Source organism: Frigoribacterium faeni, from assembly GCF_007988805.1.
Lineage (GTDB): Bacteria > Actinomycetota > Actinomycetes > Actinomycetales > Microbacteriaceae > Frigoribacterium > Frigoribacterium faeni.
Window position 1 is genome coordinate 1 of sequence record NZ_BJUV01000018.1, and the last position, 55,852, is coordinate 55,852.

55 protein-coding genes and 1 pseudogene (1 of these 56 cut by a window edge) are annotated in these 55,852 nt (G+C 73.3%); 24 read left to right on the plus strand and 32 right to left on the minus strand.

Features of this window, described 5'->3' with window-relative positions; all coding sequences use genetic code 11:
- The 3 genes from FFA01_RS09720 to FFA01_RS09730 all read right to left on the minus strand — a co-directional run.
- On the minus strand, window positions 1–401 hold a 401-nt coding region (locus FFA01_RS09720), incomplete at its 3' end, for a transglutaminase N-terminal domain-containing protein (protein ID WP_280178072.1).
- Entirely contained in the window at window positions 398–1,327 is a 930-nt protein-coding gene (locus tag FFA01_RS09725; protein WP_146855547.1) for an alpha-E domain-containing protein, read from the minus strand. The genes FFA01_RS09725 and FFA01_RS09720, both read right to left, overlap by 4 nt.
- Window positions 1,321–3,033, minus strand: coding sequence for a circularly permuted type 2 ATP-grasp protein (locus FFA01_RS09730; protein WP_146855549.1), 1,713 nt, complete (start codon window positions 3,031–3,033; stop codon window positions 1,321–1,323). The genes FFA01_RS09725 and FFA01_RS09730 overlap by 7 nt, the downstream gene beginning before the upstream one ends.
- Window positions 3,034–3,317: 284 nt before the next feature.
- On the opposite strand from FFA01_RS09730, the gene FFA01_RS09735 reads away from it, so the two are divergent.
- From FFA01_RS09735 to FFA01_RS09745, 3 genes are all read left to right on the plus strand, one after another.
- On the plus strand, window positions 3,318–5,006 hold the full coding sequence (locus FFA01_RS09735; protein ID WP_146855551.1) for a hypothetical protein: 1,689 nt from the start codon (window positions 3,318–3,320) through the stop codon (window positions 5,004–5,006).
- A 145-nt stretch (window positions 5,007–5,151) separates the two neighbouring features.
- Window positions 5,152–5,364, plus strand: coding sequence for a hypothetical protein (locus tag FFA01_RS09740; protein ID WP_146855553.1), 213 nt, complete (start codon window positions 5,152–5,154; stop codon window positions 5,362–5,364).
- Between the two features lie 82 nt (window positions 5,365–5,446).
- Window positions 5,447–6,250 carry a DNA-formamidopyrimidine glycosylase family protein gene (locus FFA01_RS09745; RefSeq protein ID WP_146855555.1) on the plus strand — a complete coding sequence of 268 codons (804 nt, stop codon included), beginning with the start codon at window positions 5,447–5,449 and terminating at the stop codon, window positions 6,248–6,250.
- Between the two features lie 42 nt (window positions 6,251–6,292).
- Here FFA01_RS09745 and FFA01_RS09750 read toward each other — a convergent pair whose 3' ends face one another.
- Entirely contained in the window at window positions 6,293–6,937 is a 645-nt protein-coding gene (locus tag FFA01_RS09750; RefSeq protein ID WP_167627335.1) for a TetR family transcriptional regulator, read from the minus strand.
- A 488-nt stretch (window positions 6,938–7,425) separates the two neighbouring features.
- Here FFA01_RS09750 and FFA01_RS09755 point away from each other — a divergent pair, with 488 nt between their 5' ends.
- Window positions 7,426–7,944, plus strand: a complete 519-nt coding sequence (locus FFA01_RS09755) for a WxL domain-containing protein (protein WP_146855559.1) — start codon at window positions 7,426–7,428, stop codon at window positions 7,942–7,944.
- A 1-nt stretch (window position 7,945) separates the two neighbouring features.
- Entirely contained in the window at window positions 7,946–8,953 is a 1,008-nt protein-coding gene (locus FFA01_RS09760; protein ID WP_146855561.1) for a COG1361 family protein, read from the plus strand.
- Here the strand turns inward: FFA01_RS09760 and FFA01_RS09765 are convergent.
- On the minus strand, window positions 8,925–9,176 hold the full coding sequence (locus tag FFA01_RS09765; protein WP_146855563.1) for a hypothetical protein: 252 nt from the start codon (window positions 9,174–9,176) through the stop codon (window positions 8,925–8,927). The genes FFA01_RS09760 and FFA01_RS09765 overlap by 29 nt on opposite strands.
- A gap of 57 nt (window positions 9,177–9,233) precedes the next feature.
- Between FFA01_RS09765 and FFA01_RS09770 the strand changes: the two genes are divergently transcribed.
- On the plus strand, window positions 9,234–9,722 hold the full coding sequence (locus FFA01_RS09770) for a hypothetical protein (RefSeq protein ID WP_146855565.1): 489 nt from the start codon (window positions 9,234–9,236) through the stop codon (window positions 9,720–9,722).
- The gene (locus FFA01_RS09775; protein ID WP_146855567.1) at window positions 9,719–10,012 is read left to right on the plus strand and encodes a transcriptional regulator; all 294 of its coding nucleotides are present in this window, start codon (window positions 9,719–9,721) and stop codon (window positions 10,010–10,012) included. The genes FFA01_RS09770 and FFA01_RS09775 overlap by 4 nt, the downstream gene beginning before the upstream one ends.
- Before the next feature lie 113 nt (window positions 10,013–10,125).
- Here FFA01_RS09775 and FFA01_RS09780 read toward each other — a convergent pair whose 3' ends face one another.
- Both FFA01_RS09780 and FFA01_RS09785 read right to left on the minus strand, forming a co-directional pair.
- Window positions 10,126–11,127: an NAD-dependent epimerase/dehydratase family protein gene (locus tag FFA01_RS09780; RefSeq protein WP_146855569.1), complete on the minus strand. Its 1,002-nt coding sequence runs from the start codon at window positions 11,125–11,127 to the stop codon at window positions 10,126–10,128.
- Between the two features lie 85 nt (window positions 11,128–11,212).
- Window positions 11,213–12,490, minus strand: a complete 1,278-nt coding sequence (locus FFA01_RS09785) for an MFS transporter (RefSeq protein WP_146855572.1) — start codon at window positions 12,488–12,490, stop codon at window positions 11,213–11,215.
- A 72-nt stretch (window positions 12,491–12,562) separates the two neighbouring features.
- Here FFA01_RS09785 and FFA01_RS09790 point away from each other — a divergent pair, with 72 nt between their 5' ends.
- Complete coding sequence (locus FFA01_RS09790) at window positions 12,563–13,156, plus strand: CGNR zinc finger domain-containing protein (RefSeq protein ID WP_146855574.1); 594 nt, start codon at window positions 12,563–12,565, stop codon at window positions 13,154–13,156.
- A 176-nt stretch (window positions 13,157–13,332) separates the two neighbouring features.
- Window positions 13,333–13,980, plus strand: coding sequence for a LysE family translocator (locus FFA01_RS09795; RefSeq protein ID WP_146855575.1), 648 nt, complete (start codon window positions 13,333–13,335; stop codon window positions 13,978–13,980).
- On the opposite strand, the gene FFA01_RS09800 is transcribed toward FFA01_RS09795, so the two are convergent.
- The 3 genes from FFA01_RS09800 to FFA01_RS09810 are packed head-to-tail and all read right to left on the minus strand — an operon-like array spanning window position 13,937 to window position 16,891.
- Window positions 13,937–15,040: a D-alanine--D-alanine ligase family protein gene (locus FFA01_RS09800; RefSeq protein WP_146855577.1), complete on the minus strand. Its 1,104-nt coding sequence runs from the start codon at window positions 15,038–15,040 to the stop codon at window positions 13,937–13,939. The two genes, FFA01_RS09795 and FFA01_RS09800, sit on opposite strands and share 44 nt — an antisense overlap.
- Window positions 15,027–16,178 carry an alanine racemase gene (gene alr, locus FFA01_RS09805; RefSeq protein WP_146855579.1) on the minus strand — a complete coding sequence of 384 codons (1,152 nt, stop codon included), beginning with the start codon at window positions 16,176–16,178 and terminating at the stop codon, window positions 15,027–15,029. The genes FFA01_RS09800 and alr overlap by 14 nt, the downstream gene beginning before the upstream one ends.
- A complete protein-coding gene (locus FFA01_RS09810) occupies window positions 16,175–16,891 on the minus strand; it encodes a M15 family metallopeptidase (RefSeq protein WP_146855581.1) in 717 nt (238 codons plus the stop codon). Before FFA01_RS09810 ends, alr begins: the two co-directional genes overlap by 4 nt.
- An 88-nt stretch (window positions 16,892–16,979) precedes the next feature.
- Here FFA01_RS09810 and FFA01_RS09815 point away from each other — a divergent pair, with 88 nt between their 5' ends.
- Both FFA01_RS09815 and FFA01_RS09820 read left to right on the plus strand, forming a co-directional pair.
- Window positions 16,980–17,678, plus strand: coding sequence for a response regulator transcription factor (locus FFA01_RS09815; RefSeq protein ID WP_146855585.1), 699 nt, complete (start codon window positions 16,980–16,982; stop codon window positions 17,676–17,678).
- A complete protein-coding gene (locus FFA01_RS09820; protein WP_146855587.1) occupies window positions 17,671–18,795 on the plus strand; it encodes a sensor histidine kinase in 1,125 nt (374 codons plus the stop codon). The genes FFA01_RS09815 and FFA01_RS09820 overlap by 8 nt, the downstream gene beginning before the upstream one ends.
- Before the next feature lie 47 nt (window positions 18,796–18,842).
- Here the strand turns inward: FFA01_RS09820 and FFA01_RS09825 are convergent, their stop codons facing one another.
- A complete protein-coding gene (locus tag FFA01_RS09825; RefSeq protein ID WP_146855589.1) occupies window positions 18,843–19,877 on the minus strand; it encodes a helix-turn-helix transcriptional regulator in 1,035 nt (344 codons plus the stop codon).
- 403 nt (window positions 19,878–20,280) lie between these two features.
- Here FFA01_RS09825 and FFA01_RS09830 point away from each other — a divergent pair, with 403 nt between their 5' ends.
- From FFA01_RS09830 to FFA01_RS09840, 3 genes are all read left to right on the plus strand, one after another.
- The gene (locus tag FFA01_RS09830; RefSeq protein ID WP_167627336.1) at window positions 20,281–20,676 is read left to right on the plus strand and encodes a phage holin family protein; all 396 of its coding nucleotides are present in this window, start codon (window positions 20,281–20,283) and stop codon (window positions 20,674–20,676) included.
- Between the two features lie 50 nt (window positions 20,677–20,726).
- Window positions 20,727–21,509 carry an aquaporin Z gene (aqpZ, locus tag FFA01_RS09835; protein WP_146855593.1) on the plus strand — a complete coding sequence of 261 codons (783 nt, stop codon included), beginning with the start codon at window positions 20,727–20,729 and terminating at the stop codon, window positions 21,507–21,509.
- 73 nt (window positions 21,510–21,582) lie between these two features.
- The gene (locus FFA01_RS09840) at window positions 21,583–22,323 is read left to right on the plus strand and encodes an aminoglycoside 3'-phosphotransferase (protein ID WP_146855595.1); all 741 of its coding nucleotides are present in this window, start codon (window positions 21,583–21,585) and stop codon (window positions 22,321–22,323) included.
- A gap of 9 nt (window positions 22,324–22,332) precedes the next feature.
- Here the strand turns inward: FFA01_RS09840 and FFA01_RS09845 are convergent, their stop codons facing one another.
- From FFA01_RS09845 to FFA01_RS09910, 14 genes are all read right to left on the minus strand, one after another.
- On the minus strand, window positions 22,333–23,289 hold the full coding sequence (locus tag FFA01_RS09845) for an SDR family NAD(P)-dependent oxidoreductase (RefSeq protein ID WP_146855597.1): 957 nt from the start codon (window positions 23,287–23,289) through the stop codon (window positions 22,333–22,335).
- Between the two features lie 135 nt (window positions 23,290–23,424).
- Complete coding sequence (locus tag FFA01_RS09850) at window positions 23,425–24,435, minus strand: ABC transporter substrate-binding protein (RefSeq protein WP_146855599.1); 1,011 nt, start codon at window positions 24,433–24,435, stop codon at window positions 23,425–23,427.
- A 34-nt stretch (window positions 24,436–24,469) separates the two neighbouring features.
- Window positions 24,470–25,408 carry an ABC transporter ATP-binding protein gene (locus tag FFA01_RS09855; protein ID WP_146855601.1) on the minus strand — a complete coding sequence of 313 codons (939 nt, stop codon included), beginning with the start codon at window positions 25,406–25,408 and terminating at the stop codon, window positions 24,470–24,472.
- Window positions 25,405–26,529 carry a FecCD family ABC transporter permease gene (locus FFA01_RS09860; protein WP_146855603.1) on the minus strand — a complete coding sequence of 375 codons (1,125 nt, stop codon included), beginning with the start codon at window positions 26,527–26,529 and terminating at the stop codon, window positions 25,405–25,407. Before FFA01_RS09860 ends, FFA01_RS09855 begins: the two co-directional genes overlap by 4 nt.
- On the minus strand, window positions 26,526–27,692 hold the full coding sequence (locus FFA01_RS09865) for a FecCD family ABC transporter permease (protein ID WP_244289790.1): 1,167 nt from the start codon (window positions 27,690–27,692) through the stop codon (window positions 26,526–26,528). The genes FFA01_RS09860 and FFA01_RS09865 overlap by 4 nt, the downstream gene beginning before the upstream one ends.
- Before the next feature lie 186 nt (window positions 27,693–27,878).
- A complete protein-coding gene (locus FFA01_RS09870; protein WP_146855605.1) occupies window positions 27,879–28,148 on the minus strand; it encodes a ferredoxin in 270 nt (89 codons plus the stop codon).
- Entirely contained in the window at window positions 28,145–29,800 is a 1,656-nt protein-coding gene (locus FFA01_RS09875) for an NADH-ubiquinone oxidoreductase-F iron-sulfur binding region domain-containing protein (RefSeq protein WP_146855607.1), read from the minus strand. Before FFA01_RS09875 ends, FFA01_RS09870 begins: the two co-directional genes overlap by 4 nt.
- Window positions 29,797–30,369, minus strand: coding sequence for a ferric reductase-like transmembrane domain-containing protein (locus FFA01_RS09880; protein ID WP_146855609.1), 573 nt, complete (start codon window positions 30,367–30,369; stop codon window positions 29,797–29,799). The genes FFA01_RS09875 and FFA01_RS09880 overlap by 4 nt, the downstream gene beginning before the upstream one ends.
- Window positions 30,369–31,394, minus strand: a complete 1,026-nt coding sequence (locus FFA01_RS09885) for an FAD:protein FMN transferase (protein ID WP_146855612.1) — start codon at window positions 31,392–31,394, stop codon at window positions 30,369–30,371. The genes FFA01_RS09880 and FFA01_RS09885 overlap by 1 nt, the downstream gene beginning before the upstream one ends.
- 4 nt (window positions 31,395–31,398) lie before the next feature.
- Complete coding sequence (locus FFA01_RS09890; RefSeq protein WP_146855614.1) at window positions 31,399–31,752, minus strand: hypothetical protein; 354 nt, start codon at window positions 31,750–31,752, stop codon at window positions 31,399–31,401.
- 294 nt (window positions 31,753–32,046) lie between these two features.
- A complete protein-coding gene (locus tag FFA01_RS09895) occupies window positions 32,047–32,682 on the minus strand; it encodes a CDP-alcohol phosphatidyltransferase family protein (protein WP_146855616.1) in 636 nt (211 codons plus the stop codon).
- Between the two features lie 117 nt (window positions 32,683–32,799).
- On the minus strand, window positions 32,800–33,885 hold the full coding sequence (locus FFA01_RS09900; RefSeq protein ID WP_146855617.1) for a septum formation family protein: 1,086 nt from the start codon (window positions 33,883–33,885) through the stop codon (window positions 32,800–32,802).
- Between the two features lie 233 nt (window positions 33,886–34,118).
- Window positions 34,119–35,204, minus strand: coding sequence for an alkene reductase (locus FFA01_RS09905; protein WP_146855619.1), 1,086 nt, complete (start codon window positions 35,202–35,204; stop codon window positions 34,119–34,121).
- A gap of 154 nt (window positions 35,205–35,358) precedes the next feature.
- Window positions 35,359–36,225 (minus strand): NAD(P)-dependent oxidoreductase, encoded by an 867-nt coding sequence (locus tag FFA01_RS09910; protein WP_146855622.1) that lies wholly within the window; start codon window positions 36,223–36,225, stop codon window positions 35,359–35,361.
- A gap of 302 nt (window positions 36,226–36,527) precedes the next feature.
- Here FFA01_RS09910 and FFA01_RS16470 point away from each other — a divergent pair, with 302 nt between their 5' ends.
- Complete coding sequence (locus FFA01_RS16470; RefSeq protein ID WP_371859201.1) at window positions 36,528–36,743, plus strand: hypothetical protein; 216 nt, start codon at window positions 36,528–36,530, stop codon at window positions 36,741–36,743.
- Here FFA01_RS16470 and FFA01_RS16475 read toward each other — a convergent pair.
- Window positions 36,737–37,147, minus strand: a pseudogene (locus FFA01_RS16475) (lysophospholipid acyltransferase family protein); the annotation flags it as partial. The gene FFA01_RS16470 and the pseudogene FFA01_RS16475 overlap by 7 nt on opposite strands.
- A gap of 236 nt (window positions 37,148–37,383) precedes the next feature.
- Between FFA01_RS16475 and FFA01_RS09920 the strand changes: the two are divergent.
- Entirely contained in the window at window positions 37,384–37,914 is a 531-nt protein-coding gene (locus FFA01_RS09920) for a hypothetical protein (RefSeq protein ID WP_146855624.1), read from the plus strand.
- On the opposite strand, the gene recQ is transcribed toward FFA01_RS09920, so the two are convergent.
- The 3 genes from recQ to FFA01_RS09935 form a co-directional block, all read right to left on the minus strand.
- Window positions 37,878–39,941, minus strand: coding sequence for a DNA helicase RecQ (gene recQ / locus FFA01_RS09925; protein ID WP_146855627.1), 2,064 nt, complete (start codon window positions 39,939–39,941; stop codon window positions 37,878–37,880). The genes FFA01_RS09920 and recQ overlap by 37 nt on opposite strands.
- Window positions 39,942–39,972: 31 nt before the next feature.
- Window positions 39,973–40,917, minus strand: coding sequence for a CPBP family intramembrane glutamic endopeptidase (locus FFA01_RS09930; protein ID WP_146855629.1), 945 nt, complete (start codon window positions 40,915–40,917; stop codon window positions 39,973–39,975).
- Between the two features lie 110 nt (window positions 40,918–41,027).
- On the minus strand, window positions 41,028–43,577 hold the full coding sequence (locus FFA01_RS09935) for a 5'-nucleotidase C-terminal domain-containing protein (RefSeq protein WP_167627337.1): 2,550 nt from the start codon (window positions 43,575–43,577) through the stop codon (window positions 41,028–41,030).
- A gap of 228 nt (window positions 43,578–43,805) precedes the next feature.
- Here FFA01_RS09935 and FFA01_RS09940 point away from each other — a divergent pair, with 228 nt between their 5' ends.
- From FFA01_RS09940 to FFA01_RS09950, 3 genes are all read left to right on the plus strand, one after another.
- Window positions 43,806–44,759 (plus strand): shikimate dehydrogenase, encoded by a 954-nt coding sequence (locus tag FFA01_RS09940; protein WP_208720888.1) that lies wholly within the window; start codon window positions 43,806–43,808, stop codon window positions 44,757–44,759.
- On the plus strand, window positions 44,756–45,529 hold the full coding sequence (aroD, locus tag FFA01_RS09945) for a type I 3-dehydroquinate dehydratase (RefSeq protein ID WP_146855633.1): 774 nt from the start codon (window positions 44,756–44,758) through the stop codon (window positions 45,527–45,529). The genes FFA01_RS09940 and aroD overlap by 4 nt, the downstream gene beginning before the upstream one ends.
- A 375-nt stretch (window positions 45,530–45,904) precedes the next feature.
- Window positions 45,905–46,165: a DUF6458 family protein gene (locus FFA01_RS09950; RefSeq protein WP_146855635.1), complete on the plus strand. Its 261-nt coding sequence runs from the start codon at window positions 45,905–45,907 to the stop codon at window positions 46,163–46,165.
- A 234-nt stretch (window positions 46,166–46,399) separates the two neighbouring features.
- On the opposite strand, the gene FFA01_RS09955 is transcribed toward FFA01_RS09950, so the two are convergent.
- The gene (locus FFA01_RS09955) at window positions 46,400–49,456 is read right to left on the minus strand and encodes an AAA family ATPase (protein ID WP_146855637.1); all 3,057 of its coding nucleotides are present in this window, start codon (window positions 49,454–49,456) and stop codon (window positions 46,400–46,402) included.
- Entirely contained in the window at window positions 49,453–50,619 is a 1,167-nt protein-coding gene (locus FFA01_RS09960) for a metallophosphoesterase family protein (RefSeq protein ID WP_146855639.1), read from the minus strand. Before FFA01_RS09960 ends, FFA01_RS09955 begins: the two co-directional genes overlap by 4 nt.
- Window positions 50,620–50,702: 83 nt before the next feature.
- On the opposite strand from FFA01_RS09960, the gene FFA01_RS09965 reads away from it, so the two are divergent.
- From FFA01_RS09965 to FFA01_RS15930, 4 genes are all read left to right on the plus strand, one after another.
- Window positions 50,703–51,866, plus strand: coding sequence for a M20/M25/M40 family metallo-hydrolase (locus FFA01_RS09965; protein ID WP_208720889.1), 1,164 nt, complete (start codon window positions 50,703–50,705; stop codon window positions 51,864–51,866).
- A gap of 106 nt (window positions 51,867–51,972) precedes the next feature.
- Window positions 51,973–52,383, plus strand: a complete 411-nt coding sequence (locus FFA01_RS09970; RefSeq protein ID WP_146855641.1) for an arsenate reductase ArsC — start codon at window positions 51,973–51,975, stop codon at window positions 52,381–52,383.
- A gap of 95 nt (window positions 52,384–52,478) precedes the next feature.
- Complete coding sequence (locus tag FFA01_RS15925; RefSeq protein WP_167627338.1) at window positions 52,479–53,477, plus strand: endonuclease/exonuclease/phosphatase family protein; 999 nt, start codon at window positions 52,479–52,481, stop codon at window positions 53,475–53,477.
- Complete coding sequence (locus FFA01_RS15930; RefSeq protein WP_208720890.1) at window positions 53,474–54,451, plus strand: alpha/beta hydrolase; 978 nt, start codon at window positions 53,474–53,476, stop codon at window positions 54,449–54,451. The genes FFA01_RS15925 and FFA01_RS15930 overlap by 4 nt, the downstream gene beginning before the upstream one ends.
- Before the next feature lie 89 nt (window positions 54,452–54,540).
- Here FFA01_RS15930 and FFA01_RS09980 read toward each other — a convergent pair whose 3' ends face one another.
- On the minus strand, window positions 54,541–55,284 hold the full coding sequence (locus FFA01_RS09980; RefSeq protein WP_146855646.1) for a hypothetical protein: 744 nt from the start codon (window positions 55,282–55,284) through the stop codon (window positions 54,541–54,543).
- Between the two features lie 224 nt (window positions 55,285–55,508).
- Between FFA01_RS09980 and FFA01_RS09985 the strand changes: the two genes are divergently transcribed.
- Window positions 55,509–55,852, plus strand: partial view of a hypothetical protein gene (locus FFA01_RS09985; protein WP_146855648.1) — the 5' portion only. Its footprint extends 352 nt past the window's final position; 344 of the gene's 696 nt are visible here — the first part of the coding sequence; it begins with the start codon at window positions 55,509–55,511; the stop codon falls past the right edge of the window.

Sequence of the window (55,852 nt, forward strand, 5' to 3'; positions counted from 1 at the left end):
CCGCCCGCGAGCTCGCGGGCGAGGGCGGCGAGATCGGCGGGAGGGGCGGTGAGGGGCGTCTGCTCGAGGTGCTCGACGAACTCGGTGGTCGCGCCGGCGACGGCCGCGAGATCGTCCCAGTCCATCATCGAGTCGGGGTGCACGGTCGGCCGGATCTCGACGAGCGACGTGGCGGTGAGCGACAGCTGCCGGTGCGGCAGCAGCACCTCGAACGACGACACCCGGGTGCCCCAGTAGTCGATGTACTCGTGCGTGGCCGCGACCGGTTCGATGCGCAGGTGCGACGAGAGGACGAACTGCCCCTCCGTGTGCGCCGGCAGCATGCGCGCCTCGTTGTAGCTCGCCACGGCCTCGCCCTTGTACGAGAAGCCGGTCAGGTGCCGGATCCGCAGTCGGCTCACGATCGCTCACCGACCCAGGTCGGTGCGGCGCTCGTCGGGAAGTACCGCTGGCGGATCGCCTCGGAGGCGGCGCTGGTGGCCTCCTGCACGGCGTCCATCTGGGCGGGGAGGTCCTCCAGGATCTCGGCGATCGGCTTGTACTCGAGCTCGCTCCGCATCTGGCCGAGGATGCGCACCCCGCTGTCGGAGGCGGCCACCCGGTGGTTGGTCGGCTCGACCTCCCGGAGGCACGACTCGGCCCGACTGATCGCGAACAGCACGCTGCGCGGGAAGAGCCGGTCGAGCAGGAGGAACTCCGCCGCGTTGCGCGCGCTCGGCACCCCCTTGTAGGTGCGGAGGTAGGCCTCGTAGGCGCCGCACGAACGCAGGATCGTCGTCCACGACGGCCCCGACGCCTCGGTGAGCGTGCGGGTCGCGAGCAGCCGAGCGGTCATGTCGGCCCGCTCGATCGAGCGTCCGAGGGTGAAGAACTGCCACACCTCGTCGCGGCTCGTCGCCGATTCGATGATGCCGACGGCCAGGGCGCTGCGCTCGCGCACCCAGCCGAAGAACTCGTGCACCTTGTCGCCGGCCACCTTGCGGGGCATGCGCGCCCGCGTGGTGTTCAGGCACTCCCAGAGCTCGGTCGAGACGATCTCGCGCGCCCGCCGGGCGTTCTCGCGGGCGGCGCCCAGCGAGTACGCGATCGACGCCGGGTTGTGCCGGTCGACGGCGAGCATCGAGAGCACGTCGCCGCGGGTGAGCACGACGTCGTCGGGGGCGTCGCTGCCCATGACGGCGAGCAGGCTGCGGCAGGCGGCGTCCTCCTCGATCCACGGGTCCTCGAGCAGCAGCTGGAGATGGACGTCCAGGATGCGCGCGGTGCCGTCGGAGCGCTCGATGTACCGCCCGATCCAGAACAGGCTCTCGGCGATGCGGCTCAGCATGATGACCCTTCGATGGCGGTGGACTGTTGCTGCTGCTGCGCCTGCTGGTCGTTGCGCGGATCGTCCTGCGGGGCGTGGTCGGGACTGTGATCGCCCGGCGGGGCCGCCGCCGCGATGATCGGGATCGACTGCGTCGGGGTCGTCTGCTCGGCGATCAGGGCGCTCACGTCGTGACCCGCCCAGGTGTTCACGTCGCCGCCGACGATCCAGGTGTCCTTCGAGCCGCCGCCCTGGCTGCTGTTGACGACGAGCTGCCCCTCGGGCAGCGCGACGCGGGTCAGCCCGCCCGGCAGCACCCAGACGTCGTCGCCGTCGTGCACCGCGAACGGCCTCAGGTCGGCGTGCCGGGGGCGGAGGCCCTCGTCGACGAGGGTCGGGATCGTGCTCAGCTGGACCACCGGCTGCGCGATCCAGCCGCGGGGATCCTCCAGGAGGCGGGCGCGCAGGTCGTCGAGCTCGCGGCGGCTCGCGGCGGGTCCGACCACGAGGCCCTTGCCGCCCGAGCCGTCGACCGGCTTCACGACGAGCTCGTCGAGCCGGTCGAGCACCTCCTCGAGGGCGGCCGGGTCCTCGAGACGCCAGGTGCGCACGTTCGGGAGCAGCGCCTCCTCGCCCAGGTAGTACCGGATGAGCTCGGGCAGGTACGTGTAGACGAGCTTGTCGTCGGCCACGCCGTTGCCCACCGCGTTCGCGATGGTCACGGTGCCGAGGCGAGCGGCCATCAGGAGGCCCGGCGAACCCAGCACGGAGTCGGCCCGGAACTGCAGCGGGTCGAGGAACTCGTCGTCGACGCGGCGATAGATGACGTCGACCCGTTCGGGGCCGCCGGTGGTCCGCATGAAGACGCGCCCGCCGGAGCAGTAGAGGTCGCGCCCCTCGACCAGCTCGACGCCCATCAGCCGGGCCAGCAGGGTGTGCTCGTAGTAGGCCGAGTTGAAGACGCCGGGCGTCAGCACGACGACCGTGGGCTCGTCGACCCCCGACGGCGCGCTCTTCTTCAGCGCCGAGAGCAGCCGGTTCGGGTAGTCGCCGACCGGGCGCACCCGCATCGAGACGAACAGCTCGGGCAGGGTCTGCGCCATGACCCGCCGGTTCGAGATGACGTAGCTGACGCCGCTCGGCACGCGCACGTTGTCCTCGAGCACGCACCAGGCGCCGGCCTCGTCGCGGATCAGGTCGATGCCCGAGACCTGGATGCGCACGCCGTTGGCCGGCTCGATGCCCGCCGCCTGGCGGTGGAAGTGACTCGACGAGGTCAGCAGACTCGCGGGGATCACCCCGTCGGCGACGGCGCGCTGCGGGCCGTAGACGTCGGCGAGGAACGCCTCGAGCGCCTTCACCCGCTGCTTGATGCCCTTCTCGACGCCCGACCATTCGTCCTGCTCGACCACGCGCGGCACCGCGTCGAGCGGGAACGGCCGCTCCTCGCCGGCGAAGTCGAAGGTGACGCCCTGGGCGAGGTACGAGTCGGCGAGAGCGGCGGTGCGACCGCGGAGGTCGTCCTGCGTCATGCCCTCGAGCGTCGCGTGGATGTCGGCGTAGGCGCGCCGGGCCCGCCCCTCGGACTCGAACATCTCGTCCCAGGCGGTCGGAGCGGTGCGGGTGCTGGCGGCGATGCCGCTCGTGCGGCTGCCGCCGCGCAGACCCGGGCGGCGGCCGCCGCCGCGACCCGTCGTGGCCGCGTATCCGTCGAAGAGGTCGCCCATGGCACGACCGTACCGACGGGGTGTTGCGGGGGTGTTTCCACCCGGGGGCGGGGGTGTTGCGCCGCCGCCGTAGCCCCTGCGGCAGGCGAGCCTCGGTCGTGGAGATGAGGGGACGTCATCCGAGCGGACGACATCCGGTAACGGAAGCGCAACGGGCCTGTCCGAGCCCCCACCGGACACGTACGTTCGGTGGTGTCGACCTCGGATCGCCGGGTCGACGGTTCATCGCCCTCCGTGGATCGGGGCGCATCGGACGGGGATCGATCCACACGAAGGGCTTCATCATGAACACCACCTGGCAGAGGGCGCTGGCCATCCCGGCGACCGTCTCGATCGCGCTCGGAGGAGCGCTGATCTCCGTCGCTCCGGCCATGGCCGCCGAGCCCGCCGTCACGCCGACCAGCGAGACGAGCGCCCCGCCGGCCCCCGACGCCGTCGTCACCGAGACCCCCGCCGCGGTCGAGACCCCCGCCGAGGAGGCGCTGATCACCGACCCGACGGAGGCACCGGTCGCCGAGACGCCCGCGACCGACGCACCCGCCGAGGTCCCGATCGACGACGCCGTCGAGACCCCCGCCGAGGAGGCGCCGGTCGCCGACCCGACGGAGGCACCGGTCGCCGAGACGCCCGCCACCGACGCCGACGCCGAGGTCCCGGCCGACGACGCCGACGAGAGCCTGGTCGGCGCCGCCGCCATCGCCGCCGCCCCGGTCGTCACCAGCCCGGCCCCGGAGAGCACCGTCACGGTGACCCCGCAGGACGGCGGCACGCCCAGGAAGTCGCCCGTTACGTTCACGGGCACGGCCCAGCCCGGCGCCGTCGTGAAGATCCGGCTCGACCCGAGCTCGGCGATCTCCGGCGTGCAGTACGCCGAGGTCCCCGTGGCCGCCGACGGCAGCTGGAGCACGACGCTGACGATCGCGAACACGGTCTGGGATCTGACCACCCGTCAGTACGAGGCCGGTGCCGACGGCGCCCCCACCGGGGTCGCCTCGCCCGAGACGAAGCTGAGATTCGTCCTGAAGCTCGCCCTCGAGGACGCCCCCGCCGCACCCGTCATGATCTCGCCCGTCAATGGTGCGCAGATCGAGCCGACCGTCGCGCAGGGCGCGAACGGCGACGTCGCGCCGGTCCGCATCGTCATCACCGGCGTCCCCGGCGCCAAGGCCGAGTTCTCGTACCGCGAGATCGGCGGCAACGGCTATCGCACGGCCGTGCCGGAGCCGACCATCCCCGCCTCGGGCACGCTCACCTACGACGCGTACATCCCCGCGGGCAAGTGGCGGATCAGCACGCGTCAGTACCTCGTGACGGCCGCGGGCACGCAGCTCAGCGAGAAGTCGGCCATCTCCGGCGGCCGGGCGATCGACCTGCACCCGAAGAACCTCGCCGCCCCGACCATCACCTCGCCGCGGGCCGGCGCGGTCGTGCCGACGACGGTCGAGTATCCGACCGACTACATCGGCGCCTCCGAGGACGCCGCCTTCCCGTCGCGCCCGACGGCGGAGATCCGCATCGAGGGCACCGGCATCGCCGGCGGGTACGTCGACCTCACCACCACGGGAGGCGGGTACTCCGGCCGCTACGCCGTCCCGGTCGGCGCCGACGGCCGCTGGTCGTTCCTCTCGTACGAGCAGCCCGGCCGCATCACCTACAGCGCCCGATCGGCGACCTACGCCGACGAGCGGTCGTACGACACCGACGCCATCCGTCGCGTGTCCGAGACCACCTCGATCGGCTTCACCGTCGAGGACCGCGGCGTCGGCGCCGTGACCCCCGCCGGCTCGACCGGAGGCGCCGGCACCGCGACGGGGACGGGCACCTCCGCGGGAGCCGGCGTCGGCCCCGGCGGCTCGGCCCTGGCCTACACCGGCACCGACGAGCGCACGGCGACCGTGGGCCTGATCGGCGGCCTCCTGGTCGCCCTCGGACTCGGCGCCCTGGTCGTCGCACGCCGCCGCCGCTCCCTCTGATCCGTCGTCCGCTGCGATCCGCAGTCGAGGAGGTGGTGGTCGGGTCCCCGGGACCCGACCCGCGCCTCCTCGGCTCGGTGGACATCCCCCCAGCCGGAGGGACTAGCGTCGGATGAACCACTGAACGTCCCATCGGGAGGACCACATGCGTTTCCGTTACCTCGTCATCGCCCTCATCGCGTTCGTCGCGTACACCTACGGCGCCAAGGCCGGCAAGGGTCGCTACAAGGAGATCTCGAACTACCTCGGCTCGTTCTGGAACGACCCCAAGGTGAAGAAGGCTCGCGCACAGGCGAAGAAGGACGTGACGAAGGCCCGCAAGGCCGCGGTCAAGAAGGCCAAGAAGCTCTCCAACTGAGCCACCGCTGAACGAGACCCCCGCCGACTCCGGTCGCCGGGGGTCTCGTCGTGTGACCGGTGGGCGCGAGTAGCATCGCGGCATGCCCGAGGGTGACAGCGTCTACCTCCTCGCCGCGAGGCTCCGTCCCGCGCTCGTCGGGCGACTCGTCGCCGACGGAGAACTGCGGTCGGGCGACGCCGCCGGGACGCGGCTCGCGGGGCGGCGGATCACCGAGCTCGACACGCACGGCAAGCATCTGCTGACCCGGTTCGACGACGGCACGACGCTGCACACGCACCTGCGTCTGCAGGGGTCGTGGACGCTCACGGGGGCGGGTCGCGCACTCCCCCGGCGTCTGCACCCGCAGGTGCGGGTGCGGGCCCGGCTCGACGACGGCCGGACGCTGTGGGGCGTCGACGTCCCCGTCGTGGACCTGGTGCCCACCGAAGCGGAGCGCACCCTGATCGGACATCTCGGCCCCGACCCGCTCCGCGACGACTGGGATGCCGAGGAGGCGCGGCGCCGGCTCGCCGCACGGCCCGACGTCACCGTCCGAGCGGCCCTGCTCGATCAGCGCCCGATGGCCGGCCTCGGCAATCTGTGGGCCAACGAGGTGGGTTTCCTGCGCGGGGTCCACCCCGCGACGCCTCTCGCCCACGTCGACCTGGGGAGACTCGTCGACGTCGCCGCGCGCGCCCTCCGCTTCTCCGTCAGGACACCGGGCGCGTACCAGGTGACGACGGGTCGGACGCGGCGGGGTGAGACGCACTGGGTCGTCGGGCGGGCCGGGCGCCCGTGCCTCCGCTGCGGCACCCCCGTGTCAGCCCTCGACGACCCGCCCGCTCAGGACGGCGGCACGCGACGAGCGTGGTGGTGCCCCCGCTGTCAGCCGGCCGCTCCCTGACCGGCGGATCGACGCGTCGAGCGCTTCTCGTCGTCCGTCGGGTCAATCAGGCAGCTCGACGACGGTCAGCCGGGCGAGCATCGTCGCGGGGTCGTCGACACCGAGCGCGAGGAGCAGGTCCGCCCAGAGACGGCAGAGGTTGTACTGCGTCCGAGGCTCCTCGAAGCCGTTGTCCTCCGCCGTGACCAGCCCGTAGCTCGCTGCGAAGAACTGGGTCACGATCTCGCTCGCGGCTCGCGTCGTGACCAGGTCGCCCTCGCTGATGCTGCGCGCGATCATCTGCTCACCCGTCGCTCGCCACTGGAGGTCCCCGGCCGGGAACGAGAGCTCAGCGGCACGCTGCTCGAACGTCAGACGAGCCGCGGCCGCGGCGAGGGGGTTCCTCCGCGCGTCGAGCGCCGCAGACAGCAGGATGGTCAGCAGCTGCTCGAGGCCCGATCCGGGGCCGTCCGAGACCCGACGGATCAGCTCCGCCCATCGCGCACGCTGGTGCTGCACGATCGCGAGGGCGATGTCCTCCTTGGTCTCGAAGTGGTGATAGCCGACCGCCGACCTCGGGGCGTTCATCTCGGCGGCGATGCCGGCGATCGTGGTGCCGTGGTAACCCCGACGCGCGAAGACGGCGGCGGCCGCTCGCAGGATCTCGTCACGTCGCTGTGCTTTCCGTCGATCCCGCGATGTTTCCATTCCGTCACTGTAGGGATCCCAGCTCGATGGACGGCCACCCGTCGGACCGGGGTACAGAAACCGATCCGAAAGTGGGGGGTTCGCTGATGCCGCTTTCGCCATACATTTGTCTTGCGAGACAGATCGCCATCGATGGCCTCGACGTCATGGCATTCGGGTGCCCGTCGACGGGCCATCCCGCCCGGCTCCAGACCGACGGCCCGACATCACGGGCCCGTCGACGCTCGAGCCGGGCGGCTCTCATCCGAGCCCGAGGAGGAGCACCGTGAAATTGGTCATCGCGAGTTCGCGACCCCGTCCGCACAAGAAGAACCGACCGTTCCGACCGCACGTCGAGACGTTCATCTCCGCGGCGTCGGGCGAATCGCTCCACCTCTCGTGCTTCTGCCAGTCGGGGGAGAACCACCTGACCCTGCCGGGAGCACGCCAATCCGTGCCGAGCCCTTCGGTCGACCGCTCCTGCGAATCACAGAAATGAGCTCACCATCATGAAGAAGTCCACCCTCCTCAGCACCGCGGCCATCACCGGCCTCGTCGCCGCCGCCGCCTTCTCCGGCCAGGCCGCCTCCGCGGCCGACAGCACGATGACCGTCGCGGTCGCAGCGGGCAGCCTCTCCATCAGCGCCCCGACCGCCGGCGACCTCGGGTCGGTCGCACCCGGGTCCACCGGGACGGCCACGCTGGCCGGCGTCGAGGTCACCGACGCCCGAGCCGGCACCGTCGGCTGGCCGGCGACGGTCGCGATCTCCGACTTCACCTCGGCCACCCTGTCCGAGACGATCCCCGCCACGAACCTGTCGTACGCACCCGGAGTCGCCGCCACGACGGGTACCGCGACCGTCACGGCCGCGCCGGCGACCGGCGGGACGGCCTCGGCCGTCCAGACCGCGACCGACGTGTCGGGGAACAACACGGCGACCTGGGACGGCACGCTCGATCTCACCGTCCCCGCCGACGCTCTCGCCGCACCCGACTACACGGCGACCGTCACGCACTCCGTCGCCTGACGTGAGCACCCCTCCCGCCAGGGCGATCGTCCTGCTGATCGCGACGCTCGCCCTGGCGGGAGCCCCTCTCCTCTCACCGCCGCAGGCGCATGCGTCCGCGCAGCCCCCGTCGGCGTCCCCTCCCCGCGCGGAGGGGCTCGGCGTGCGACTGCTGCCCGACCCCGACGAGGCCCGGACCGATCCTCGCGCCCGCCAGTACATCGTGCAGACGGTCGCCCCGGGAGCGACCCTGACGCGTCAGCTCGAGATCACGAACACGACCGGCGCGCCGCGAGAGGTCTCCCTCTACAGCGCGGGAGCCGACATCTCCGACGGCTCGTTCGACATCGGGCAGACGGAGCCGAACGCCCTGTCGAGCTGGATGCGGCTCAGCTCATCCCGTCTGACCATCCCGGACGGAGCCTCCGACGAGGTCACGATCCAGCTCGTCGTCCCCGACGACGCACCCGGAGGCGAGCAGTACGCCGTGGTCTGGGCCGAGATGCGCGCGCCCGCGTCCTCCGAGACGTCGGGCGTCAGCGTCGTGAACCGCGTCGGGATACGCAGCTACATCGACGTCGACGGCGAGCCGGCGTCGCCCGCCGCGTTCGACATCGGGACGATCTCGTCGCACGCCACCGACGACGGCCTCTCGCTCACCGCGCGGGTCGCCAACGTGGGCGATGTCGCCGTCGACCTCAGCGGCGACGTCACCCTCTCCGACGGCCCCGGCAGCACGAGCGCCGGCCCCTTCCCGTCTTCCCAGCCGGTCTCGCTGGCGCCCGGCCAGGACTCCACCGTGACCTTCGCCCTGCCGGTCGACCTCGCGGCCGGACCTTGGACCGCGACCGTGACCCTGGCCAGCGGCGACGTGTCCCGATCGGCGACCACGACCCTGACGCTGGCGACCTCGCGACCCGCCGCCACGCAGACCTCCTGGACCACCCCGGTCATCGTGGCGATCGTGGTCCTGTCTCTGGCGGGCGTCACGACGGTCGTCGTCATCCGACGTCGCCGTCGCCTCGACTGAGCCTCCTCCGCGTCCGGACGACGGGGACCAGAGCCACGACGAGCAGCACGACACCGGCCAGGGCGACGGCCAGCCCGACGAGGAGGAGGAAGCCCGCTCCCATGTTGGCTCCTCCGTCGGGGTCGGAGAGGAAGTACGCCAGGAGCCCGCCACCGCTCAGGACCCCGGACACGGCGAGGACGATCGCAGCAGCGAGGAAGGAGCCACGGCTCGAGTCGTTCATGTCGACATCCTGCCCTGCTCTTGACTTTCCAATTTGGCAACACTTAGAGTTTCCGATATGGAAAGTCATTCGAACGACCACTCGTCGCAGCCCGTCGACCCGATCGCAGCCTTCCAGCTCGCGAACGACGCGCAGGCCCGCATGGCCGCCCGCGTCCGCTCGCCCTGGTGGGTGCACGCGCTCCGTGGCGCCCTCGTGGCCGCCGTCGTCTTCGGCCTCGGCGCCCCCGACAGCACGGCCTGGATGCTGCTCGGAGTCGTGGGGCTGATCGCCCTCTCCCGCCGCCGCGTCCGCGACACCGGCGTCGCCCACGCGAACCCCGATCGCTGGAGGTTCCTCGCCCTGGGCGCCCCCTGGACCATCATCGCGTTCGGCGTCATCGTCGCCGCCATGGTGTTCGTCGTCGCAGTCAGAGACGAGCCACTCTGGCAGGTCGCCGTGGCCGCCGGTACGGCCGGCGCCGTCACCCTCGTGCTCGGACCGGTCGCCGACGCGGCGGCGCGGCGCCGCATGGCCGGGGACCTCTCCGCCGGCGCGGGTCGGTGACCGCGCCCGAGCCGCTCTTCGACGCCGTCGTCCACGCACCTCAGCGGCTGCAGATCTGCGCGATGCTCGCCCGTGGCGGAGAGGTCGAGTTCGGGACGCTGCGCGAGGGGCTCGCCGTCTCGGACGCGACCCTGAGCAAGCACCTCCGCACCCTCACCGAGGCCGGCTACGTCGACCTCCGCCGTGTGCAGCGAGCCCGCGGCCAGGCCCGGACGTGGGTCGCGCTGACCCCGGCGGGCACGACGGCGCTCCGCGGCCACTTCGCCTTCCTGCAGAGCCTCGCGCCGTAGACCCCCGGCCGCTTCGCATCAGCGCTTCCCGGGCATCACGCACCACTGACGCACCTCGTCCGACCAGCTCAGGGGTGCGGAGGCCGGTCGCCGGACGGGATGCCCACCCCGCCTCAGGCGTGGAAGGCGCGAGCGCCGGCGAGGAGGCGCTCGAACGCCGACTCGGCGGCGGGATCGATCTCGCGGCGCGAGGCGTCGGCGTCGAACCACTCGACGATCTCCCGGGCGCCCGTGGCCCACGAGGTCGCCGCGTGCCAGCCGGGGACGAACGCCTTGACCTTCGAGTTGTCGAACACGACCGAGTGCGCCTTGTCGCCGAGGATCCCCGGGCCCCACTCCGGCTCGACGACGGCGACGCTCTCGCTCGCCACGTGCACCAGCTTCGGATCGCCCACCCCCGCCGCGGCGGCCAGGGTCGTGTAGATCTGGTTCCAGGGCAGCGCCTCGTCGGAGGTGATGTGGAAGACGTCGCCGACGGCGGCCGGGAGACCGAGGAGCCCGACGAACGCGCGGGCGAAGTCGGCGTGGTGCGTCAGAGTCCACAACGACGTGCCGTCGCCGGGGACGACGACCTCGACGCCTCGTCGCATCCGATCGATGGCGGTCCAGCCTCCGGTGACCGGGATCGAGGTGCGGTCGTAGGTGTGCGAAGGGCGGATGATCGTGACCGGGAAACCGTGCTCGCGATAGGCGCCGACGAGGAGGTCCTCGCAGGCAATCTTGTCGCGGGAGTACTGCCAGTACGGGTTGCGCAGCGGCGACGACTCGCGGATCGGCAACGCCGCGACCGGCTTCTGGTAGGCCGACGCCGAGCTGATGAAGACGTACTGCCCGACCCGACCGGTGAAGAGGTCGACGTCGGCCTGGACCTGGTCGGGGGTGAAGGCGACGAAGTCGACGACGACGTCGAAGCACCGGTCGCCGATGGCCCGGCGGATCGATGCGGGATCGGACACGTCGCCGGTCAGCACCTCGACCCCGGCGGGTGCGGGCCGGATCGAGGACGACCCTCGATTGATGATGGTGAGGTCGTGGCCGAGCTCTCGAACCCGGACGGCGGCCGCCGAGCTGATGATTCCGGTGCCGCCGATGAACAGGACCGTCAACGCTGACATGGATGCGTCTTCTTTCTTCGGGGAGGGGGACCGCCCCAGTCTGCTCGCTCGGTCGTCGGAGGGAGTCAGGGGCCCGCCGACCGGGTCACCGCGCGGCCTCGCCGTCGTCATGGACGGCGAGGCCGCGCGGGTCGCCCACCTGCCGCAGGGGTGACGCGACGACCCAGACGACGGTGAGGAGGGTGCCGGCGCAGCCCAGAGCGATGCCCGTGCGGGTCCCGAGGGCCTCGCCGACGACGCCCCCGACCGCGGCGCCGATGGCGATGACGCCGTAGGAGAGCCACCGCATGGTGGCGTTGACCCGTCCGAGCAGACGGTCGGGGGTCCTGAGCTGACGGAGCGTCAGTGCGACGACGCTCGACAGGGACGTCCCCGCGCCGTTGATCGCGAAGACGACGACGAGGACCGCGATGACGACGGGCGCCGTCCACGACGCCTCCACGAACGGGAGTGCGGCGAGGGCGACGCACTCGGCCGCCGCGCAGGCGACCAGGACCGGCCCGGCGCCGAACCGACGCACGCTCGTCGGAGCGGCCGCGGCGCCGAGCACCGCCCCGACCGCACCGAGGCTGAAGACGAGCCCGAGGTGGCCCGCCGTGAGCCCGAGCTCACGGACGGCATGGACCGTGAAGAGCACCATGACCCACTGCGCGAAGAGGTTGTAGATGCCGGCGAAGCCGACCAGGGAGACCAGGTAGCGGTCACGGCCGACGAACCGCAGCCCGTCCGCGAGGTCTCGCAGAACGCTCCTGCCCGTGGGGACGGGCTGTCGCTCCGGAGTCGAGATGCGGAGGAGCGCCACGGCCGACACGACGTAGGTCGCGGCGTGGGCGAGGAGGGCCCACGGGGCGGACAGGGCCTGGATGAGCAACCCGGCGAGGCCGGGACCGCCGATCTCCGCCGCGGATGCCGTCGCCTGCAACCGACCGTTGGCGCGCTCGAGGTGCTCGCGGCCGGCCACCGTGGGCAGGAACGACTGGTAGCCGACCTCGAACAGGACGGTGAACGCCCCGAGCAGTCCCACGAGGACGACGAGCGCGGGCAGGGTCAGCAGGCCGGAGAACGCCAGCGCCACCACGACGAGGGTCAGGACCGCCCGGGCGATGTCGGACGAGACGAGCAGGGGGCGTCGCCGGCGCCTGTCGACCAGCACGCCGAGGGGCAGGGCGAGCAGCAGGAAGGGCAGCCACCGGACCGCACCGAGCAGCCCGACCTCTCCGGCCGAGGCGTGCAGCACGAGGACGGCGAGGAGGGGCACCGCGAGCTCGCTGATCTGACCACCGACCGACGAGGCCCCCTGGGCGATCCAGAACCGCGCGAAGTCCGGCCCCAGCCGCTCCGACTGCTGACTAATGGTCTTCATAGTCTTCACGCATTAGACAGTGGCATGACGTCGCTAATGGCGCAAGTGGCCATCACACATTAGAATGATGCGATGACCGCCCCGAGTGCACGACCGCCCTATCCCGAAGTGGGCGGCCACCCGGCCTTCGACCTCGTCGACACGGTGCACTGGCGTCTGGACGAGAGTCGCGCGATCGACACGCTCACCTCGTTCGAGGACGTCGCGACGTGGTGCAGGCAGCTCGACATCCTGGGTGGCGACTCCGCGGGCCTCGACCGGCTGACGATGGACGCCCCCGATGCGGCCGCGGACGAACTCGAGGCCGTCGTCGCGCTGCGCGAAGCGATCTACCGGGCCGTCTTCGAGTCCTCGGCGACGGCGGTCGACCTGATCGCCCGCGAGCACGTCGCAGCCCTCGGCCGATCGACGCTGCACCGGGACCCCGACGCGCCGACGTGGTCCTGGCAGGTCCCCACCGACCTCACGGGGCCGCGGGCCGCCATCGCCCTCGCCGCGCACGACCTCCTCACGTCGGATCTCACCTCCGCCCGCCAGTGCGGAGATGACGCCTGCGGCTGGGTGTACCTGGACACGTCTCCACGCCACAACCGGGTCTGGTGCACCGCAGCCGGCTGCGGTAACCGCAACCGGGTCGCGCGCCACCAGGCCAGGAAGAGGAGCTGAGGGGCGCCCGACGACAGGGTCGCTCTCGCGGGCCGACCGGCACCCTCGGATGACGGAAGCCGCACCTCCGTCACGGCGTTCGCGACGCCGTGCGTCATGAGATCGAGCGTGCGCCAGACTGGTGCCACGACGGGTGCCGACGACGCCACCTCCGCCCGCTCGAGAAAGAACCCGGCATGATCTCGCTGACCGCCGCCTCCGCCATGGCCCTCGTCGCCCTGGGCATGGTGCTCACCCCCGGCCCGAACATGATGTACCTCGTCTCGCGCAGCATCAGCCAGGGGCGTCGCGCTGGACTCGTCTCTCTCGCCGGCACGGCCGTGGGGTTCGTCGTCTACATGACCATGGCCAACGTCGGCCTCGCCGCGGTGTTCCTCGTGGTGCCGTGGCTCTACACGGCGCTGAAGGTCGCCGGCGCGGCCTATCTGCTCTGGCTGGCCTACAAGACCCTCCGACCGGGAGGCGCCTCCGTCTTCGACACCCGCGACCTGCCCCGCGACTCCGCCGCGAAACTGTTCCGCATGGGACTCGTGACCAACCTGCTCAACCCGAAGGCGGCGATCATGTACCTCGCCCTCATCCCCCAGTTCGTCGACCGGGGGGCCGGCGGCGTCGTCGCGCAGGGCTTCCAGCTCGGCGCCGTGCAGATCGTCGTGAGCCTCGCCGTCAACGCCGGCATCATCGTGGCCGCCGGGTCCATCGCGGTCTTCCTCCGCCGCAGGCCCACCTGGATGCGCTGGCAGCGATGGGCCACCGGCACCCTCCTCGGCGCCGTGGGCGTCAAGCTCGCCCTCGACGCTCCCGCCCCGGCCACGGCCGGATAGCCCGCGGCCGGGCACGGCCCCGCACCGAGGGCATCGCGAGCGCCGAATCCACGAGGCTCGTGACGAGCTCGACGTAGCCGAGTCCATGGGCAGCAGCCATCAGGGGCACCTGCGACCGCTCCGTGAAGCCCGGCGAGGTGTTGACCTCGTTCAGCACGATGCCGGTCGCGGTCACGAAGAAGTCGAAGCGGGCGATCCCGTCGCAGCCCATGACCTCCCAGAGCGCACGGGCGGCCCCGTCCACTGCGTCGTGCTCCTCCTCGTCGATGCGGGCCGGCAGGGTGAACGCCGCGCTCCCGTCGTACTTGCTGACCCTGTCGAACACGGCGCCGGGTGCCAGCCCGATCTCGAGCGTGGAACCCGCACGGAGAGCGCCCGACGCCTCTCGCCACAGGGCGATGTCCACCTCCCGTCCGACGACGAACGACTCGATGAGCACGAGCTCGCCCTCCGTCCGGGCCAGCGTCACGGCGTCGGGCAGCTGGCCGAGGTCGGTGACACGGGATACGCCGTTGCTCGAACCACCCGCCGTGGGTTTGACGACGAGAGGTGGCAGCAGGCCGGCGCCGACCGCCTTGGCCGCGAGATCGTCGAGGCGGTCGCGGGAGGTGACGAGGATCGCCGGCGCGGTGGCCACCCCCACCGCCTCCGCGATGAGCTTCGTGACCCATTTGTCGGCGGCGAGGGCGCCGGCGCGGACCGGCGACCCGACGAAGGGCACGCCCATCAAGGTGAGCAGGCCCGCGACGCTCCCGTCCTCGCCGTGCTCTCCGTGCAGCACGGGGAACGCGACGTCACTCCCCTGGAGGACCTGCACGGCCGCGGCGGGTGACACCGGTCCCGACCCTTCGAGGTGCCAGCGGCCCTCACGGTCGACGATGAGCAGCACGACATCCGCGCCGTAGCCGCGCAGAGCGCCGGCGACGGACGCGGCAGATGCACGGGAGACGTCGTGCTCGGAGTTCGCCCCGCCCCCGATGACGGCCACGCGCGGGGCGGCGCCGCGCCTCGTCGTCTCGGGGTCGGGGAGCGCGAGGGGTCTGGTGTCACAGTCGGTCATGTCTCGTCTCCTGGTGATGGGTCTCGGCTGCGGGGGCTGTCGTGCGGTGCACCCGGGCGACGCGGCTGCCGATGCGGGTGACGATCTCGTGCGGGATGGTGTCCGCCCACCGCGCCCAGTCGGCGACGGTCGGCTCTCCGCCGTCTCCCGGGCCGAAGAGCGTGACGCTCTCGCCGGGCCGGATGCGGTCGTCGCCGGTGTCCACGACGACCATGTCCATCGAGATTCGACCGACGATCGGCCGTCGCCGCCCGCGGACGAGGACCTCCGCCCGGTGCGACGCCGTCCTGGGCAGTCCGTCTCCGTAACCCACCGGCAGCAGGGCGAGGGCGGTGCGCCGTGGCACGACATGGTCCAGGCCGTAGCCGACGCCGGTGCCTGCTGCGACCACGCGGGAGGACACGACACGCGACGTCAGGGTCAGGGCCGGGCGCAGCGCGTCGGAGGTGCCGGAGGGGTCGATCCCGAAGAGCCCCGCGCCGACGCGGTGGAGGTCGTATCCCGTTCCCGTGCCGGTCACCGTCGCGGCGGTGGCTGCGAGATGGGCGACGGCGGGGACGATCCCGCGCCGGCGGGCGGTCCGTAGCGCGGCGTCGAAGACGCCGCGCTCCCGGGCGTTCTGATCGTCGTCGGGCCGATCCGCGCACGACAGGTGGCCCATGACGCCCACGATCCGCAGCAGATCCGTCGCTCGGAGCTCCCGGGCCAGGTCGCAGAGGGCGCGCCACTCCTCGGGTGGACAGCCGTCCCGGGCCATGCCCACGTCGACGTGCAGGTGGACGCGGGCGGGCCGACCGACATCGCGTCCCGCACGAGCGATCGCGTGGAGCATCTCGGGCCCCGGGACCGCCAGGTCGACGCCGGCGACGATCGCGGCCGCGATGTCGGAGTCGACCACGTTGAGCCAGCTGAGGACGGGTACGCGCACGCCGGCGCGGCGCAGGGCCAGCGCCTCCTCGATGGACGTGACTCCGATCGACCGTGCGCCGCTCTGGAGGACCGAGTCGGCGATCGACCCGTGTCCGAACGCATCGGCCTTGAGCACGGCCATCAGTCGCCTGCCCGTCAGCGCCGCGAAGTGCCGGGTGTTCGCCCTCACGGCGTCGTCGTGGACGAGGAGCGTCGAGGTGGCGGTCACCGCTGCATGCGCGGGTCGTCGGTGGGATCGCGGAACATCGGCGGGCACCCGTCGATCGCGGCGCCGTCTCGCAGCTCGTAGTGCCACGTCTCGTTCATGTAGATCTGGCAGAGGTCGTAGTCGGCGCCGTGCTCGGAGAGCCACGCGGTCGCATCCCAGCTCCCGACGTCGACGGCGTCACCGTGCACGTGCGCGGACGTCGCCGGAGTGGCCACCCATCGCGCCGCCTCCTCGGGGGTGCCGTACCGAGTGACCGCCTCGTCGAGCAGCTGCTCCTGATACGCGCCGGAGCGCCAGCCGGAGTTGACCACGATGTCGACGTCGTCGGCGGAGGCGTCGGTCGCCGCGCGCTGCAGGGCGTCGAGGAGGCGCGGGTCGAGTCCCGCGACCCCCGGCATGTCGACGTCGTAGGCGGAGGTGCCGTCGGGCAGCACCCCGCCGCCCTCGCCGGTCACCCCCGGGCCGAGCGCAGGGCCGCCCGGAGTGCCGTCGAGCGACCCGCTCGCACTGCCGAGAGGGAAGCCGGTGCTGCCGGCGGCGAGGTGGCCCGCCCACCCCGCGAGAGCGGCCGCCGACACGACGACCGCCGCGACGACCGCGATCGATCGACCCCGACGGGCACGACGCGACGCCTTCCCGACATCGTGGCCCGCCGCCAGGCGACGGGGCGACGACAGCGGACGGCGAGGCGGAGGGGGCGCGGTGTCGGTCATGGCACCCAGTCGAGCGGGGCGTCCGTCGCAGGGCCGTATGCGCTTTCCGATACGCCCACGACACACGCGCGCTCGTAGCATCGGTGACGTGCGCGTACTGATCCTCGAGGACGAACCCCTGATGGCCCGAGCGATCCACGACGGCCTGCGCCTCGAGGCGATCGCCTCCGACATCGCGCCCGACGGGGACGCCGCCCTCGAGCTGCTCAGCGTGAACGCCTACGACATCGCCGTCCTGGACCGCGACGTGCCCGGCCCCTCGGGCGATCAGGTCGCCGAGCACCTCGTCGCGTCGGGAGCCGGCACTCCCGTGCTGATGCTCACCGCCGCGGATCGCCTGGACGACAAGGCCTCGGGCTTCGAGGTCGGCGCCGACGACTACCTCACCAAGCCGTTCGACCTCCGGGAGCTCGTCCTGCGCCTGCGCGCTCTCGACCGGCGGCGCGCCCATCACCGACCACCGGTCACCGAGCTCGCGGGGCTCCGCATCGACCCGTTCCGACGGGAGGTGCATCGCGACGGTCGGTACGTGGCCGTGACCCGCAAGCAGTTCGCCGTCCTCGAGGTGCTCGTCGCCGCCGACGGAGGAGTGGTCAGCGCCGAGCAGCTGCTCGAGCGGGCCTGGGACGAGAACGCCGACCCCTTCACGAACGCCGTCCGCATCACCGTGTCAGCCCTTCGCAAGCGGCTGGGCGAACCGTGGGTCATCGCGACCGTACCGGGCGTCGGCTACAGGATCGACGTCCCTCCCACCCCGGTGGACGACAGCGCACCTCATCGTGGCTAGGCGTCGGGGACCGAGCGCGCGCCTCCGCCTGACGCTCAGCTTCGCCGGGGTCGTCGTCGTCACGGGCGCTCTCCTGCTCGCCGTCGTGTGGCTCTACCTCCTGAGATACGTGCCCCGAACGGTCGACTCCACCTCGGGGTTCGTGCCCGGGCGCGGCGACCTGGTCGACGCGTTCGCACCCCGGGCCGCTCTCGCACTCGTCGTCCTCCTGGTGCTGGGCATGGTCTGCGGATGGCTGCTCGCCGGGCGGTTGCTCGCGCCCCTCGACCGCCTGGCGGAGGCCGCCCGGCTCGTCGGTCAGGGGTCGCTCTCGCACCGAGTGGGCCTCATGGGCCGCTCCGACGAGTTCCGCGAGCTGGCCGACGCGTTCGATGCCATGCTCACCACGGTGGAGGCGCAGGTCGAGTCCCAGCGCCGATTCGCAGCCGACGCCTCCCACGAGCTGCGCACGCCCCTCGCCGTGACGCGGACCCTGCTCGATGTCGCCCGGGAGGACCCGTCACACGACCCGTCGACGCTCGTCGAGCGGCTGAGCGCGATCAACACGCGCGCCGTGAACCTGACGGAGGCCCTGCTGCTGCTGAGCCGAGCCGGTCACCAGCCGCCGACGGGCGAGACCGTCGACCTGTCACTGCTCGCCGAGGAGGCGGTGGAGACCCTGCTGTCTCTGGCGGAGAGGAAGGCGATCACGCTCGAGGCCGCCGGCGACACGGCCGTCACGACCGGGTCGCCCGCCCTTCTGCTCCAGGTCGCGACGAACCTCGTCCACAACGGCGTCGTGCACAATCTGCCCTCGTCCCGGCAGGACTCCATGGACGCGTTCGTCCGCATCCGCACCGGCGTCGACGGCGACCACGTGGTGCTCGAGGTCGAGAGCACCGGCGAGGAGGTCCCGTCCGAGCTGCTGTCGACGCTCACGGAACCGTTCCGGAGAGGGGCCGCGCGCCTCCACGACGACCACGGCGGCACGGGGCTCGGCCTCGCGATCGTGGACGCCGTCGTCCGGGGGCACGGCGGTCGGCTCGACGTCGCAGCACGACCCGGCGGCGGCCTGGTCGTCCGGGTGCGCCTGCCCCGACCCCGACCGGGGACGACGACGGATGTGCCGTCCGCGTAGCGAGGACCGCGAACGCGCCCCTCGGCCCCGCTGCTCCTCGTGGGCCGTCAGCGACCGAGGGTGGCCCGGGGGTACTCGTCGAAGCGTTCGGCGTAGAACGCCGAGAAGCGGCCGAGGTTGCCGAAGCCCCAGCGCTTGGCCACCTCGGACACCTGCGTCTCGTGCGGCGAGGCGGCGAGCAGATCCGCCCGCACCCGATCGAGTCGCACCTGGCGGAGGTAGTTCGCGGGCGACGCCCCCAGATACTCCCGCATGGAGCTCTGCAGGGTGCGGGTGTGGAGTCCGGCCACGGCTGCGATGTCCGCAGGGGTGATCGGCTGGTCGGCGTGCGCGTGGATGTACTCCACCGCGTGCCGGACCCTCGACGCCTGCTGCGTGCGCAGGCTCATCGGGACGTCGACGGCCTGCCACGGAAAGAGATCCAGCAGCGCGCGTGCCAGGACGAGCTGCGCCTCCAGACGGACCAGGGGCGCGGTCGTCTCGGAGACCACGGCGCTGGTCGTCTGCTTCACGGCGGCCCGCCACGCCGCCACGTGATCCGGTCTCGGCGCGACGGTCTGGTCGAAGACGAGTCGCTGCGGCGGCCCGTCATGACGCTCGGTCGCGGTGCTCTCCAGGAACGCCGTGCCGATCTGGACCATGTTGTTGTGCCGCGGAGTCGACTCGAACGAGAACGCGTCCTCGGCGGGCATGAGGAAGGGGACCGAGCCGGTGCTGGTGAATGGCCGACTCCGGTGATGCAGCGTCGTCCGACCGGCCCGGTTCCACGCGACGATGTACTGCCCCGGGAACGGGATCTCGCCCTGCATCGGGGCGGAGAACGTGGACGTCTGCAGGACGAGTCGGTCGTCCCCGGCGAGGACGTAGCTGAACTCGAACTCCCCCGGTGCGCGCTGCGATCGGAACGATCGGCCTCGGTAGAGGGTCTCGATCCTCCTCGTCGCGTCGCCCCGATCGGAGCTGAACTCGTGGACCCGTCGGTACGTGGCCGTGTTCGCGGCGCTGCCGCCGACGGATGCCGGCTTGATGCCGCCGCCCGATTCCAACTCGTCGTCGGGCTCGCTCGTGTAGAAGCTCGGCATGGGGTCCTCTCGATCCTGGTTCCGTGAGGGCGTCCTCGGTGAAGGGACGCCCCATTACTAGACGTGGCCCGAGGGCGAAACGTCACGAATCGATGGAACTCGACTGAGCTTCGTACGCCGGACGGCGCGCGACTGGTCTCCCACGACCCCAGAGAGGGGGCGATTCCCGTTCGTCGTCGGTCGTCGCACCTGGCGTCGGAGCAGCACAGCTCCGTCTCGGACCCGGGGAACGCATCCTCCGACCTGGATTGGCCGCTTCGCGAGTGCCTTCGCCCCCCGGCCTGCGAGCTCCCTGAATCTCGGTGACAGGCGAGAGGGCCTGCACGTCTGAATGATGTGTCCGCATCGCGGACCGCCCCCCCGGGCCACCGGTCAGAGTGGCCCACCGAGAAAGAGGACGATCATGAGCGCCGACGAGACATCACGCGATACGAGCTTCGCGGGCAGGTTCCGTGATCAGCTCGGGAGCCGAGCGGTCGAACCCCTGTTGACGGCGTTCCGAGCCGAGCTCGGAGCTGCGCGTGCGGAGATCGCGGATCGAGCTCGCGGGGCTCGGGCGGGTGCCGTCCTGCTGGCGGCAGGAGCGGTCCTCGGCGTCGTGACGGTCGCGCTTCTGGCCGGCACGGTCGTGTCCGTCCTGTCCCTGACCCTCCCGCTGTGGGCCTCGGCCCTGATCGCCTTCGCGGTCTTCGCCGCCGCGACGGCGGTCGTCGTCGCCGCCGGCCTGCGCGGCGTCCGCCGGGGCGTCCCTCCGGTGCCCGTGGACACGGTGAGGAACCTCGCCTCCTCCCCCGAATGACCTCCGCCCCCGGACGACCTCCCCACCCGATCCCACCCAGAGAGTCCCTCATGCCTCGCAACGCCCCCGTCAGCCGTGCCACCACAGAACAGCGGACTCGACACGCCGAGATCTACACACCGTGGGCGCGGTACGCGTCGGAGGCCTTCGGCGCGTTCCTCCTCGTCCTCGGAGGCGTGGGGACGGCCGTGTTCGCCTCCTCGTTCCCGGACGAGGCCAACACGCTCGGCGTCGGATTCCTCGGAGTCGCTCTGGCCTTCGGGCTCAGCGTGATGGCCGGCATCTACGCCGTCGGCCACATCTCGGGTGGGCACTTCAATCCTGCCGTGACGGTCGGTTTCGCCCTGGCGGGACGGACCTCGTGGTCGCACGTCCCCGGCTACGTCGTCGCGCAACTCGTGGGAGCCGCCGCCGGGGCGAGCGTGATCGCCCTCGTCGCAGCGGACGGGCCCGCCGGCTACTTCACCGCAGCTCGGGCTTCGGGCTTCGCCTCGAACGGCTTCGGCGCCTCCTCGCCCGGTGGATTCGGCCTGGGAGCCGTGCTCGTCACCGAGATCGTGCTCACCGCCGTGTTCGTCGGCGTGATCCTCTCGGTCACGGCCAAGGACGAGTACAAGGCCCTCGCGCCTCTCGCGATCGGACTCACCCTGACCCTGATCCACGTCGTCAGCATCCCGGTCAGCAACACCTCGGTGAACCCGGCGCGCTCGCTCGCCGCAGCCCTCTACGGTGGTCCGACGGCCCTGGGCCAGGTCTGGGTCTTCTTCGTCGCTCCCCTCGCCGGAGCCTGCCTCGCAGGTCTCGCTCACCGCGTCCTCCGCCGCCGGGCCTGACGCGCCTGCGGGGCTGAGCGCCTCGGCCCGACTCGCACCGCGAGGCCCGTCCCTCCCGTACGCTCGCAGCACGATGACGATCCCCGATCCGGACGAGCACAGCCTCGAGGTGCCCAAGGCCGTGCGCGTCGCCGCCCGCGACGACTCGATCACGCCGGTCTGGCTGAACGAGGCCGGCGGGGTCACGTTCCGGCTCGGGGACGGACCCGGCCGGCGCTTCGCCAAGTGGGCGCCGCACGGCTCGGGCCTCGACCTGCACGCCGAGGAGCTCCGACTGCGCTGGGCCGCCGAGTTCACCCCCGTCCCGCGCGTGCTCGAGATCGGCAGCGACGACGACGGCGACTACCTCCTCACCGCGGGCCTGCCCGGCCGATCGGCCGTCGACGCGCGCTGGGTGGCCGCCCCCGAGGCCGCGGTCCGGGCCGCCGGCCGGGGGTTGCGCCTGCTGCACGACGCGTTGCCGGTCGACGAGTGCCCGTTCGGATGGTCGGTGGAGGAACGGATCGCGACGAGCGCGACGGCCCGCACCGCGCCTCCCCGGCTCGGAGATCCGCCCCCGGACGACCTCGTGGTCGTCTGCCACGGCGACGCCTGCGTGCCCAACACCCTCGTGCACGACGACGGCACGTGGGCGGGGCACGTCGACCTCGACGCCCTCGGCGTGGCCGACCGCTGGGCCGACCTCGCCGTCGCCACCATGAGCCTCGAGTGGAACTACGGCCCCGGCTACGAGCGGACCTACCTCGACGCCTACGGCATCGCCGCCGACCCCGTCAGGCTCGCCTACTACCGCGCGCTCTGGAACGCCCTCTGATCGGAGGGATCAGCCGAGGAGGCGCTGACTGAGCTCCCAGAGCCGGTCCGCCTGGTCGGCGTCCAGGGCGTACCCCTTCACGCCGCGACCGGGTGCGTCGTCGCGGAACGGCTCGGCCTCGGCGACGTCCTCGAAGTAGCGGGCGCCGACGCCCTCGACGAGCGGGTGCACGGCGGCGAGCACCGACGTCGCCGCTCCCTGCTGCGTCGACTTGAAGCGCGGGTTCGGGGTGCCGTCGGCGTCGATCCAGCCGCGGTCGATCATCTCCTGCTTCGGCAGGTGGCGCTGCAGCGGCGTGATGATGCCGCCCGGGTGGACGGCGTTCGCCAGCACGCCGTCGTCGGCCCAGCGCGCGGTCACGCCGACCGCGAAGAGGGAGTTCGCCGTCTTCGACTGGCCGTACGCCGACCACGGGTCGTACTCGCGCCGCTCGAACATCACGTCGTCGAACACGACCGGCGAGTAGTGGTGACCGGTCGAGCTGAGCGACACGATCCGCGACGGGGAGCCCGACGCCTGCGCCCCCTCGACCAGGGCGCCGCGGAGCGCGTTCGCGAGCGCGAAGTGGCCGAGGTGGTTGTTGCTGAACTGCAGCTCCCACCCCTCGGGCGTGCGGGTCTCGGGGGTGGCCATGACGCCCGCGTTGTCGATCAGCACGTCGAGCGGACCGTCCCACGCATCGGCGAAGTCCTGGAGGGTGCCGCGCTTCTGCAGGTCGAGGTAGGCGGCCTGGACGGAACCGGCGTCGGTCGACCTGCGGATGTCGGCCAGCGCCTCCTCGGCCTGGTCCATCCGGCGGACCGCGAGCGTCACGTCGGCACCCGCCGCGACCAGGGACCGCGCGGTCTCGATGCCGATGCCGGACGCCGCGCCCGTGACGACGATGCGTCGGCCGGCGAGGTCGAGCCCCTCGACGACCTCGTCGGCGGTGGTCGCGGCGGTGAACGGTGTCGTGATGCGAGTCATGCCGTGAACGCTACGCGCGCGAGATCCACGCCGAGTGGTCGGAAGATGCTCTTCGCTCGGGAACGAGGAGCATCTTCCGACCAGTCGATGGGCGGGATCGGGCGGGATCGGGCGGGATCGCGCGAGAGGGAGCGGCTAGAGCGGCTTCGACTCGCGGATGATGCCGGCGAGCTCGGTCATCTGCGCCGCCTGCGAGGCGTAGTCGAGGGCGGCGCCGGTCCACTCGTGGACCTGGCCCGCGGCCAGCGCGGGGTGCGAGGCGAAGGTCGGCTGCGCCTCCAGGTCGGCCTGCTGGAAGCCCTCGTTGTTCACGAGCAGGACGTCGCCCGTCATCATGTCGGCCGCGTTCTCCCAGCTGTAGATGTCCCAGTAGTAGTAGCCGTCCGGGTTGAGGTCCGTGTAGTCCACCCCGAGGGTGCTGTAGAGCTCGGTCTCGGGCTCGTCCATCGGCTTGGTCACGTAGACGCCGTCCGCGTCGGCGTACATCGAGGTGATCTCGAGGTCGTTCTCCTCGGCGGCGGCCGTGAGATCGGCCGCGGCGGCGTCGTACTCCTCCTTCGCGGCGGCGATGGTCTCGTCGCTCGCGCCGAGCGCCTCGGACAGCGTGTTGATGCTGTCGATGACGTCGCTGCCGGCGCCGCCGACCTCGATCGCCACGACCGGCGCGATCTTCTCGAGCTGCGCCTGCTGCTCGGCGTCGGCCAGACCGTAGTACGGGCCGTCCGTCGCCAGCGTGCCCTCGCGGTCGGTCGGGTAGATGCCGGTGACGATGAGGTCGGGCGCCGTCTCGGCCAGGGCCTCGAGGTCGATCTCGCCGTAGGAGTTCCCCACGATCGCGGTGTCCGAGATGTCGTAGTCGGCGAAGCGCTCGTCGCTCGCGACGTCGAAGCGACCGAACAGGGCGACCGGCGTGATGTCGTAGCTCAGCAGGCCGAGCGCGTAGTCGGTGTAGCTCGCGACCCGCTCGGGGCGCTGGTCGAGCTCGACGGTGCGACCGGTGTCGTCGGTGTAGCTCCACGAGGAGTCCGCGTCGGCGGCGGCGTTGTCGTCACCGCCCGACGACGAGCAGCCGGTGGCGACCAGGGCCACGGCGACGAGAGGGACAGCGAGGCGGAGGGGGCGGCGGAGCGCCGTCGAGATGTTCACAAAAGTAAGGGTAGCCTGCCCTAACTTCCTGACGCTAGTCCGTTACCCGATCGTGCTCCTCGGGGTCCTCGCGTCCCTCGTCGGGGTCGCGCGGCACGACCAGCGGCGCCCCGCTCGTCGGGTCGGGGATGACGAGGGCGTCGAGGTCGAACGCCTCGTGGAGCACCTCGGGCGTCAGCACCTCCCAGGGTGCGCCGTCCGCGAGGATCCGCCCACCGCCGGTCACGACGAGCCGGTCCGAGTACCGCGCCGCCAGCGTCAGGTCGTGCAGCACCATCACGACGGTCGCCCCGCGTCGGCGGTTGATCGACCGCACCAGTCGCAGGATGTCGAGCTGGTGGCTGAGATCGAGGAACGTCGTGGGCTCGTCGAGCAGGATCGTGTCGGCCTGCTGCGCGAGGACCAGGGCCAGCCAGGCGCGCTGCAGCTGCCCGCCCGACAGGGTCGCGACGTCCCGGTCGGCGAGGTCCGCGAGACCGGTCGCGGCGAGGGCCTCGTCGACGGCCGCGGCGTCGCCGACCGCCCAGGGGCGGAGCATGCTCTGGTGCGGATGGCGACCGCGGGACGCCAGGTCGCGCACCGTCGTCGCCGAGGGGGTGAGCGGCTTCTGCGGCAGGATCGCGAGCCGACGCGCCACCTGGCGGGCGCTCCGACCGCGGATCGGCTCGCCGTCGAGCTCGACGACGCCCGCGCTCGGCGTGAGGAGCCGCCCGAACGCCTTGAGGATCGTCGACTTGCCGCTGCCGTTCGCCCCGATCAGCGTCGTCACGGTGCCGCGCTCGATGCGCAGGTCGAGCCCCTCGAAGATGGTCGAGCGCTCGTAGTCGAGCGTCACGCCGCGCAGCTCGAGCGCCGCCGAGCCCGGCGGAGCGGAGCCCGGCGAGGCGGTGGCCGACCCCGGCAGGGCGGCCGTCGACCGCGACCCCCGAGGAGGCGCGGCGCCGGGGGCGAGGGCGGGTCCGGTGGTGGTCATGCGCGTTCGTCCTTCCGATGACGGATCAGCAGCCAGATGAGGTACGGCGCCCCGATGATCGCCGTCAGGATGCCGACCGGCACCTCGCCCGGCAGCAGCGTGCGGGTCACGAGGTCGGCGCCGACGACGATGAGTCCGCCGATCACCGCCGAGCCGACCAGGGGCGGGCGGCCCGTGCCCGTCAGCCGCCGGGCCACCTGCGGCGCGACGAACGCGACGAACTCGAGCGGCCCGGCGGCCGAGACGGCACCCGCGGTGAGCAGCACGGCGCAGACCAGGACGGCGAGCCGGTGGCGCTGCACGGCGACGCCGAGGCCGGTCGAGAGGTCGTCGCCCAGCTGGCTGACGTCGAGCGCCCGCGTCTGCGTCGCCGCGAGCGGAGCGATCACGGCGAGGACGACGACGGCCGGCCAGACGCTCGACCACGACATCCCCGACAGGCTGCCGACCAGCCACTGCGTCGCGGCGGCGGCCTCGGTGATCTGGGCGCGGGCGACGAGGTAGCTGGTCAGCCCGCCGAGCGAGGCGGTCATGCCGATGCCGATCAGGATCAGCCGGTAGCTGTCGATACCGCCGCGCCAGGACAGGCCGTAGACGAGCGCCGATGTCACGAGCGCCCCGAGCACGGCCGCGACCGGCACGCCGAAGCTCAGCAGCCCGCCGGTGACGGCGTAGCCGCCGCCCGCCAGCACGATCGCCGAGACCGCGCCGAGCCCGGCGCCCGAGGTGACGCCGAGGATGTCGGGCGTCGCGAGCGGGTTGCGGGCGAACGTCTGCGTCAGCGCCCCCGCCAGCCCGAGGCAGGCCCCCACGACCACGGCGCCGACCACGCGCGGCAGGCGGAGCTCGAGCACGATGAGCTCCTGTCCGGGGGTCCCGGCGCCGAGGAGGGTCCGCACGACGTCGGTCACGCCGAGCGACGACGACCCGGCCGAGACGGCCAGCACCGCGACGACGGCGAGCACCACGAGGGAGGCGCCGGTCGCGACCACGAGACGGGTGCGGCGGGAGGTGCCGGGCGCGCCTCCTCGACTCCCCGCTCGTCTCGGCGGGCGGGCGTCGGGCCGCGACGGCGCGGTGTCGGGCGCCGGGCCGACGCCCGCGCGGACGGGCGCGCTCACAGGGCGGCCAGCCTGCCGCGGCGGACGATCGAGACGAACACGGCCCCGCCGAGCACCGTCAGCACGACGCCCACCGACACCTCGGCGTTGCCGCCGATCAACCGACCGACCACGTCGCAGGCCAGCAGCACGACCGCGCCGACCAGGGCCGAGGCCGGCAGCAGGCGGTGGTGGTCGCCCCCGACGAGGGAGCGGGCGATGTGCGGGGCGGTCAGCCCGACGAAGCCGATCGGCCCGCTGAGGGCGACCGCGGCGGCGGTGAGCAGCGTGATCGCGCCGAGGCCGACGAGCCGGGCGCGCAGCAGGCTCTCGCCGAGGCCGCGAGCCAGCTCGGCGCCCAGCGCGAGCGTGTTGAGCGACCGGGTGTTGAGCGCCGCGAGCAGCAGCCCGACGAGGGCGAACGGCAGCGCCGCCGCCAGCCCGTCGAGCGATCGGCCCGACAGCGAGCCGACCACCCAGATGCGGTACGCCGCGAGCGTCGACTCGTCGGACAGCACGAGGTACGAGGTGGCCGCCACGAGGAACGCCGAGACGGCCGATCCGGCGATGGCCAGCGGGACCGGGCTGGCGAGCCCGCGGCCGAGCGCCGCCACGGTGAAGACGACGACGCTGGCGACGACCGCGCCGATGAGCGCGAGCCACAGGGTGGTCAGCACCGAGCTGGTGCCGAGCACGTAGACGCCGACGACGACGGCCAGGGAGGCGCCGGCCGAGACCCCGAAGAGGCCCGGGTCGGCGAGGGGGTTGCGCGTCTGACCCTGCATCACGGCGCCGGCGACGCCGAGGCAGCAGCCGACGAAGACCCCGAGCACGGTGCGCGGCACCCGCGAGCCCCAGACGATCGCGTCGACGTCGCGCGCCGGATCGATCAGGTTGGCCAGCACGGTGCCGAGCGGGAGGAGGTTGCTGCCGAGCGCGAGGCTCGCGGCGACCGTCGCGAGGAGGGCGACGGCGAGTGCCGCGAGGGCGAGCACGCCCCGGGAGCGCGGTGCGAGGCTCCCGTGCACGCGGGATCGGGCCTGCACGGGGGCGCCCTCGGCGCCTCGGGCGCCTGGGGTGACGGCGGCGCCCGCGGGGGTGCCGGCGGCGCCTGCGGCGCCTGGGGTACCGGGGTCGCCGGGGGCGCCGGTCGGGTGCGCGGGTGCGGGAGCCGTACGAGTCACGAGGTTAGCGTAGCCTCACCTAACCTCCGGGGCCAGCGCCCATCGCGAGCCGGGTCGCCGTCTCGCGTCGGCCTGGACCTCGAGTGGTCAGAAGATGCTCTTCGCGCGACGACGAAGAGCATCTTCTGACCACTCGACGCGCGGGCGCGGGCGCGGGCGCGAGCGGGCGCGAACGGACGCGGGCGCTCAGCGCAGACGGAGCGCCTGGCGGGGGCAGAGCGCGACGGCGTCGCGGGCCGCGGCGTCGGCCCCGTCCGGGATCAGCACGTCCGAGCGCGACCCGGCCGCCTGTCGCGCCGCCACGGGATACCCCCACTCGTCACGCACGAGCACCTCGGCCAGCAGCTCGGTGCAGAGCCCCCGCCCGTCGCAGCGGGTCCAGTCGATGTGCAGGGTCCGGGAGGCGCGGGCCGGGTCGCCGCGCCGCCCCACCGAGCCGAGGTTCACGGCGCTCATGATCGGGCTCCCGCCACGGGAGCGTGTCCGGCCGGGCCGCGATCGCCGAGGCCGCGCTCGGCGACACCGCGCTCCGCGGAAGCCCGCTCCACGACGCCGCGATCGCCGAGGCCCCGCTCCGCGGCACCGTGCTCCCCGGAACCCCGCTCCGCGGCACCGTGCTCCCCAGAACCCCGCTCCGCGGCACCGTGCTCCCCGGAACCCCGCTCCGCGACACCCCGCTCCGCGACACCCCGCTCCGCGAGACAGCGCCCGGCGAGGTGCGCCTGGACGTCGTCGGCGAAGACCGTCAGCGAGCTCAACACGAGTCGTGCGGTGCCGTCGGGGTGATGGCACGACCCGCGGCCGGCGACGAGGTCGGCCAGGCGGGCGACCTCGGCCGGCAGCCAGGCGGCGGGCTCCCGTCGCGCCAGTCGGCCGAGCACGTCGGCCAGGCGGGGCAGACCGTTGAGGCAGGGGCCGCACTGCCGCGCCGACTGGCCGGCGAGGTACGACGCGATGCCGGCCGCCGCCTCCAGCCCGCACTGATCGATGCGGATCGCGTGCACGATGCCCGCACCGGGGGCGGCGCCGTACGGCGCGAGCGCCTCCCGGGTGAACGGCACGTCGAGCGCCGAGGCCGGCAGCCAGGCTCCGTGGAACCCGCCCACCAGCACCGCCCTCAGCCCGTCGGGGTCGATGCCGGCGGCCGCCACGATGCGGCGGAGGCTCAGGGAGCCGGTCACCTCGAAGACCTGACCGGCGGGGGCGACGGGCACCGCGCCTCCCGGGCTCGCGGGCGCACGGCCGTCACCGCCGCTCACGGTGACGAGGCGGGTCCCCGGATCGTCCGAGGGTCCGATCGAGCGCCACCAGGCCGCGCCGAACCGCGCGATGAGGGCGACGTGCGCGAGAGTCTCGACGTTCTGCACCAGGGTCGGCCGGCCGTGCGCGCCGCTGACCGCGAGGCGCTGCACCCGGTCGGCCGGCAGCGCGGGGCGACCCTCGACGGCCGCGACCGCGGCGCTGGCCTCGCCCGAGAGGAACGTCTCGGGCGCCTCCACCAGCCGCACGAGCAGCGCCGACGCGGCCCGACGTCCGTCCCGGGTGGGCCAACCCGGTCGTCGGGGCCCGCGCCTCCCGGGGGCCCGCTCGTCGAGTCGGACGTCGTCGCGCTCGGCGACCGCACGGGCGAACGAGGGCAGGAGGCGCGCGGTCGTGTACAGGACGATCTCACCCGACCCGATGGTCGCGGCCGCCAGGACGGCGCCGTCGATCACGAGGTGCGGGGCGTGCTCGATCAGCGTCGCGTCCTTGCCGCTCAGGGGCTCGCCCTCGGCGCCGTTCGCGACGACGAGCGGCGAGCCCGACCCGGTACGGGCGGCGCCGGCACGGGCGGACGAGGTGCGGGTCGCGGCGTCGCGGGTGGCGGCGACCTTGCGCCAGAGGGCGACGTGCGCTCCCCCGCGGCCGTCGAGGCCCGAGGTCTCGAGCTCGGCGAGCAGCCCGGGGCCGGCGAGCGCCCACGGCACCGGGCCGAGCGTGGCGAGGTGCGTCGCGAGGTCGGCCGCGGGTGCGGCGAAGAGCCGGCGGGCGCCGAGCGGCGGGGTGACCGGCACCGCACGGCCGGGGGTGCCGGAGGTGGAGGCGCGGGGGGACTCGAGGATCGTCATGAGACCTTCTCCTTGACGCGGTGAGGCAGACGGACACCGCTGTACTCGACGGACCGCGAGGTGAGACGCCACACCACGGCGGCGACGACCGCTGCGGTGCAGACCCCCGCGAGGGTGAGGAACCAGGCCGACCTGCCGTCGGTGCCGGTCCCGACGGCGTGGGCGACGGCGATCGGCCAGAGCACGTACGTGCCCCAGTGGACGACCCGGAACACCCGGCGGCCCACGACGTTGCGCAGCATTCCCGTCACGGCCACGGCGAGGACGAGATCGAAGGCGAGCGTCCCGAGGCCCTGCCAGAACGGCTGGTACGCGGCGACGAACGGGAGCACCGTGTCGACGAGGCGCAGCTGCGCGTACGAGTCGAAGAACAGCGACACGATGTGGATCAGCAGGAACACCGTGGCCGTGAGCGACACGTCGCGGTGCACGAGGGTCACCGCGAAGCGCGGGAGACCCGGCAGCGGGCGGCCCGAGCGGGTCAGGACGCCGAGCACGATCGAGACCGTGAAGAGGACGAGCGCGGCGACGCCGGTGCCCCGGCCGAGCGCCCAGAGCGCGGTGTCCATCAGCGGGCCGCCGTCGGTGCGGCGGCGGGCTCGGCGGGCCAGGCGCCGGTGGTCACGACGCGGCCGCGGCTGTCGACCAGTCGTGCGGAGACGCCGTGCTCGCGCAGCCACGGGACGGCCCGGAGGCCCCGCACGACGGCGGCCGTCGAGAACGTGTTGGCGACGAGACAGCTCGGCGCGGCGACGCTGACGCTGCGCCAGACCGGTGCCGCCGGCACACCCCAACGCGGATCGAGGATGTGGTGCACCGGACGCCCGCCGCTGACCCACCGCCGCTTCTGCGTGCTCGAGGTCGCGACGGCGTGCCCCGAGGGGATCGCCACGTGCGCCTCCGGGTCGGCGGGCAGGTCGCGGACGGTGATCTCCCAGGCGCGCGAGGCCGGTCCCGCCGCGGTGCCGGGCCGCGCTGCGGTGCCGGGACCCGCGGTGGCGCCGGGACCCGCTGTGGCGATGTCCCCGCCGAGCGAGACGAGCACGCCGCAGCCGAGCTCGGTGAGGACGCGTGCGGCGATCAGGTCGGCGGCCACGGCCTTGGCGGTCGCGCCGAGGTCGAGACGCACGCCGGCCGGCACGGTCAGGAGGCGCCCGCGCAGTCGCACCTGCCGCCAGACGTCGCCCCGGTGCCGCCCGGTCGCGAGGGTGACGCCCTCGGTGAGGGTGCCGGCCTCCGGCTCGGCCGTGTTCCACGGGGTGTCGTCGCCGGCCGCGAGACCGAGGTCCGCGAGCTCGGCGCCGAGGGTCGGGTCGACGTCGCCCGCGCTCATCTCGGCCGCGTCGAGCGCGGAGCCGACGAGCAGGGCGAGCAGCTCGCTCACGACCACGCCCTCGGGCAGCCGGTCGGCGAGACGCGAGAGCTCGGACTCGGTCGAGAAGCGGTCGCACGCGGCGGCCACGCGGTCGGTGATCTCGTCGGCGATCGAGGAGGCGCGGTCGAGCATCGCCGCGTCGGTCACCACGAGTCGCGCGGTCGTCGTCCAGACGGTCCAGTCGCGCGAGGCCGCGGCGGTCGTGGTCGTGGTCGTCATGAGGTCACGACCCCGAGCTCGTCGCGTCGGAACCGCCGCCGGTGCTCGGCTGCACCGAGGTGCCGCTGCCGCTCGAGCTGCCCGAGTCGCTGCTCGTACCCGAGTCGCTGCTCGTGCCCGAGTCGCTGCTCGTGCCGGAACCGCTGCTGCTCGTGCCCGTCTCGCTGCTCGTGCCGGAGCTCGCGTCTGCGGCACCCGAGCCGGTCGAGGTGCTGGTCGACGAGCCCGCCGTCGAGTCGGCGTCCTGCCCGGCGACCCAGAGGGCCCCGCCCGTGGCTGCCGTGATGACGAGGGCCGAGGCCCCGACGGCGACGGTGACGCCGCGTGCGCGGCGTCGTCCTGACGTTCTGTTGTCCATGGGGCCTCCGGTCGATGTGGAGTCGAGCATCCCTCCCCGACCTCGCAGCACCCTTTCGGCCGTCTATGAGAACGCCATGCGCCTCCTCCGCCTCACCTCCACGTCGAGCCCGCCCCGCATCGAGTGGTCAGAAGATGCTCGTCATCCGCGGATGACGAGCATCTTCAGACCACTCGACGCGCTGGACGGGCGCGAGCCAGCGCGAGCGAACGTGAGCGCGCGAGCTAGCGCGAGCGAACGAGAGCGCGCAAGCTAGCGCGAGCGAGCGTGCGAGAGCGAGCGCTCTCGCGCGCGCTACCCCTTGTCGTCGACGCGCCCGGCGCGGCGAGCGCGCAGCCGACGCGTCAGCCCGACGGCGTACACGACCGCGGCGACGTAGTGGCCGATCAACCCGACGACGAGCACGACGTAGCTGATCAGCGCGGCACCCTGCCCGACGGCCTCGAGCCCGTCCGCTCCGGACGAACGCCCCTGGCTGATCATCGCCACGCCGACGAGCAGCAGGAGCAGCCCCGTGAAGATGAAGGCCGTCCGGACCTTGCCGATCCAGGTCACCGGGAACGACGCTCCGCCGAAGGCGACCAGCGACACGAGGCTCAACACGACGTCGGGCAGCAGGATCAGCACGAACACCGGCCAGGTGAGCAGGCCGCCGAGCGCGAAGGCCGCGACGACGGCGATCACGGTCAGCCGGTCGGCCACCGGGTCGAGCCACTTGCCCAGCTCGGAGATAGCTCCCGTGCGCCGGGCCACGAAGCCGTCGACGAAATCGGTGAGGAACACGACGGCGATGACCACCATCGACGACCAGTAGTGCTCGTCGACGATCAGCACGATGAAGACCGGCAGCAGCACGAGCCGGAGGAGCGTGATCGCGTTCGGCACGGTCCGCCACTCGTCCTGGCGGAACAGTCGGTCGACGAGCGTCACGCGGCGTCCTCTCGGGCTGACGTCGTCTCGGCCGACGACGGTCTCAGTGGGTCGATCTTACGGGGCCGACCCGCGCCTCCTCGGCTGCCCTCGGGCGGACCCGGCCGGCCCGGCCGGTCAGCCGCCGTAGCCGCGCAGACTGCTGGACACGACCTGGCCTTCGACGTAGAGGTAGCAGCTGACCTCGCGGTCGCCCGCCGCCCAGCCCTCCTCGGTCGGCTGCAGGAAGTCGTACGAGAGGACCGAGTCCTCGTAGTCGACGCCGACGAACGCGGGGAACGCCTCGTAGCAGAGATCGTCGGACTCGGTCGCGAGCGCGTCGACGCCGGGGAACGTCGCGTCGGTCAGATCGGTCTCGTAGAAGATCTCGCTCTCGTGCTCGGCGGTGCACGCCACGCGCTCGACCTCGACCACGACTCCCCCGGTCGTGCCGGCGCCGAACGAGAAGCAGTCGCCCTGGCGGAGCTCGCCCACGGCCGTGCCGGTGCCCGAGCCCGTTCCGCCGCCGGTGCCGCTCCCGCTGTCGACCCCGGCTCCGGTGCCGGTGCCGCCGGCCGAGTCGATCGCCCCTCGGACCGCCCGGATCAGCCCCACCGACGAGAGCCCCAGCATGAGGATGACGACCACGGCCACCACGGCCACGAGCGGTCCGCGACGCCGCATGCGCAGGGGTCGGCCGCTGCCCTCGGGCGACGGGGCCCACGACGGGTCGGGACCGTACGCCTGATCCCGGGGCACGTACGGCGCCGGGGCCGCCACGCCGAACGCGGCGGGGGCGGGGATCGCAGGAGGCGCGGGTCGGCGACCCGAGACGAAGGGGGCGTCCGCCTCGCCCGGCCCCACCGCGTCCACCCAGCGCCAGATCGATGCGACGACCGCCTCCGCGACGAGCGACTGGTCGCTGTGGAGCGGCAGCCCGAGCCGGTCGACCGAGCGGTCGGCCACCGGGGTGATCCCCGTGTCGTCGGCGGAGAGGCCGGCGACGAACCAGTCGCGTCCGTCGTCGGCGAGGTCGAGGTAGAGACGATGCCCCAGTCGCATGCGGAGCGTCGCGGAGCCCGGCGCGTAGTCGGACTGTCGACCGGCGATCTCGATGCCGGGCAGAGCCTGCCGGAGGCGGGCGGCCAGCTGCTCGAACAGCGGCGGCAGGTACGAGTACGTCACGGTCTTCTCCTCGCGGCCGATCCGGTGCCGCTCGGGCATCGTATCCGCCCCCGGGTGCGGACACCCCGGGAGGCGGTCCGGCCGCAAGGACCCCGGGAGACGACCGGGCGAGAACGCGATGGGAGACGGCCCGGGCGAAGGCACCCCGGAGACGACCGCACCCCGGCGTCGGACACGAGTGCTCGTGCGCGACGCCGGGGTGCGAGGCGGTTCCGGGGCGCGAGGCGCCCGGGGCGGCCGTCCGACGCGGAGGTCGGCGGGCCGGTGCCGGGTCAGCGGGTGACGGACTCCAGCGCGGGGTAGTCGGTGTAGCCCTCGGCGCCCTCGCCGTAGAACGTGGCCGGGTTCGGCTCGTTCAGCTCGGCGCCGCGCTCCCAGCGGGCGACGAGGTCGGGGTTGGCGATGGCGAGACGGCCCACGGCGACGGCGTCGGCGTGGCCGCCCTCGACCAGGTCGCGAGCCTCGGCCAGGTCGGTGACCGTGCCGAACCCGCTGTTCAGGATGACGTTGCCGTCGAAGCGGCGACGCAGACGCTGGACGAGCTCGCCCCGCGGGTCGGAGTGCAGCACGCTGAGGTACGCCAGGCCGAGGGGGGCGAGGCCGTCGACGAGGGCGTCGTACGTGGCGGTGACGTCGTCGAGGTCGGTCTCGACGACGTCCTGGATGTTGTGCATCGGCGAGATGCGGATGCCGACGCGGCCGGCGCCGATGGCGTCGGCGACGGCGGTCGCGGTCTCGATGCCGAGGCGGGCGCGGTTCGCGGGGCTGCCGCCGAAGTCGTCGGTGCGGACGTTCGACACGGGCGACAGGAACTCGTGCAGCAGGTAGCCGTTGGCGCTGTGGATCTCGACGCCGTCGAGGCCGGCCTCGAGGACGGCGCGCTTGGACGCGGTGACGATGTCGGCGACGACCTGCTGGACCTCGTCGACGGTCAGGGCGTGCGGCACCGGGAAGTCGCGCTTGCCCTCGGGCGTGCGGACGACGCCGTCGATGGCGACCGCGCTCGGCCCGACGATGCGGTCGGTCCCGGTCACCTCGGGGTGCGACACACGACCGCCGTGCATGACCTGCATGACGATGGTGCCGCCCTTGGCGTGCACCTCGTCGGCGACGCGCTTCCAGCCGGCGACCTGCTCGTCGGTGACGATGCCGGGCTGGCCGGTGTAGGCCTTGCCCTCCTGCGTGGGCCAGGTGCCCTCGGTGACGATGAGGCCCAGCGTGGCCCGCTGTCCGTAGTGCTCGACCGGGAGGTCGCCGGGCACGTCGCCTTCGCTCGCGCGGACGCGGGTCAGCGGCGCCATGGTGACGCGGTTCGAGAGCACGAGGTCGCCGAAGGTGGCGGAGGAGAACAGGTCCACAGGGGGGTCCTTTCGTCGGGGGGATGTCGACGTGCGACGAGGCGCACCCCGGACCGAACCCACGACACGTCGACGGCATTCCGGAGGCGCGGGTCACCGCCCGAGGTCCGCAGCACCTTCACAGGTCGGCACCGCGGAACCCGCCGGCGAGGGGTCAGTCGCGGTCGCGACCGCCGTCGAAGCCGGCGCGGACGGCCGCGATGTCGTCGGAGCCGTGTCCGCGCTCGGAGGCGGAGGCGTAGACCGTCGCGAGGGCGTCGAGCAGCGTCGGGTCGAACGTCGACGGGGCGGCGGCGCGCATCAGGTCGATGTCCTTCCGCAGGCCGTCGAGGGCGAACTGGGTCGGGTAGTCGCCTGCGATCATGGTCGCGCCCTTGATGTGCGCGTACGGGGTGTCGGCCTGTCCGCCCGAGATGGCGTCGAGGAACAGCTGCGGGTCGAGACCGAGCGACTCGGCCAGCGCGACCGACTGCGCTGTCGCCGCCGTGACGCTCGCGATCCACGCGTTGGCGGCGAGCTTCAGCGCGGTGCCCTGGCCGACCGTGTCGCCCGCCGCGATCGTCTTGGCGCCCATCGCGTCGAGGACGGGCCGCGCACGCTGGACCAGGTCGGAGGCGCCGGCGGCGAGCATGACGAGCTTCCCCTCGGCCGCGGGCTTCCTGGTGCCGAGCATCATCGCCTCGATCAGGTCGACCCCCGCCGATCGCGCCTTCTCGACCACCTGCCCGGTGGCCTCGACCCCGATGGTGCTCGCCTGCACCCAGACGGCCGTGGCCGGAGCGCTCGAGGCGGCCGCGTCGAGCACGTCGAGCACCGCGTCGCCGTCGAAGAGGACGAGCAGGACGACGTCGGCGCCCGTCACCGCCTCGGCGACGGTGCCGACCACGGCGACGCCGTCGGCCGTGAGCGGTTCGGCCTTCTCCCGCGTGCGGTTCCACGCCGTGACGTCGTGCCCCTCGCGCGTCAGCGAGCGCGCGACGCCCTGACCCATGATCCCCGTGCCGAGTACCGCGACCCTCATCGTCTCGTCCGCTCCTCCCGGGCCCGCTGGCCCGCGTCGTCTCTGCTGTCCGGCGGTGGCAGGCTGCCCCGTCGGTCACCGAACCTACGCTCGCGGCCCGACCCGCGCCTCCTCGGCTCCGTGGGGTGTGGACGGTGCCACGAGGCCGCCGCGTGGGGAGGGAGGCGCGGGTCAGTCGAGGGGGGTCGGGTCCGACCGGGTCGGGGCGGATCGCTCGGCGCACCCGCTCGACGACCGACGCGGCGGGCGGGTCGTTGTACGAGCCGGCCTCGACCTGACCGCTGAGGTCGCGGATGGCCGCCATGATCTCGTCGGTCGCGTGCCGTCGTGCCCTGCCCGACGAGGCGGCGCCGTGGTGCGACAGGTCGAGCGGCTCGCCGAAGGCGACCGTGAACCGACGGAGGCGCGGCACGCTCGAGCCCACCGGCTGCAGCTCGTCCGTGCCGATCAGGCCCACCGGCACGACCGGTGCCCCGCTGGTCAGCGCGAGCCAGGCGACGCCGGTGCGTCCGCGATAGAGCCGCCCGTCGAGCGAGCGGGTGCCCTCGGGGTAGATGGCGAAGGCGTCGCCGGCCGTCAGGCGCTCCAGGCCGAGGTCGAGGGCCTGCTGCGCCGCGGCCCCGGCGCCGCGTTCGACGCCGATCGCGCCGATGCCGGAGAAGAAGGCTCGACTCAGGCGACCTCGCGCGCCCCGGCCGGTGAAGTAGGCGTTCTTCGCGAGGAACGACACCCGCCGCCGGGCCATCAGGGTGATGACGACGCTGTCCATGAACGACAGGTGGTTGCTCGCGAGGATGACGGCGCCGGTGCGCGGGACGTTGCGACGACCGAGGATGCGGGGCCGCCAGAACAGCCGCACGAGCGGTGCGAGGAACGCGCGACTGAGGAATGTGAGCACGCTCCACTCTGTCGCACGTCCCATGCGCCACCCGGCATACGACGACGGGTGACCGCCGAGGTCACCTGCACCCGTCGGCCGGCGTCGGCGGGTGAGGTGCGACGGGGACAACGGGTGTCCCCTGCAAAGAGGATTGCCGACGAACCCCGCTCGCTCCTATGCTCGCCCCCGTGGGGAACGAGACGAGACGACGGGCACCGCGGGGGACGCGGCGGCTCAGAGGCACGACCGCGAGACCGGGGCCGGCCGCGCCACCGCGCGTGGCGGACGGACCGGCGGACGCCGTGCGGCCGCTGCCGACGACGCCGTCGCGCGTGACGGACGGCCCGGCGGATGCCGTCCTGCCGCTGCCGCCGGGCAGGGTGCGACGGATCGGGTACGTGCTGTCGCCGGTCGTGCACGCGCTCTGCGCCGCCCTCGCCATCGTCGGCGCGATCGTCACGACGGACGCGATCGGTCGGGTCGCCGCCACCGTCGCGACCCTGCTCTACGTGTCGTCGGGGCTCCTGTCACTGGTCACGACGGTCATGATCGTCGTGGTCCGGTCGCGCGTCACGCGCGGCGGACCCCGACCGCCGGTCGTCGTGCCCCTCGTGTACGCGCTCAGCCCCATCGCGGCGGCCCTGCTGCTCGCCGCCGCCTACGTGTCGCGACTGAACGGCGGACCGTTCGTCGGCGGCTGGGCGGGCATGTTCGTCACGACCCTGTCGCTCGTCCTGCTCTCGCGGCGGCTGAAGCTGCAGGGCTCCGGCGATCAGCGCCAGTCGTCGGGTGGCACGCTCTCGTCGTAGGGGTCGAACGGGGGCTCGTCGTACGACGGGTGCTCGTCGACCGGGACGTCGTCGACCGCGGGCTCGGCGAAGGACGGACGCGGTGCGCCCGACCCGCCGCCACGCGACGGTGCCGCGCCGCCGCCGGTCGCCGCAGCCGCCGCGGCCTCCTCGGGTGACGTGCCGGCCACGACGTCGAGCACCTGCTGGCCGTACGTGTCGAGCTTCTTCTGACCGACGCCGCTGATGGTCGACAGCTGGTCGGACGAGGTCGGTCGAGCCGACGCGATGCCGCGCAGCGTCGCGTCGCCGAAGACGACGTAGGCGGGCACCCCCTGCGCCCTGGCGATGCCGGCCCGCCATTGCCGCAACGTCTCGAAGAGGGGCTGGTCGGCCGCCGACAGGTCGGCCGCGCCGGCGCCGGTCCGCGAGCCGCGCGAACCCGATCGCGCCCGCGCGGGTCGCGCCGCACGCTCGGGTTCCTTGCGCAGCCGCACCGGACGCGTCCCCGACAGCACCTCGGCGGCGGCGTCGGTGATCAGCAGGGTGCCGTAGCCGTCGGGCGAGACGGCCAGCACGCCCTGCGCGAGCAGCTGACGGACGACGCCGCGCCACTCGATCTCGGACAGCTCGGAGCCGATGCCGAAGGTGGCGAGCTGCTCGTGCCGGTTCTGCGTGATGCGCGGCGTGGTCTTGCCCAGCAGGATGTCGATGATCTGACCCGCGCCGAACTGCTGGTCGCGTTCGCGCTTGAGGCGGACGACGGTCGAGAGCAGCTTCTGCGCCGGCACCGTGCCGTCGATCGCCTGAGGCGGGGTGAGGCAGGTGTCGCAGTTGTGACACGGCGTGCTGGCCTGGCCGAAGTAGCCGAGCAGCTGCACGCGACGGCACTCGACGGTCTCGCACAACGCGAGCATGGCGTCGAGGTGGGCGCTCAGTTTGCGCCGGTGCTCGGCGTCGCCCTCGGACTGGTCGATCATGCGTCGCTGCTGCATGACGTCCTGCAGGCCGTACGCGAGCCACGCCGTGGACGGCAGCCCGTCGCGCCCGGCACGCCCGGTCTCCTGGTAGTACCCCTCGACCGACTTGGGCAGGTCGAGGTGGGCGACGAACCGGACGTCGGGTTTGTCGATGCCCATGCCGAACGCGATGGTGGCGACCATGACGATGCCGTCCTCGCGGAGGAACCGCGACTGGTTGCGGGCTCGCGTGCCGGCGTCGAGACCGGCGTGGTACGGCAGCGCCGCGATGCCCTGCTTGACGAGGAACTCGGCCGTGCCCTCGACGGACTTCCGCGACAGGCAGTAGACGATGCCCGCGTCGCCGTCGTGCTCGGACCGGATGAACCGGAGCAGCTGCTGCTGGGGGCCGTCTTTGGCCTCGATGCGGTACTGGATGTTCGGGCGGTCGAAGTCGGCGACGAAGTGCGCGGCGTCGTCGAGCTCGAGGCGGGCCGAGATCTCGCGGTGGGTGGTCTCGGTGGCGGTCGCGGTGAGCGCGATGCGCGGCACGTCGGGCCAGCGCTGGTGGAGCACCGAGAGCTCGAGGTAGTCGGGGCGGAAGTCGTGACCCCACTGGGCGACGCAGTGCGCCTCGTCGATGGCGAAGAGCGAGATCCGACCGCGGTCGAGGAGGTTCTTGGTCGAGTCGAGCTTGAGCCGCTCGGGCGCCAGGTAGAGCATGTCGAGCTCGCCCGCGACGAAGGCCCGCTCGACCTCGCGTCGGGTGTCGGGGTCCTGCGTCGAGTTGAGGAACTCGGCGCGGACGCCGACGGCCTCGAGGGCGTCGACCTGGTCTTGCATCAGCGCGATGAGCGGCGACACCACGATCCCCGTGCCGTCTCGGACGAGGGCCGGCACCTGATAGCAGAGCGACTTGCCGCCACCGGTGGGCATCAGCACGAGGGCGTCGCCGCCGCCGACCACCTGGTCGATGATCGCGGCCTGCTGACCGCGGAAGGCGTCGTAGCCGAACACCCGGTGGAGGACCTCGAGCGGGGCGGCGGAGCCCGGCTGGGCGACGGCGGAGGCGGTGGGAGCGTTGGTCACCAGGCGAGTCTAGGAGGCGCGACCGACGCCGTCACCGGCCCCGCGCCTCCTCGGGGACGGCCACCGAGGCGAGCCCGCCTGTGGAGGAACGGGAGACCCCCGACCGGTCGAAGGCCCGCACCACCAGCCAGACGTAGAGCGGCGTGCAGACGAGCGTGACGGCCAGGCCCAGCGGGCTGCCGTCGCTCGACGGAGTGCCGGCGAACGGCGCCAGCAGCAGGAACAGCACGACGTTGTTGAGCACGTGCGCCACGATCGCCGCCTCGAGGCCGCCCGTGCGCCAGGTCAGCCACGCCGCGGCCACCCCGAAGACGGCCACGTCGGCCAGCCCCCACGGGTTGTAGGCGTGCGCGGCGGCGAAAGCGAGGGTGGGCAGCACGATCGCGACGACCGGCCAGGCGATCCACGACCCGAGCGCCTGCATGGCGAAACCGCGGAACGCGTACTCCTCGGCGGTGGCCTGCAACGGCACGAGGAGCACGATGACCGCCATCGACCAGACCATCGCCGCCGGCGGGGTCGTCACCGGCCCGAAGCCGACGGCCTCCCCGACCAGAGGAGGCGCGACGACCGTGGTCAGCAGCACCGTCAGCCCCATGAACACCGCCGCGGGCACGAGGCAGCGGGCCAGCCATCCCCAGCGGAGACGGCCCGCCACGCTCGAGAGGCGGCCCGGGCCGCCGAGGCCCGCCAACCGGGTGGCGAGCAGCACGGCGGGCAGCATCGTGGCGATCGACCCGAGCGTCAGGGCCATGACGAGCGGCTCGGAGGCGTCGAGCGGGTCGGCCTGGAGCGCGGCGTACACCCGGGTGACGGCGTCGGGACCGCCGACCGCCCGGAGGACCGCGACGACGCCGAGCACGAAGGCGTTCGAGAAGACGAGGTAGAGCACCACGGCGAGCACGGCCGCGACGATCGGCTTCCACCACCGGTACGTCGGCAGGGCGCGGAACAGGCGGTGGTAGGCGACGGTCACCTCCCGAGGGTACGTCGTCCCCCCGTCGCCGCCCCTGCGGGCGGGGGAACGGCGACGTGCCGCCCCCCTTCGCAGGGGGACGGCACGCCGCCGTTCGTGTTCTCGTGCGGTCAGAAGAGGACCACCACGATGCTGAAGCCGCCGCTCGAGCCCTTGAGCTGCGCGTCGCCGCCGTACTCGCTGGTCAGCAGGTGGAGGCCGCGCCCGAGCTTGCCGAGGTCGACCGAGGCCCTGCCCTCGTCGTCGACCGTCGCGGTGCCCACCGGGCGTCCGTTGTCTCGCACGGTGACGGTGCCGGTCGGCGCGATCGCGCCCGAGACGGTCGCCGTGTAGCTCACCGGCCAGCGCGAGGTCGTGACCAGCGTGGAGGCCGAGCCCCGCACCGACGACGCGAGCTTGTCGACGGTGACCGACGACGACGTCGCCGACGCCTCGGTGAAGCCCTCGGCCGACGCCGTGACCGTCACGGCGATCGAGCGACCGGCGTCGGCGGTCGCGAGACGGTAGCGGGCGGAGGTGGCCCCGGCGATGGCCTCGCCGTCACGCGTCCACTGGTAGGCGCGGGTGACGTCGTCGACGCTCCACGTGCCTCCGTCGGTGCGCACCGTCTGGCCGACGACCGCCTTGCCGCTGATCGACGGCGCGGTGACGCTCTCGATCGGCGGGACGACGGTCTCGGCGATCTCGATCGGCACCGAGATGCTCGTCGCGGTGCCGGAGACCGCGAGCGTCAGCTGCTGCGTGCCCGCCTCGAGACCCTCGGGCACGGTGACGCTCAGCGTGGCGCGACCCTGCTCGTCGGTCGCGGTGACGATGGTGCCGTCGATCGCGGCGGACCCGACCTCGGTGTCGCCGAACGACGCCGTCACGGTGCCGCTGGTGGGACCGCCGTTGCTGAACAGCAGCGACGAGAGGCCGAGCGAGAGGGTGTCGCCGGCCGCGAAGCCGCCTTCGGGGGCCGTCGGCAGGGTGACGCCGACGGCGCGCTGGGCGAAGTCGGGCGAGACGACCGGGTTGGCGGCGAAGTAGTCGACCTGGCTCTGCAGGTCGACCTTGCCGCTGTCGGCCTTCGACGAGGCGCCGTTCAGAGCCGTGAAGTTGTCCCCGCCGGCGGCGAGGAACGAGTTGACGGCGACCTTGTAGCTGGCGGCCTCGTCGAGAGGAGCGCCGTCGAACGTGATCTGGCCGATGCGCGATCCGGCCGCGGCGGTCGGGTCGTAGGTGTAGGTCAGGCCCTTCGAGACGCCGAGCTTGAGGAACGGCCGCGACGATCCGGCCGGCTGCCACTGCTGCTCGAGGGTCTGGCGGATCTGCGCCCCGGTCAGGGTCGAGACCACGAGCGTGTTGGCGAAGGGCTGGACGGCGGCGGCCTCCTGGAAGGTGACGCGACCATCGGGGTCGACGGCGGTGTCGCCGCTCGACGCGTAGCGCAGGTCGGCGCGCAGGCCGCCCGGGTTCATGAACGCGATCTGGGCGCCGTTCTCCGTCGTGGCCGCGAGCTGGGCGTCGGCGACGAGGTTGCCGAGGGCGGACTCGCCGCCCCGGTTCTCGCTGCCGTCGAGCTGCTTCGCGCGGAGGACGTCGGCCGTGATCGTGCCGACGGGCTTACGGCCCTCCACGGCGGCGACCGCGGTGGCGTCGGCGACGATCGTCGCGACGGCGGGATCGGGCGTGGCCGACTGGTAGAGCGGGACGAGCCCGCCGGTGACGGTCGCGTCGTCGGTCGCGTCGTCGTAGGTCACCGTCAGGTGGCTCAGGTTCGCGCCGTAGCTGCCGGTCTGGATGACCGGGCGGGGCTCGGTGCCGCCGGTGGGCACGATGTCCTCGAAGTCGTAGGTCTGGTGCGTGTGCGCCGAGAGGATCGCGTCCACCTCGGGCGTGACGTTCTTGGCGATGTTCGCGAACTCGCCGTCGCCGGTCGCGTCGGCCTCGAGGGCGGTCGAGTTGCCCTCGTGCACGAGCAGCACGATCACGTCCGCCTCGCCGTTCTCGGCCGTGTCGACGCCGTCGGTGAGCTCGTCCGCCGCCGCGTTGACCGAGTCGACGATGTCGCCGAACTCGAGCCCCTCGATGCCGGCCGGGCTCACGAGCTCCGGCATGAGCTCGGTGATGGCGCCGATGAACCCGACCTTGACTCCGCTGACGTCCTCGACGTAGTAGGGGTCGTAGACCGGCTCGCCCGTGGCGCTGTCGAGGATGTTCGAGCTGACGTACGGGAAGTCGCTGTTCGGCACGACCCGGTCGTCGAAGTCGTCTCGCCCCTTGTCGAACTCGTGGTTGCCCGGCGTGCTGACGTCCAGGCCCATCGAGTTGAGCGCGTCGAGCGTGGGCTGGTCGTCCTGGATGAACGACGTGAAGGTCGACGCCCCGATGTTGTCGCCGGACGAGACGAAGAGGGTGTTCGGGTTCGCGGCCCGGAACTGGTTGACCTTCCCGGCCATGACGGCCGCACCGGCCGTCGGGCTGGTCTCCTGTGCGAGACGCCCGTGGAAGTCGTTGATGCCGAGGATGTCGATCGTGGTCGTGGCGGCCTGGGCCGGTGCGGCGACGAGAGTGCCGAGCCCGAGGGCCGCGACGGTGGCGCCGACGAGGGCGAGACGGCGGACGCGACGCCCGCCTCCGTGACCGGTGTTCTGTGAGGACGGGGGGCTTGTGCGCATGGGCGTCTGTGCTCCTGGTACGACGGGATCGGGGTGGTCGCCACCCGCGAACGGGGGCCGACCACGCGAGCCTAGGTTTCCGCTGTGCATCCGGCAAGCATCCGCCGTCGATCGTCACGAGTTGTTCACGAACGGGCGCCTGGGGAGGGACGGTCGACGCCCGGCAGGCGCCGCCGACGACCGGGATAGGCTGGAGCGTCCGCCGATCGAGACCCCGGAGGTGCCCGCGTGACCACCGCCCGTCGCAGTCTGGCCGTGCTCGGCTCGCCGATCGGGCACTCGCTGTCGCCGACCCTCCACGCGGCCGCCTACGAGACCCTCGGCCTCCCGTTCGACTACGGCCGCGCCGAGGTCGAGTCGGGGTCGCTCGCCGGCTTCGTCGACTCGCTCGACCCGAGCTGGCTGGGTCTCAGCCTGACGATGCCGCTCAAGCGCGAGGTCCTCCCCCTGCTCGACACCGTGTCGCCGCTGGCGAGCCGCCTCGGCGTCGCCAACACGGTCGTGTTCGACGCCGAGGGGCGACGCCACGGACACAACACCGACGTCGACGGCATCGTGCGCTCGGTCGAGCTGCGGCACGACGCGCGTCCGACCGCGGCGACGATCCTCGGCGGCGGCGCGACCGCCGCCTCCGCGCTCTTCTCGGCCTGGCGGCTCGGCGCCCGCTCGATCTCGATCCGGCTGCGCGACCCCCGACGCGCGGGCGACCTCACCGCTCTCGCCGCCGACCTCGGCGTCGAGGTCGACGTGGCGCCGCTCGACGAGCTCGCCTCCTCGGAACCCCTCGACTTCGTCGTCAGCACGCTCCCCGGCGGCGCGGCCGACGATCTGCCGATCCGACCGCGCGACGCCGACTCCGTCCTCGTCGACGTCGCCTACGAACCCTGGCCGACCCGCCTCGCCTCCCGCTGGGCCGACGGGGGCGGCATCGTGCTCAGCGGTCTCGACATGCTCGTCGAGCAGGCGCTCTCGCAGGTGCTGCTCTTCCGCGCGGGCGCCACGGCCGGCGCCACGGCAACGGTCGGTGACGACGGCGACGGCGACGCCCCGCTCGACGAGACGCGGGACGCGGTGCGGGTGCGCGAGGCGATGCGTCGCGCGGTGGGCCTCGCGGATCGGCCGACCCGCGCCTCCTCGACCCGCGCCTCCTCGACCCCGGTCGGCGGGGGGACGCCCTCGTGATCCCCACCCCGCAGCCGGTGACCCTGCGATCGGTCGTGCTCGGCGACGGCCGACCCGCCGTCTGCGTGCCGCTGACCGGACGGACCGAGGAGGCGCTGGTCGCCACCGCGGCCGCTCTCCCCCGCGACGCGTACGACCTCGTCGAGCTGCGCCTCGACTGGCTCACGGCCGTCGACGACACGGCCCAGGCCACGGCCGCGGTCGTCGCCGTCCGGACGGCCCTGCCCGACGACGTCCCGCTGATCGCGACCTTCCGCACCAAGCAGGAGGGCGGGGAGCGCGACATCACCCCCGACGACTACGGACTGCTGCTCCGCGCCCTGGTCGGCACCGGAGCCGTCGACGCCCTCGACGTCGAGATGTTCACCCAGCCCGACGTGCTCGAGACCGTCGTCGACGCCGCCCACGCGGCCGGCGTCGCCGTGGTGATGTCGTCGCATGACTTCGAGGCGACCCCCGCTCGAGCCGAGATCGTCTCGCGCCTGGTGCAGCAGCAGGAGCTCGGCGCCGACGTGGTCAAGCTGGCGGCCATGCCCCGGTCCGCGGACGACGTGCTGACGCTCCTCGCGGCCACCGCCGAGTTCCGGTCGGGTGCCGGGCTCGTGCCGGCGATCACGATGTCGATGGGGCCGCTCGGCGCGGTCTCGCGCGTGGCGGGCGAGACGTTCGGGTCGTGCCTCAGCTTCGGCACGGTCGGCGACGCCAGCGCCCCGGGACAGCTCGACGCGGCCGGGCTGCGCGCGGCGCTGGGGCTGCTGCACGGGGACTGAGCCGGCCGAGGCCCGGCCAGGACAGGCCCGGCCCGCGCGGTGCCGCCTCCGGGTTCGACCTGGTGCCGACCGACGCCGCGTGATGCCGCGTGATGCCGCGCGGAGGTGAGGGTCTCCGACGGGCCCGGCCGACGCTCCACCACCGGGAGACGAGCGACGGGCGTCGCTCAACAGGAGTCGTCGGGCCGGGGTCCGTCGGAGCGTGACGACCCTATCCCGAGCCCCGGCGGCCCGTAAAGCACCCCGAGCGTGACGGGATCGACGCGCCGTGCGTACTGTGGGCCTCCGACAGCATCCGGCCAGGCCGGTCGTGCCCGGCTCCGGCCGGTCGGGGCCGCGACGACTCCTGACGGGCGCCCCAACGAAGGAGAACCCATGAGCATCGGCGGCGGAATCGCCTTGATCGTGATCGGCGCGATCCTCGCGTTCGCACTCGAGTTCCAGGTGGCCGGGATCGACATCCGGCTGATCGGCTACATCCTCATCGCAGCGGGGGTCGTCGTGACCCTGCTCGGCATCGTGTTCCTCACCCGGCGCCGCCAGGTCACCTCGACCTCGCGCACGGCCGTCGACCCGACCAGCGGCGAGCAGGTCACGCGCCGCTCCACCCAGGACGGCGGCGGCCCGATCGTCTGATCGGCCACCCTCGCGTCGGCCCCGTCGCCCTGCCTCCCCGGCCGGGCACGGGGCCGTCGTCATGCCGCGGGCCCTCTCCCCGGCCAGGTAGGTCGACCGCAGGCCTCAGGCCGAGCCCGTCGACCGCAGGCTTCCGGCCAGGCCCGTCGACCACGGGTCTCAGGCCGGGCCCGTCGACCGCAGGCCGCAGGCCGGGCCCGTCGACCGCAGGCCTCAGGCCTCAGGCCTCAGGCCTCAGGCAACGACGGTCGACCGCAGGGTGGACGAGCCGTCGGGCAGGCGCCGCACCTCAATGCGATCGGCGATGCGCTGCTTGAGTTCGTCGACGTGGCTGACGATCCCGACGACGCGGCCCGAGGCGGAGAGCCGACCGAGCTCGGTCATGACCGCGTCGAGGGTCGCGGGGTCGAGCGAGCCGAACCCCTCGTCGACGAACAGGGTGCCGAGCTCGAGGCCGCCGGCCTCGGCCTGCACGACGTCGGCCAGGCCGAGGGCGAGGCTGAGCGAGGCGTAGAAGGTCTCGCCGCCCGAGAAGCTGCCCGGGTCGCGCGTGCTGTCGGTGGCGTGGTCGCGGATCGCGAGCGCGAGACCGGTCTTGCGGGATCGCGAGCCCGACTCGCGTTCGTCCGACGACTGCAGCTCGTAGCGGCCGCTCGACATCACCGAGAGCCGGGCGTTGGCGGCCGCGACGACGTCGTCGAAGCGCCGCAGCAGCACGTAGGTGCCGAGCGTGACGCCCTTGACGTTGACGGCCGTGGAGGCGCTGGCCAGATCCGCCATCCGCACGATCGCGCGGGCGTCGCGTGACGCGGCGTCGCCGACCGCCGAGGCTGCGGTGAGCGCGGCCAGGGCGGCGGTGGACCGACTCGCGCGCTCCTCCGCTCGGGCCGCCGCCGCGGCGATCTCGGCGTGCGTCGCCTCGGCGGCGGCGACGCGCGACTCGGCGTGCTCGACGTCCGGGGTCTCGTCTCCGGTGAGCGCGGCGATCTCGGGTTCCACCAGGCCCGCCGTGACGACCGCGCGCTCGCGGTCGTGGGCGGCGACGAGCGCGTCGAGTCGGGCCAGCTCGGCGGGTTCGAGCGTGGCGACGGCGACCTCGTCGACCGTGGTGAAGCCGGCAGCGGAGAGGGCTGCGTCGAGGTCGGCGCGGCGGGTGGCCGCCGCATCGGCCGCGGCCGCGTCGGCGTCGAACGCGTCGACCAGCCGACGCGCGTCGCCGAGCCGCCGCGTGACGTCGGCGACGAGCGCGGCGACGGTCTCGGCTCGTCCGTCGAGGTGCTGCGCCACGGTCGCGGCGTCGTCGTCGAGTCGGCGGCGGTCGCTCTCGGCCCGCTCGCGCGCGGTGGCGAGCGACAGCCGCTCGGCCGCGACGGCCGCGCGCAGTCGGTCGGTGTCGGCGTCGTGTCGCTCGAGGGCCTCCTCGGCGTGGGCTCGCGCCGTCACCGCCTCGTGGGCTGCGGCCAGGTGCGCCCGGGCGGCCTCGAGCTCGGCGCCGACGGTCTCGGGCGTGACGCCGTCGAGCTCCGCCGCCCGCTCGTCGCGACGGTCGAGGGCGACCGAGCGCCGGGACGCCGCCGCCGCGAGGTCGTTCTCCCGGCGGGCGCGGTCGTCGGACGCGCGGTCGACGAGCTCGTCGTCGGGGTGGTCGGCCGTGGTCGCGGCGAGGTGGGGGTGCACGGTCGAGCCGCAGACGGGACAGGGGTCGTCGTCGCCGAGCGTCGCGGCCAGCTCGCCGGCCATGCCCGTGATCTTCCGGCGACGCAGGTCGCTCTCGAGCGCGGCCGCCTCGAGCGCCACCCGGGTGGCGGCGTGCAGCTCCTCGGTCGCGCTCTCGAGCGCGTCCTCACGTCGGGCGAGGTCGTCGAGTCGCTCGCGACGGCGCGTCGCGTCGGCGAGCGCCGCCTCGGCCGGGGCGACGGCGGCGGACTCGCTCAGGGCGGTGAGGGCCGCGACCAGGCCGACCCGCGCCTCCGGACGCGCGTCGAGGGCCCGGTCGAGTTCGACGATCCGGTCGGTCGCCGCGTCGAGCCGCTCGTCGGCGACCTCGAGGGCGGCGACGCGGTCGGGCAGCCCCTTCTCGAGGCGGGCCACGTCGGTCAGGGCGCCGAGCTCGCCGGTGAGCGAGTCGCGCCGGGCGGCGGCGGTGTCGCGGGCCGCCTCCGCGGCGGCCTGGGCGAGCTCGGGGGCGCCGTCCGTCGCGAGCGCGACCCGCACCTGCTCGGTCGTGGTCGCCCGCCGTTCGTCGGCACGACGCGACCCGTCGATCGCGGCGAGCACCGAGGAGGCGCGGCGCGCGTCGTCGAGACGCGCCCGCCCCGTGCGCACCTCGGCCTCGGCCTCGCGCACCGCCGTGTCGCGTGCCGTCAGAGTCGCCCGTCGGCCGAGGGCCCCCTGCAGCCGTCGCTGCTCGTCGAGCAGGAGGCGCGCCGCGTCGCGGTCGGCCCGGGCGGCGTCGCGACGGACGGCGAGGTCGGCGGCGTCGGCGACGAGCCCGGCGACGAGGTCGTCGAGACCGCCGCGACCGTCGAGCCCGGCCCCGCCGTCGAGGTCGGCGGCGCCATCGAGGTCGGCGGCGCGCCCGGCCGCCCGGGCCTCGGCGAAGACGTCGTCGTCGACCCCGGTGGCCTCGCGCAGCCGGCTCGTCGCGAGCTCGACCTCGCGCTCGGCCGCCGCGATCGACCGGTGGGCGGCCACGCGGCGGTCGACGAGCTGCGCGGTGGTCTTCTCGTAGATCTCGGTGCCGAACAGCGACTGCAGCACCTCCTTGCGCTTCTCGCCGGTCGATCGCAGGAACGCGGCGAACTCGCCCTGGGGCAGCACCACGGTCTGCACGAACTGCTGCTTGGTGAGTCCGAGCACGCGTCCGATCTCGGCGCCGACCTCCTGTGCGCTGGTCGACACGACGGTGCCGTCGACGGCGTCGGGCGAGGTGAGCAGCACGAGGCTGACCGTCTGGTTCTGCGGGGTCGTGCCCGTGCCGCGTGTCTTGGGCCGCCGGTAGGCGGGCGTCCGTCGGATGCGGTGGATGCCCGCGGCGGTCTCGAAGACGACCTCGACGAAGGGCTCGACGGTGGCGGCCGCGTGGTGGCTCCGCAGCCGGTCGGGGCTCGACGTCGACCCGGCGAGCCCGCCGTAGAGCGCGAACACGACGGCGTCGATGATGGTCGACTTGCCGGACCCGGTGGGCCCTTCGAGCAGGAAGACGCCTGAGGCGCCGAGGGCCGCGAAGTCGATGCTGTGCTCGCCCGAGTAGGGCCCGATGGCGCGCAGGGTCAGCCGGTGCAGGATCACGCGCTGGCCTCCGTCGCCCGCGCGGCCTCGTAGGCCGAGCGCACGATGTCGAGCTCGATCGCGCTGGCGTCGGCGCCCGAGGCGAAGGCGACGAAATCGGCGGCGACCTCGACCGGGTCGGTCTCGATCGTGACGGCCCGCAGCGCGGGCGCGTCGACGGCGCCGATCGGCGTGTGCAGGATCGCCAACGCGTTCGGGAACCGCTCGCGCACGCGGGAGTACAGCCGGTCGGGGTGCACGGGGTCGGTGACGAGGATCCGCGACCACGCCTCGACGTGCTCGTCGTAGCGACCGTCGAGAAGGCGGCCGATCGTGTCGGTGAGTTCGACGAGGGGCCGGGGCACCGGCGTCGGCACGGTCTCGACGGTCGCGAGCCCGTCGGCGTCGAGCGTGACGAGGGTGGACGACTTGACGTGGTTCCGCTCGCCGAACGAGAACGCGAGAGGCGACCCCGAGTAGCGCACCGTCGGCCGGGCGTCGACGGGGCCGACCCGCTGGGCGCCGTGCAGATGGCCGAGCGCCACGTAGTCGACGCCGTCGAACACCCCGGAGGGCACCGAGTCGACTCCCCCGACACGGATGTCGCGCTCGCTCTCGCTCACCGCGCCTCCGGAGACGAACGCGTGCGCGACCACGACCGACCGGGCTCCCTCGCGCGTGGCGAGGTCGGCACGGATGCGACGCATCGCCGCGCCGACGACGGCCTCGTGCGAGCGGGCCAGGGGCCCGTCGGAATCGGCGTCGGCGAGCGCGTGGCGCACCGAGTCGGGGTCGAGGTAGGGCACGCCGTAGAAGGCGACGGGGCCGTCGGTGTCGTCGACGACGACCGGGCCGTCGAGCTCGTCGACGCGGGCGCGCAGGTGCAGACCGGGGCGCATGAGCTCGGCGGCGAAGCCGAGCCGGACGGCCGAATCGTGGTTGCCGGGGGTCACGACGACCGTCGCGAGCTCGCTGAGCCGCCGGAGGGCCTGGCCGAGGAGGCGCACGCTCGGCACCGAGGGCACGGCCCGGTCGTACACGTCGCCGGCGACGACCACCACCTGCACACCCCGCTCGCGGACGAGCTCGACGAGGTGGTCGACGAAGGCGGCCTGGTGATCGTGCAGGTCGACGCCGTGCAGCGTGCGTCCGAGGTGCCAGTCGCTCGTGTGCAGGATGAGCACGGGTCTCCGTTCTGCGGTGCCGGTGGGTCGTCGTCACTGTAGCGTCGAGGTCCGACACCGAAGCGCTGGAGGAGATCCGCACCGTGACCGACGACACCATCGACCTGCCCGCCCTCCGGAACGAGGTCGAGGCACGCCACGAGCGGATGATCGCCGATCTGGTCGCCTACGCCTCGCTCGAGACCCCCTCCGACGACGTCGACCTGCTCGAGGCCGGCCTCGCCTGGATAGAGTCTTGGCTGACGGCCACGGCGGGCCCGGCGGCCGCGCGTCGGGTGCACGTGGTGGAGGGCTACGGCGACACGGTCACCCTCGAGTACCCGTCGCCGACGGGGTCGTCCGAATGGGTCAGTGCGCTCTGCCACTACGACACCGTCTGGTCGGAGGGCACGCTCGCCGACTGGCCGATCACGATCGACGGCGACGTCATGACCGGCCCCGGGGTCTTCGACATGAAGTCGGGTCTGATCCAGCTCGGTCACGCCATCGCCGTGTCCGACGGGCTGGGGCTGCCCCGGCCCGGTGTCCGCATCGTGCTGAACGGCGACGAGGAGGTCGGCAGCATCGCCTCGCGCTCGGCGATCGAGGCCGAGGTGAGCCGAGGAGGCGCGGTGCTCGTCTTCGAGTCCGCCGCGGAGGGCGCCGTCAAGACCGCCCGCAAGGGCGTCGGCATCTTCGAGGTCGAGACCTTCGGCGTCGAGGTGCACGCCGGCCTGCACCCCCGGTCCGGTGCGAGCGCCATCGACGAGATGGCCCGGATCATCCTGCAGCTGCACGGCGCCGCCGACATCGACGCGGGCACGTCGCTCAACGTCGGCATCGTGCAGGGCGGCACCCGCACCAACGTGCGGGCCGGTCACGCCCGGGCCTCGGTGGACGTGCGCGTCACCTCGTCCGACGAGGCCGCCCGCGTCGAGGCCCTCTTCGCCGGACTCGCCCCGCACGATCCGCTCGCGCGGGTGCAGGTGACGGGCGGCTGGAACCGCCCTCCGATGGAGCGCACGGCGGTGACGGCCGCACTGTACGGACGCGCGGCGGCCGTCGCGGCGACGCTCGGCTTCGAGCTGCGCGAGGTCTCGGTCGGCGGGGCGAGCGATGGCAACTTCGCCGCGGCCCTCGGCTGCGCGGTGCTCGACGGCGTCGGCGGGGTCGGCGGCGGGGCGCACGCCCGCCACGAGTGGATCAGCGTGGCCGGCATGGTCGAGCGCAGCGAGTTCGTCGTCGCCCTCCTCGCCGACCTGGCGTAGCCGACGCGGGCGCGTGCCGGGCTCGAGTGGTCGGAGGATGCTCTTCCCCAGCTCGGGAACGACATCATTGGACCACTCGACGACCCCGATCCGAAGGCAGCCCGTCATGACCGCCAAGCCCACCGTCCTGTTCGTCTGCGTGCACAACGCCGGCCGCTCCCAGATGGCCGCCGGCTACCTGCAGGCCCTCGCCGGCGATCGCGTCGACGTCCTCTCCGCCGGAAGCCAGCCCAAGGACGAGATCAACCCCGTGGCGATCCAGGCCATGGCCGAGGAGGGCATCGACATCGCGGGCAACCAGCCCAAGGTCCTCACGACCGACGCCGTGCGCGACAGCGACGTCGTGATCACGATGGGCTGCGGCGACGCCTGCCCGATCTTCCCCGGCAAGCGCTACGAGGACTGGGAGCTCACCGACCCCGCGGGCCGCGGCATCGACGACGTCCGCCCCATCCGCGACGACATCCGGGCTCGCGTCGAAGCCCTCCTGGCCGAGATCGCCCCCGCGACCGCCTGATCGTCGGCGCCCGCGGGCGCTCCCGAGCACGGTTCCTCGCGGCGCACGCTCACGAGTGGCCCCTCGGGGAGCGCGCCTTCTCCTATGCTGCGATCGTGTCTCGCACGCGCCAGAGGGTGTTCCGGGGGCTCCTCGCCGCCGTCGCGGTCGTCGGCGTGCTGTCGATCGGGGTGAGCCCGTCCCTCCGGTCGGTGGACGAGGCGCCCCTCCTGCATGTCGTCGCGATGAGCCGTCTCGTCGGCGCGGTCGCGATCGCGTGCCTCCTCGGCCTCGCCGTCGCGCTCCTCGCGGGTCGACGCGCCGACCGCGACCGCCCGGGCGGGATCGTCGCCGCCGGCCTGCTGGTGCTCGCCCTCGTGGGCTTCGTCGGCGCTCCCGCGCTGTCGGTTCCGGCCGAGGAGGCGCGGGCCGACGACGGCGCGGACCTCACGATCCTCTCGTGGAACACCGGGCAGGACGACGTCGACGCGTCCGTGATCCTCGCCCTCGTCGACGATCACCGGGCGGACGTCATCGTCCTCCCCGAGTACTTCGGGCGACTCGCGGAGGGTCAGTTCGGCGGATGGGCCGCCGAGAACGGATACCAGCTCCTCTCGGCGGAGTCGTCGACCTCGAGCGTGCTCATCTCCGACCGGCTCGGCGCGTATACGGTCGACACGACCGACGCCCCGCCGTGGGCCGGTTTCACCGCCGTCCCGTCGGACGCGACGAGTCCGCCGATCGTCGTCGTCCACGCCGAGCACGCCCGGCTGTGGTCGTCGAGCCTGTGGCAGCAGCACATCGCGTGGGTCGCGCGCGCCTGCGACCGTCCCCTCTCGATCGCCGTCGGCGATCTCAACGCGACGGCGCAGAACCTCCCCGCGAACGGGCTCGGCCGGTGCCGCGACGTCGCCGAGCGCCGGGGCGAGACGACGACCGGCACCTGGCCGACCTGGCTCCCCGCAGCCGTCGGGGCGCAGATCGATCGGGTGCTGGCGGGGAGCGCCTGGACGCCGACGAGCTTCGAGGTGCTCTCCGGCCACGACCGCGACGGCACCGATCACCGTCCGATCCTGGCCCGCCTCGCCGCGGTCGACGACAGGAGCGCCCCGTGACCCGACCGACTCACGACCGCGATCCGAGCGCCGACCCGAGCCCAGCCGAGCTCGACGGCGATCCGACCGGACGAGCTCGAGCGCGCCTCGTCACGCGGCGCAGCCTCCTCGTCGCGGCAGGCGCCGCGGTGGTGATCGGCGCCGGGGGCGTCGCCGCATCCGCCGCCGGCGTGATCCCCGGGCGGTCCTTCGTCGAGCGGAAGCTCGGTCTCGTCGGCGCAGCGGGCGAGATCCCGGATCTGGCGCCCGGCCCGGCGGCGACCGGGACATTCCTCTCGGCGGCTCGTCGAGGCGCGGACACCGGGTGGACCATCAGCTACCCGCCGGGCAGCAGCGTCGGCGACCGCCTGCCCGTCATCGTCTCGCTGCACGGCTACGGAGGCGACCACCGCACGAGCTTCGGCGACCGTCTCGGGCTCGACCGGTTCCAGGCGCAGGCGGTGTCGCAGGGCACGGCGGGTTTCGCCGTGGCGTCCGTGGACGGTGGCGACGCCTACTGGCATCCTCGCGTCTCCGGAGAGGACCCTCGGGGCATGCTCGTCGAGGAATTCCTGCCGCTCCTCGCCGACCAGGGGCTCGACACGTCCAGGCTCGGCCTGCTCGGCTGGTCCATGGGGGCGTTCGGCGCCCTCCTGCTCGCGAGCGACCTGGGGCCCGCACGGGTCGCGGCGGTCGGGGCGATGTCGGTCGCGCTCTGGCCGACGGCCGATCGGGCCGCGTCGGGGGCGTTCGACGACGCCGACGACTTCGCGCGGAACGACCTCCTGGATCCGTCGCGCGCTCGCGCTCTCGGAACAGTGGCCGCTCGGATCGACTGCGGCACCGCGGACGCCTTCTGCCCGAACAACCGCCGGCTGGTCGACACCGTGACGCCCCGCCCGACCGGCGTCTTCACCTCCGGTGCACACGACATGGCCTACTGGCGACGCGTGGTGCCCGACCAGCTCGCGTTCCTCGGCGCGCGCCTCGGCTAGGCCGTCGGCCCGCTCGCCGTCGGCCGGCTCGCCGTCGGCCGGCTCGCCGTCGACGATCGAGACTCAGGCCGCACGGACGTCGGGTGACCTCAGCAGTCGCTCTTGATCTCGTTGGGTCCCATGATCGAGTGGATGACGCCCTTCTCGCTGTAGACCGAGGCACCGTACGGGCGCCAGCTGCCGTCGTCGACCTGCGGGTTCCTGACGAGGTCGTAGACGATCGACAGCAGCTCCTGCTCGGGAACCGACGGGAAGTCGTCCTTCACGGTCGAGGCGAACGCGTCGTCCAGCGACTCGACGGAGTCTCCGACGGCTTCGCCGGTCGGCGTCTCGATCCGCACCGTCCTCCCGTCCGACGTGGCGACCGCGGTCTCGTTCGTCCCGAAGCTGAGCGTCCCGTCGTCGGTGAAGAGGTCGGCTGTGCCGATGCGGGTCGTGTCGCCCCAGGCCCACGCCGTCTGCGCCCGGACGCAGCTCGCGGCCGCGAGGTCGCTGGAACGGGGCTCGCCCAGCACCCCGCTGAGGGTCTCCACGGCGTCGTCCAGCGACGTGCCGACGAGGCCGATCGCGGCGACCTCGGTGTCCGCCTCGCGCAACGACAGCTGGGTGGCGGACACCACGATGGTGTCGACCGCGGCCAGGGCGTCGGCGGTGCCGTCGGCGTCCGTCGCTCCGTCCCCCGGGGCCGACGGTGCGGACGTCTGCGAGGGCGCGGCGGACGTCGTGCTCGACGACGACGACGCGGGCGCTTCCTGTGCCGTGCACCCCACGAGCACGGTCATGACGGACATGGTGACGGCGGCCGCCGACGTGATTCCCCAGAGAGTTCTCATGCGCCGACCGTAGCGACGGGGGCGCACCGTCCGACAGCGCCGAGACCGGATCTCCATCGCACGAGACCCGGTGTCATCCAGGAGGATGACACCAGGACCTCGTGACGGAATCGTGATCGACGGAGGCGCGGAGTCATCCTCCAGGACGACACGGCCCCCGAGACGGCTGGCTAGCGTGGAGCAGCAGGCCCGAGCAGAGGCCGCACGGGGTGATGGGGAACGACATGAGCACACGACGCATCGGCACGATCGGGACGGCCGGTCTGGCACTGGTCCTGCTGACGGGCTGCGGAGGGCAGACACTGCCGGCCACCCCCGTGTCCTCGCCGGCGAGCGCATCGCCCGCCGCATCGTCGAGCCCGAGCGCGACGACGCCCGAGACGACGCCGACCGAGGCCGCGCCGACCGACGCGGCGACGACCGAGCCGCCGGCCGCCGCGACCCCGGTCGCGATCCCGACCGACTGCACTCAGATCGTCGACTCGGCCGCCTACACGACGAACTTCGGCGACATCCCGCTCAACCCGGTCGAGTTCGGCTTCTCGGGCACGAACTCGGGAGTGAAGAC

Excerpts from the sequence above, each read along its gene's own strand:
- FFA01_RS09725 (WP_146855547.1), bottom strand. The coding sequence starts at position 1,327 with ATGCTGAGCCGCATCGCCGAGAGCCTGTTCTGGATCGGGCGGTACATC.
- FFA01_RS09730 (WP_146855549.1), bottom strand. The coding sequence starts at position 3,033 with ATGGGCGACCTCTTCGACGGATACGCGGCCACGACGGGTCGCGGCGGC.
- FFA01_RS09735 (WP_146855551.1), top strand. The coding sequence starts at position 3,318 with ATGAACACCACCTGGCAGAGGGCGCTGGCCATCCCGGCGACCGTCTCG.
- FFA01_RS09740 (WP_146855553.1), top strand. The coding sequence starts at position 5,152 with ATGCGTTTCCGTTACCTCGTCATCGCCCTCATCGCGTTCGTCGCGTAC.
- FFA01_RS09745 (WP_146855555.1), top strand. The coding sequence starts at position 5,447 with ATGCCCGAGGGTGACAGCGTCTACCTCCTCGCCGCGAGGCTCCGTCCC.
- FFA01_RS09750 (WP_167627335.1), bottom strand. The coding sequence starts at position 6,937 with ATGGAAACATCGCGGGATCGACGGAAAGCACAGCGACGTGACGAGATC.
- FFA01_RS09755 (WP_146855559.1), top strand. The coding sequence starts at position 7,426 with ATGAAGAAGTCCACCCTCCTCAGCACCGCGGCCATCACCGGCCTCGTC.
- FFA01_RS09765 (WP_146855563.1), bottom strand. The coding sequence starts at position 9,176 with ATGAACGACTCGAGCCGTGGCTCCTTCCTCGCTGCTGCGATCGTCCTC.
- FFA01_RS09770 (WP_146855565.1), top strand. The coding sequence starts at position 9,234 with ATGGAAAGTCATTCGAACGACCACTCGTCGCAGCCCGTCGACCCGATC.
- FFA01_RS09780 (WP_146855569.1), bottom strand. The coding sequence starts at position 11,127 with ATGTCAGCGTTGACGGTCCTGTTCATCGGCGGCACCGGAATCATCAGC.
- FFA01_RS09785 (WP_146855572.1), bottom strand. The coding sequence starts at position 12,490 with ATGAAGACCATTAGTCAGCAGTCGGAGCGGCTGGGGCCGGACTTCGCG.
- FFA01_RS09790 (WP_146855574.1), top strand. The coding sequence starts at position 12,563 with ATGACCGCCCCGAGTGCACGACCGCCCTATCCCGAAGTGGGCGGCCAC.
- FFA01_RS09795 (WP_146855575.1), top strand. The coding sequence starts at position 13,333 with ATGATCTCGCTGACCGCCGCCTCCGCCATGGCCCTCGTCGCCCTGGGC.
- FFA01_RS09800 (WP_146855577.1), bottom strand. The coding sequence starts at position 15,040 with ATGACCGACTGTGACACCAGACCCCTCGCGCTCCCCGACCCCGAGACG.
- FFA01_RS09810 (WP_146855581.1), bottom strand. The coding sequence starts at position 16,891 with ATGACCGACACCGCGCCCCCTCCGCCTCGCCGTCCGCTGTCGTCGCCC.
- FFA01_RS09825 (WP_146855589.1), bottom strand. The coding sequence starts at position 19,877 with ATGCCGAGCTTCTACACGAGCGAGCCCGACGACGAGTTGGAATCGGGC.
- FFA01_RS09830 (WP_167627336.1), top strand. The coding sequence starts at position 20,281 with ATGAGCGCCGACGAGACATCACGCGATACGAGCTTCGCGGGCAGGTTC.
- aqpZ (WP_146855593.1), top strand. The coding sequence starts at position 20,727 with ATGCCTCGCAACGCCCCCGTCAGCCGTGCCACCACAGAACAGCGGACT.
- FFA01_RS09840 (WP_146855595.1), top strand. The coding sequence starts at position 21,583 with ATGACGATCCCCGATCCGGACGAGCACAGCCTCGAGGTGCCCAAGGCC.
- FFA01_RS09845 (WP_146855597.1), bottom strand. The coding sequence starts at position 23,289 with ATGACTCGCATCACGACACCGTTCACCGCCGCGACCACCGCCGACGAG.
- FFA01_RS09855 (WP_146855601.1), bottom strand. The coding sequence starts at position 25,408 with ATGACCACCACCGGACCCGCCCTCGCCCCCGGCGCCGCGCCTCCTCGG.
- FFA01_RS09870 (WP_146855605.1), bottom strand. The coding sequence starts at position 28,148 with ATGAGCGCCGTGAACCTCGGCTCGGTGGGGCGGCGCGGCGACCCGGCC.
- FFA01_RS09875 (WP_146855607.1), bottom strand. The coding sequence starts at position 29,800 with ATGACGATCCTCGAGTCCCCCCGCGCCTCCACCTCCGGCACCCCCGGC.
- FFA01_RS09880 (WP_146855609.1), bottom strand. The coding sequence starts at position 30,369 with ATGGACACCGCGCTCTGGGCGCTCGGCCGGGGCACCGGCGTCGCCGCG.
- FFA01_RS09885 (WP_146855612.1), bottom strand. The coding sequence starts at position 31,394 with ATGACGACCACGACCACGACCGCCGCGGCCTCGCGCGACTGGACCGTC.
- FFA01_RS09890 (WP_146855614.1), bottom strand. The coding sequence starts at position 31,752 with ATGGACAACAGAACGTCAGGACGACGCCGCGCACGCGGCGTCACCGTC.
- FFA01_RS09900 (WP_146855617.1), bottom strand. The coding sequence starts at position 33,885 with ATGCCCGAGCGGCACCGGATCGGCCGCGAGGAGAAGACCGTGACGTAC.
- FFA01_RS09910 (WP_146855622.1), bottom strand. The coding sequence starts at position 36,225 with ATGAGGGTCGCGGTACTCGGCACGGGGATCATGGGTCAGGGCGTCGCG.
- FFA01_RS16470 (WP_371859201.1), top strand. The coding sequence starts at position 36,528 with ATGATCTCGTCGGTCGCGTGCCGTCGTGCCCTGCCCGACGAGGCGGCG.
- FFA01_RS09935 (WP_167627337.1), bottom strand. The coding sequence starts at position 43,577 with ATGCGCACAAGCCCCCCGTCCTCACAGAACACCGGTCACGGAGGCGGG.
- FFA01_RS09950 (WP_146855635.1), top strand. The coding sequence starts at position 45,905 with ATGAGCATCGGCGGCGGAATCGCCTTGATCGTGATCGGCGCGATCCTC.
- FFA01_RS09970 (WP_146855641.1), top strand. The coding sequence starts at position 51,973 with ATGACCGCCAAGCCCACCGTCCTGTTCGTCTGCGTGCACAACGCCGGC.
- FFA01_RS09980 (WP_146855646.1), bottom strand. The coding sequence starts at position 55,284 with ATGAGAACTCTCTGGGGAATCACGTCGGCGGCCGCCGTCACCATGTCC.